Raw genomic sequence first — 52,196 nt, 5'->3', positions numbered from 1 at the left:
AAGCCGCGCGACGATCTCGCCCGGCTCGATGCGGTAGCCGCGGATCTTCACCTGATCGTCGTTGCGGCCCAGGAACTCAAGATTGCCGTCCGGCAGATAACGTGCAAGGTCGCCGGTCCGGTACAGCCGATCGCCCTCGACAAAGGGACTGGCGATGAAGCGTTCGGCGGTCAGCTCAGGGCGGTTGAGGTAGCCCCGTGCCACCCCCGCCCCGCCAATGTAAAGCTCGCCGACCGCGCCGAACGGCACGGGCGCGCCATAGCCATCCAGCAGGTACACCCGCGTGTTGGCAATTGGACGCCCGACGTGAGGCATCTGGGCCCAACATGACGGATCAGCTGCAAGGTGGTGCTCGGAAATGACGCTGATTTCCGTGGACCCATATTGATTGATCAATCTCGCGTTCGGATGTGCTTCGAAGAACGCCCTGAGCAGTGGAGTGGCCTGCAATCGCTCGCCGGCAGTATAAAGCTCTCTTAAGGAGGGCAGCTGCACGCGCTGCGTGCTCCAGACTTCCGCAAAATGATTCAATGCCACGAACGGGAGGAAAAGCCGCTCGATCGCTTCCCGCTCTACAAATTCCAGCAGGTCGGAGAAGCGCCTCCGGGTCTCTTCCCGCACGAGCACAAGCACTCCGCCGTCCTTCCAACAGATGAACAATTCCTGGCAGGACACATCGAAGTTCAGGGTCGCGAATTGAAGTGTGCGCAGTTTTGACGTGCCAATCCCCGCAAGCGAATTTACAAGCGCGCCGTGGGACATTTCCACGCCCTTTGGGATTCCGGTTGAGCCGGAGGTATAGATGACATAGGCGAGATGGCATGATGTGAGGCCAAGCGTGCCCAGGTCCGGGTTCGAAGCCGGCCGCCCGGCCCAGGCCGGGGTCGTCTCCAGATCGACCACAGTCACACCGGCCACGGCCTCCGCACCCAATGCCGTCAGACCGCCGGCATCGCAAAGCAGCAGTTTCGGGTCTGCATCGCCAACAATCTGCCGCAGCCGCGCCGACGGATAAGCCGGATCTAGCGGCAGATACGCGCCACCCGCTTTCAGGATCGCCAAGAGACCAACCACCATCGCCAGGCTGCGTTCGAGGCAGATCGCCACCGGCTGGTCCGGCTTGACCCCGAGCTCGATCAAATGATGCGCCAGCCGGTTGGCCCGCGCATTGAGCTCGCCATAGCTCAGTCTCTCTTTCTCATAGACCACCGCCACCGCTTCCGGTGCCTTTTGCACCTGCGCCTCGAACAGCTCATGGATACATCGCTCAAACGGATAAGGCGCCTCCGTCCGATTCAAATCCTCAAGTAGATACGCGCGTTCGTCGGCGGCCAGAATGTCTATTCGGCCGACAGGCTGCCCAGCATCGGCCATCACGCCGCGTAACAACGTTTGCAAATGCTGCGTCATGCGGTCGATCTGCTTGGGCGCTAATCGAGCGGCGTCAAAATGCCAGCGGAAGCTCCCATCCAGAGCGCCAACCTCCAAGGTCAGCAAATCGCCGCATAAGGGTTGGCCAGCCTTGTGGCTCGTCGTCAGATCGTCAGCGACGGGACAGCTCTCTGTCGTGATTGCAATACCAATCGGCCAAGGCTGGCACGCCCGTAGCGCCTCCACTCCTCGCAATGTCGGGCAGCGCGCGATAAGATCTCGGGTAAAGCTAGCGTGCGCCCTCAGCTGAGCGACTTCGGCCGCTACGGTTTTGCGCACTTCTTCAAAATCGAGAGCAAGCTCAATGCAAACATCCATCGGCACGACGGAGGCCATTAAGAGTTTGGAGCCAGTTTGCAATCGGTCCCATGCGGGCTTCCATCCCAGTTGAAGCTCTTTTTGCCCCGTGATCCGAGCGAGATAGATCAGCCAAGCCGCTACCAAATATTCCGAGCGATCTTGTGGGGAAAGCTTAGCCAAACCGCCTTGGCTAAACCATGAACTCGACTGCCATCGGGAAGGCGCCGCAGCCACGGACGATGAGACGAAAGGAGGATGCAATCTGCTAAACTGCTCGAGCCGCCGTCGCCAAAACTCCTCCCCACGCGCCAGCCGTTCATGCGCGGCAGATATGCTCTGCTCCTGCTCATCGCTCAAGATCGGAAGGCGACTTTCTTGATTCACGCAAATCGCTCACATCGGTTCGGATCTGTTATCGGGCCTTGGCTGGTCCGCATTGATGTGACGAAACCCTTCGTCGAAGCAGATCACTCAATCTTCCTGCCAACCTTCCGCATCACCAAATAATATGGTGTCAGCAGTATCGCCGCAGCCACTCAACCGCGTCAGAGTTTCTGGCAAGCGTCCTCATCGAACGATTTCTCCTCTATGGCGCCCTTTAGACGATTACGCATGTATCGTGCCAAAGGTGAAATCGAGTGCAATCAGTGCGATAGCCACAGCACTGCTGTGTCAGCTGTCCAACAGCGTCGCCAGACATCGTACAACTGAGCGCGGTATCAATCGGCACAAGCCCCCGCCCGCCCGGTATTCCGGGCAAGGGAAAATGGACCTGGAATGCCAAAGTACTTTGTCAGCTCAGCCTAACCGCATCGCGTGCGCCTTTCGTAAAAGGTCCGCGCGTGCGGTACGAGGCAGTGCTAGATCGCTCGAGTAAATGCTTCTCGCAATTAGCGGCAGTTCATATTGGATTGGCGCTTCTTCGCATCGCTCAATATGTGGAGCCTGCCGGGTCGCCCAGCTTGTGGCGCTCGGTCCCGGTGAGGGGCGGGTTGAAGATGCTCACGAGGATCATGTCGTTGTCCCGTCCCCCGCGCAGGAAATGCTTGTCATGCTTGTCAAGCACATACATGTCACCCTTGCGAATGGGAAAGACATTGCCGTCCATGTCCTCGACCTCGCCCTCGCCGCCGATGCAATAGCAGGCTTCCAGATGATTCCGGTATTGCAGAAGCGAAACGGTGTTAGCGCGCACCACGGTGTGGCAGATGCTAAAACCCATGCCGTCCTTATCCGTCAGAAGGCGGTGGCTAGTACCATTGCCCCAATCGACGAAGTGATCGGATGCTTCGACGTCGCGCAGGCTACGCACAATCATATCGATTGCCCGGTGCAGGTTGAAGTGATCGATCTAAAAGCTGGCCATTGTTCTTGCCCGGAACTGCGACCTCCCTGTCGCGCGGCCGACTGCGGTCTGTCGAAACAACCAACCGTCGGTCGCGGAGAGCCCGTGCAGCAGTCGCATGGGATCGGCTACACGCAAAAGGCCTGCCATTTGTCCGACGGCGACGAGTGAAAATATCGGCGCGAGGGTATTTCGCCGCCGAGCCCGATCGGTGCGTACCAACTTGATGCTTCACCTTTCGCGTGGTGCCGCCGCTTACATTTGTATTCCCCAGAATGCTGCTGGAGATATTGCCGGTGACGTAAACTGTCTCCAATCGCAGATTTGGCAAGTCGTTTCCTTCCTTGCTGTGCCTCTCGCCGCGAATAGGGTTCCGCAGCGTCTCAGCCAGCAGAGCAAATCTCATGCCGTGGTCGCAGGCCGATGAAAGATGAAGTTGTGGCTGTCTCAGCTGGCTACGAGTGAGAACGATTTGGCTGGGCGTGTAACCAATCTAACAAACTGCCGAGATATGGCCGAATACAAACAGGTCCGGAGCGGGAATCGGTCGAACAGTGCTGCTTTCTAATCCGCTATGGGCAAATGATTGAGCACCTGATACCCGAGCCGAATGAACTCACGTGCAGGTCAGCAGATCAGGTCCTGGGGCTAGGACGACAGCGGGCGGATATCATCGATAGTTGCCGGTCGCGAGCTCATGATGATGCTGTCGGCGAGAAATCGCGTCGTCCCGGATGCGCGCGTCGTTCGCGCCTCCGCACCTAGCTTGCCCACATGTCTACCCCCTTCGGAAGGCTAAACGCGAGCGGGAAGGTCTCGGCCGAAACAGACTCGAGGGCGGGTCTGCTCTTCGGTGAGGCGTCTTTCAATGAACTGACGTTCGACATCCGACAGGTTCGACTTCAGCAGGCGAGAATAGCGATGGATGTTGGTACGGTGAGCCCGAATGCGAGCCAAATATCATCGAGCATCCTGGACGCTCCTGAGGCCGTCGCAATCTCTACGAAGAGATATTCAGGCGAGCATGTCATCGATCAACGGGCCGCCTGCCATTGCATCTCGGAAGCCGTTCGGCAGGCGGAGACCATGCTAGGTATCATTCCTTCCCCCAGCTAGCATTTGCATCGCGACGATCCGCAGCGTTTTTGGCGCGCCATACACTGTCTTTCTGCTCGGCTAGTCGCTCAAACAGAGCTGGACGCTTCTAAGGCGCAAGGAATAGGCGGTCACGCCCCCGGCGCCGGACGCTTGTCGCTAACAAGCTCGCCCGTCAGTATTCTCTCCCGACGAGCTGAACATCGTTCGGCGATTGTGCTATACGCATCTTCGTTGAGAACAGCATTGTTTGAGAGTTTCGATGTCTCTTTCGATTGAATTGATTGTCGACGGCTATGTGAAACTGAACAACCGCAGCGCGCTGGAGAACCTTCTGGCGCATCGTCGGGAGCTACTGCAGCAGTTGAACTCCGTTACCGGAGTTGATTCGAAGCCAGCGATCGCTCAGGTCAGTCAAGACATCACAGTGATCGAAAGGGCACTTGCGGCGCTCGCACAGGAGTAAACAGCAATGGCGCACCGGCTCGATGGCGCTCCGGCGTCGAACACTGAGTTCGCCCTTACTTCCGGATAAAGGCTACTAGCGCGACGCCTCACCGGCATCGTGACGCGCGAGGGTGCGTGCGCCAAGGCTTGGATGCGCTGCCAGTTGTGCGAGCTCTCTCGTTTCAACGATCGGCCTCGCAGCGCACAACGCGCCAACCGACTCACATCGGAGAATGCCGCGTCTTTGGAGACGTTAGGCCGCCATCGATTTGCGACCACGATACACCTCTGCGAGCTAGCCGGATCACTATGCCGCAGGCGACGCGACGCGCGCGCGAACCTGGATAGCAGGCCAGGATCTTCAGCACTGTGACTTGGAACTTCACCTCAATGACAAGCCATGTCCTAGATCTATCGCCACATCGTTGGTGCTCTGGAAAGAGCTTCCTGACCGATCTGTTTAAGCAGATCGGGGCGCGTCTCACCTCTGGTGGCGGCCTCCAGGATTGTGGAGGCAACGTAGGTGCGGACGCCAGCGTCATACGGTGAGACGCTTTCGCAAACCTCATCCAGGATCTTGCGCAGAAGCGCGGTCGTGACACCGTCCAGCATTGGGAGATCTCCCTCATGCCATCGAGGAAGATAGTGAGCATTTGCTAGACCGCAACTCGATCGCTGATCCATTGCGGCAGCTCGCTTGATCAGCCTGCTTTTGTCTTCTCGTCGGCCGCCTCAGCTTAACAGACAAGCTTGCTAGAGCTCAGAGGCCAATGTGAGCGCCCTGCGATCATGCTCTGCGATTATGTACGGCATGCTCGGCGATCTATTGCGCGCCGGACTAACTGGGCGGCTGCGGCAGGCCAATGCTCTGCCCTGCTCCGATGTCGTTTCATGAGACGGCACCTATCGTCTCCAAACCTGAGCGCTTGGCATCCTGGACCGTGGGAGGATTTCGCGATCAATTGTTGCGGTGAAGCATATCTTTTGGCCAAAAAACAGCGCCCGCCCCGCGTCCGGCGACGAAATCGGGCTAGGATCGGGCGCCCGCGCTCAGTGCCCCCTTGAGTCGCCTCTGGCCGCTCTTCAGGGAACTTAGCTTTATGCAGCCTGACGAGATCGCCTGCGCGATCGCGAAGTAATTTCATGGTCATGGGCGTGTGGATTTTGATCCATAATCGCACGTATTGGCAGCACACGATCTTGAGCGACTCTCCTATGACAATGCCCGCTTGCAGGCGGATGATCTCGGCAACGACTTGCCTTTTGGATATATAAGCCTAGTGTAGCTGAAGGACCCCAGCACGGACACGCGAACGTCCCGTGAAGATTCATCGGGCGCGCTGCCGCAACGCAGGATTCGAGCGCGAGAGCGCGGCTCGTTGCATTAATCGATATTGCCATTTTGTTACAGTCTCCGCCCAGAGCAATCACATGCAGCCGGAGGGCATATTCCGCGGCCACGTTGTTGGCGGCCATTACTGCAACTGAGCACGAGCGACGAGCGAGATGGCGTCGCTGAAAGCGCCGTCGCATGCGCGAGCTGGGCGCAAGCCCTTTGCAGGGAGTGAGCTAGCAACCAGCCCACCGCAGACTGCGTGTGAAGCGCTCCGATCTGACGCCGAGGCGCCTCGTTCAGCGAAGAGAAGCAACTGGGCTGTTCAGATTATCTGCTGTGTTTGTCGAATCGGAAAGGGAGCTACATGAATCATCTCGGCAACAGCTGTCGTCGCACACCATCTGTGATGGCAGACGAACAGCACGAGCTGGAGCGCTGCAAGCAGGAGATTGCGCGCCTCAAACAGCTGGTTGTACGACTTTCTGAAATTGCCTTGCGCGACGTCGTAAAACGCGCGGAAAGCGGTCGGAACTTCCCGGAGTGTCTGAGCGAGCCGCCGAAGTCATAATACAGAAAGCGAACTCGCACTTGGCTGCTCTCGGCAGCGTGGGAGCAGCCCCGCCTCGCTCCACCCGTCAGCGGCAGAGCCAATCTCCAACCGACATCACGAGCTCGAGCGGTGGGATAGTTGTTCAGCACGCAAAGGGCAGTTGCGGATCGCCTTCGAGGGTTCTTCCAGGATGTTGAGGATTTCAGCGTCGAGGCATCCGGTTCGACTGTTTCTGAGCGAAATCACTTCCGGATCTGGCTGCGATGGCGATCAGGACAGGACTACATTGTCGATCAACCGAGTGGAGCCGACGTACGCTGCGACACAGAGGACCGCCGGATAGCGCAGAGGGCTCTCGGCAATCCTTAGGGTCCCAGTGTCGACAAGCTCTAGGTACTGCAGTCGATCGACTCTTTCCAAATGCCTTCTTGCAAGCGCAATCAGCGTTGCCGCATCGCGCTCCCCTGAGGCAAAGTCATGCGCTGCGGCGAACAATCCACGGCTGATCGCAAGGCTCCGACCACGTTCTTCCGGGCTGAGATAACGGTTGCGACTGCTCATTGCCAGCCCATCTGGCTCCCGCACAGTTGGCACAGTCACAATTTCGATCGGAAGATTCAGATCAACCGTCACGCGGCGTATCACAGCGCATTGCTGAAAATCCTTCTGTCCAAAGTACGCGACGTCCGGCTGCACCATGTTGAATAGCTTGCAGACGACAGTCGCTACACCACGAAAATGTCCAGGCCTGAAAGCTCCGCAGAGCGGCTTTGCGAGTTCGCCCGGCTCGACAAAGCTCTCAAATTGAGCCGGATAGATCTCCTCTGCACTTGGCGCGAAGATGATGGACACCCCGGCGCTGCGGCACAACGCTTCATCGCGCGCGAAGTCGCGAGGGTACCTGCTGAGATCCTCATTTGGGCCGAACTGAGTGGGGTTGACGAAGATGCTAACGACAGTGACGTCGCAGTGTCCCCGGCTAGCCGAGATCAGGGCCAGGTGGCCGTCGTGCAAGTATCCCATCGTCGGAACGAATCCGATCCGCTTACCGGCATTGCAAACGTCTGCAAGGGCGCGACGCAGCTCAGCGACCTTCGTAATGACTTGCATTTCTTACCTTGACGTTGAACTGGAGGGCACCCAGTTGGCGACGGCATCCCGAAGCTGATCAGGAAGCCGATAGCACTCCTCTGAGCCCGGGAATGCACCTTTGCGGATATCGGCAGCCCAGCGCGACAGCGCCTCCTGGAACAGCTGGAATCCATTTGTATAGGCACGAACGAATTTGGGGCGATGGCCTTCGGTTAGCCCCAAGACATCATGGAGCACGAGCACTTGGCCCGAGCAATCGGGTCCTGCTCCGATCCCGATGGTGGGTATCGTGAGAAATTCGGTCGCTCGCGCCGCGAGCTCGGCAGGAATGCCCTCCAGGACCAGCGCGAAGCAGCCGGCTTCCTGCAGACGGTACGCGTCATCGAGCAGCCGCAAGGCGGTATCCGGTGTCCTCCCCTGCACCTTGAATCCACCCATCACGTTGACGCTCTGCGGGGTCAGACCGAGATGTCCCATCACAGGAATTTCGCAATCGACCAAGGCGCGTACCATCTCGATGCGTTTGGCACCACCCTCGAGTTTCACAGCATCGGCGCCACGCTGCAGAAAACCTCCTGCATTGCGAATCGTATCCTCAGAACCGACATGAAAGCTCAGAAAGGGCATATCGGCCACAAGCAGGGCATGAGGCCTCGTGCGCGCAACAGCCTCCAGGTGATGATTCATCATGGCCACGCTGACGGGCAGCGTGTTGTCGAATCCCAGGCAGACGTTTCCAACGCTGTCGCCGACCAGGATGATATCGACAATGGGATCGGCGATGCGCGCCGCAACCGCATCGTAGGCGGTGGTCATCACGACACGCCGTCCTTTATCCTTCCACTGCTGCAGTGCCGGAATCGTGACACGCTCTAGAGGCTGCTCTGAACTGTGGCTCATATTGAATCCGCTCCCCACACATCCGTCGGCGCTTCCTAGAGAACGCGGGAGAAACCTGTCAATGGCATGAAGGATGGAGATCCCAGTTCCCTAGAACTCGAGAACAGCGCAAAAACGGTCCAATGGTCGCGCAACCATGAGCCAAGACCTTCCTCATCGCGATTTCACCACCGATGTCTCGTCTTCCCGTGCAGTTTCAGCGGCTATGCCAGCCGCGGCCCCAACCGAGGAACGGCGCTCGCGACGAACGACCATCTGCACGCATTTCCGGGCTGATTGCAGCCTCTCCATACGGTGACGGCTCGACCGGACCGAGCTGCAGATGCACGCAGTGGGGACTTCGTCTTTAGGGCACATCTCCGTGTCTGCCCCCTAGGGGTAGTCGTGAGACTCCTGCTTCGGCGCTGGCGCACCGAGCAAAGCAAACGGATGGCAGGCCAGGAAGGTCCAAAGGTGACAGGCCGCCGTAAGCGCAGCGAGAGGCGCCGTCGAGTAGATGTCGTCGCGAAGGCGCTCAGAGCGAGCCAACCTGCTGGCCCTGTAGGCGCTGAAGTCGATAATTTTTGCCGATGTTTCTGTCACTTGATTTCCACGTGCTCTAGAGGGCCACTCGAATTCTCTGACCAGGGCCGTACCGGCACAACTCAGTCCATGCCTAAGCCGCTCGAAGCCATCGGAGCCATTTCTGATCGGCCTCCCGCCGCGCCTTGAAGCGGTTGACGCATTTCTTGGAGCAAAGAGCCGTTCGCCAGCAGTAATGGCGGATCAACCCAAACTTTCCGCCGCATATCGCGCAGCATGTGGCTGAATGGTCGAGGGAATTACGGAAGCCAATGTGCATTCTCGCCTCCTGTCAGACATTTACTTGGGAAGCCCCACTGCCCTCTGACCCCAGCACCACGCGCGCACTAAAGGTGCGGCGCCCGGCGGGCCGTCTCCCTGGTTCTTGCAACCATCAAGAGCCTTGACTCTGATGTGCGGCTGTCTCGCGAAGCAGTGCTTTCCGCAGAAAGCCTCGCCGAGAATTTGCTCAAGATAATGGATTCCTCTGTCGTGATTAACGCAATTCACTCGACATTTTGGTCAAATGCTGCACCTTTCATGGCCAGCCCGCAGAATTGCTGCGGCAGTTGGATCGGAAGCGCTTAAGTGCTTAAGTGCTTAAAGCACGATCAGCCTGGGGGCCCTGGGGGCTGCATCCTCGTTGCACTATCAAAGGCCGCAATAGGGACACTTTCGCCTTCCAAGATCCTGTCACTGCAAATGATCGCACAGTCTCGTGCATCTCACATCAGCAAGTCAGCAGCGTCGCGGATGGCAGTATAGATTTCATCAAGGTCGGCCGCCGTAACGCAGTAAGGCGGCATGACGTAGATCGTGTTACCGAGTGGGCGTAACAGCAGATTTCGCGCTTGGAAGAAAGCCAATAGCCTCGGACCGATGTCCGCCAGATAGCCGACATCGCTCGTGTTGAGTTCAACCGCTGTGACCGTTCCTGTGCGCCGGACGTTTGCGAAACGTGAATCGGCGCGGAACGGCGCGAGAGCCTGTTCTTGCATCCTCGCCAAGGATGCCAGCCGGCAGCGATATTCCTGATCCTGCCATAGGTCCAGATTAGCCTTGGCGGCGGCACAGGCCACTGGATTGGCCGTATAGGAGCTCGAATGAAAAAACGTGCGCGTGCGATCTTCAGAATAATGCGCATCGAAAATCTCGGCACGACAGAGTGTGACGGCGAGCGGCAGCGCCCCAGCCGTGAGGCCTTTCGAATAGCAGGCAATATCGGGCGTGACATCGGCCTGTTCACATGCAAACAAGGTACCCGTCCGGCCCCAGCCTGTCATGATCTCGTCCGCAATGAACAGGACGTTGAAGACTTCGCAAATCCGCTTCATCTCTCTTAGCACCGAGGGAGAATACATTAGCATTCCACCGGCACCCAATATCAGGGGCTCCACGATAAAGGCTGCGGGATGTTCGTTTCGACAGGCGTTTTCAAGCGCATCGAGCGCTCTTTGCTCACAATCTCTTGCCGGGAACGGAATCGATGTCACCTCGAACATCAGCGCCCCGTAGGCCGCATTGAAGATGCCTCGGCTACCTACCGACATCGCCCCGATCGTGTCGCCATGGTACGAGTGCTGCATCACCACAATTTTAGTTCGCTCTCTTCCGGTATTGCGCCAGTAGCCGAGCGCCATTTTCAGCGCGACCTCGACGCTGGTTGACCCGCTATCGGAGAAGAACACATGTTCGAGCGCGGGGGAGGTGACCTTCAATAGTTCCGTCGCAACCTGCTCAGCCGGGTCGTGAGTGTATCCGGCGAAGATGACCTGGTTGAGCTTGCCTGCCTGTTCTCGGATCGCGTTCACGATGCATGGATGGCAATGGCCGTGGGTCACGACCCACCAGGAGGAGATTGCATCGATAAGGCGTCGGCCATCTTCGGTGTAGAGATAAGCCCCCTCTCCCCGCAGCACCTTCGTCATGTCCGGCTGTAGAGCATGCTGCGTGAACGGGTGCCAGATCGGCGACCTTTTGGCTGCCTTCATAGGTTCAGGAAATCGCTGACAACAAAGGAGTCTTTGAAAGCGGCCTGCAGCCTATCGTCCGTGAGGGGAACAAGCCACGGGAGCCGTCCCAACCAGCGCACTCTCCCGATCTCGCAAATCGCGCTTTCAGTTTCGGCGTTTCTTTCGCCAATGAACGCAACTCCGAGGATTCGGATCTGACGCTTGCGCAGAGCCTCTATCGAGAGCAGGGAGTGATTGATTGTGCCCAGTCCCGTCCTTGCGCAAAGCACGACGGGAAGCTGCCAGCGCTCGAAGATGTCGATGTAAAGAGTGCGCGCTGTCAGCGGCACCATGAGTCCGCCGGCGCCCTCGATCACGAGTTGCCGCTCGCCGCTATCCGGCAGTCGAAGCGTCTCGGTATCTATGCGAACGCCGTCGATCTCCGCGGAGTAATGGGGCGAGGCAGGCGTCCGAAGTCGATAGAGCTCCGGGACGATCCGATCGGACGAGAGGCCACCGAGGCGGCGGATGCACTCGGAGTCGATCTCTTGTTCGAGTCCAGCCTGGACCGGCTTCCAGTAATTCGCGCCGAGAAGCCCGGCGAGCCCTGCGGAGAATACCGTTTTGCCGACCCCGGTGTCCGTACCAGTCACGACGATCCGCTTATTCATCAAAACGAGCCCCTCGTCACCTCAACCAGCGCATCGAGCATTGCGCGCACGTCCGCTTCCCCAACATTGAGTGTCAACGAAATTCGCAAGCGGGCGGTGCCTGCAGGGACGGTTGGCGGCCGAATTCCGCGGACATCGAAGCCGCGCGCCTGCAGAGCAGAGGCAAGTCGCATTGCATGAGCATTGTCACCTACGAGGTGCGGTACGATCTGAGAGGTCGATGATGTGCGCAAACCAAGCGAGGTGATCTGCCGATGCGCGAACGCAACGAGTTTGGCCAGCCCTTGCTGCCGCTCCGGCTCTTTCTGCAGGGTGAGCAGTGCCTCTCGAACGGCAACGGCCATCAATGGTGATGGGGCGGTTGCAAATATAAACGGACGGCAGCGGTTGACCATGAAATCGCGCAAGATGCCGGAGGCCGTAACAAGTGCACCCGCCGCACCGAGCGCTTTGCCGCAGGTATGAACGACGATGAGATTTTCGCGCCTGTCATAAGGGGCCGTGAGCCCTCGTCCCTGATGCCCGTAAACGCCTGTGGCATGAGCCTCATCCACGATCAGAAACGCGTCTTGGCGATCGGCGATTGCCACCAGCTCTTCGAGTGGAGCGAAGTCGCCATCCATACTGTAGAGACTTTCGGCCACAATCCAGACGCGACCCGCCCCACCTTTGTTTCGCCAGTCGCGAATCGCGTCTTCGACTGACTGGGGGTCATTGTGCGCGTGAATTCGACACTCTGCGCGACCGGCCCGCGCCCCCTCGTGAATACTGGCGTGCACGAGCGCATCGAGAAGGAGCAGATCGCCGCGCTGCGGCAGCGTTGTCAGGAGGGCAAAATTTGCGATGTAGCCGCCTCCAAAGAAAAGCGCGGCCTCCGCGCCAAAGAACTGAGCCGCTTCCGTTTCGAGCCGTTCATGCTCCTCGCAATTGCCGCGCAGAAGCCGCGACCCGCCGGCTCCAACCGGAGTGCCCGCCTCGAGTGCGGCGACCATCGCCTTTTTGATGCACGAGGCGTTCCCGAGCGCCAGATAGTCGTTCGATGCGAAATCGATCCCCACACGTGGCTTGAGGCAGCGCAGCCGTTTATCTTCGTCCAAGGCATTCAACGCTGAGACGTAGGGATTAAGTCTAGCTGTTTGGATCGACCGCATTCATCACTCCGAGGATCGCATCAAATCACGGAAAAGATGCGTTGGCCGTTTAGGAAGGAAGGATGTCCTGTTGGATTCAACTTGCAAGGATGCGATTGTCTCGGTCCACGCGCACAATGCGTGGCTTGAACATCTTTGCTTCGGCCTCGTCGAATGAGGCATATGCAACGATAATGATCTTGTCTCCGGGCATCGCCAGTCGGGCGGCCGCACCGTTCAGGCTTATCGTGCCAGACATCGGCGGCGCCTCGATCACGTAGGTGGCAAAGCGCGCGCCTGTTTCGACATTGTAGATTTCGACGCGCTCGTTGATCACCATTCCTGCTGCCTCCAGGAGCGTACGATCTATCGAGATCGAGCCTTCATAGTGCAGATCAGCTTCGGTCACTGAGGCGCGATGGATTTTGCCCTTCATCAAAGTTATCTGCATTTCTCACCTAGGCTGGATATAGGGGCAATTGCGCGCACTGCTTCCGTCAGGCGAGCCCGGACGTGATGCCGAGCCGGGCCAGCAGATCCGCGTCGCGATCAACTTTAGGGTTTTTGGTGGTCAAGAGCACGTCGCCGACGAAAATTGAATTTGTGCCAGCCAAGAAGCAAAGCGCCTGCAATTCATCGGTCATGTATTGCCGCCCGGCGGACAAGCGAACCACACTCCTCGGCATCATGATCCGCGCGGTCGCCAGCAGCCGGACCAGCGCGATCGGATCGGGAGGCTCCGCGGTGTCTTCCACCGGCACGCCCTCGATCTTGCTCCACAAGTTGATCGGCACGCTTTCGGGATGGTTGGGAAGATTAGCGAGCAGAACGAGCATACCTAGGCGGTCCTCGACGCGCTCGCCCATACCGATAATCCCGCCGCAGCAGATCCTGATGCCGGCATCGCGCACATGCGCCAGCGTATCGATGCGGTCCTGCAGGCTGCGGGTGGTGATGATCTTGCTGTAAAACTCGGGCGATGTGTCGACGTTGTGATTGTAGAAGTCAAGGCCGGCCTCGGCGAGGCGCGCGGCCTGCTTCGGTGTCAGCATGCCGAGCGTGACGCACGTTTCCATGCCGAGTCCCTTGACCGCCTTGACCATGTCGCAGACGGAATCAAGATCGCGATCTCTTGGCGTGCGCCAGGCCGCTGCCATGCAGAAGCGCGTGGCGCCGGCATCCTTCGCGCGCTGCGCGGTCGCAACCACATCGGCGCAACGCATCAGACGGGTGGCTTTCAGGCCGGTCTCGTAATGGGCGCTTTGCGAGCAGTAGCCGCAGTCCTCCGGACAACCGCCGGTCTTGATGCTGAGCAGGCTCGCAGTTTCGACGTGGTTTGGATCGAAGTTCTTGCGATGAACGCGCTGCGCCTGAAGCATCAGGTCGGCGAAAGGAAGGTCGTAGAGCGCCTTAGCCTCTCCGACGTTCCAATGAATACGAACCTGCGCCCCGTTGCTTGCTTCCTTCCGTTGGACTTGCGCAGCAGCATCCATAACCCAACCCCGCTCAATTGTAGATAATCTCGTGAATTATCTATAGTCATCGCTCTCAAAGAGATGCTAATCGAGCTGCCTCGCAAATGCACCGGTTATTGCGGTAGATAATCTATGATCACGGCTGACAACAAGACGACGGTCGCGCGCATCGCGGACTCAATCGCTGAGCGCATTATCAGCGGCGCCTTGGAGCCAGGCGCGCCACTCCGTCAGGATCACGTTGCACGAGAATTCAATTCCAGCCACGTCCCGGTGCGCGAGGCCTTTCGGCAGCTGCAGGCACAACATCTAGTTGTCGCTGTGCCGCGTCGCGGTGTTCGGGTTGCCCCGCTCGATACCCGTTCAGTGAAGGAGATCGCCGAAATGCGCGCCGCGCTCGAGGTGGTGGCATTGCGCCATTCGGGGCCAAGGCTCACAACAGCTCATTTGGCTCAGATCGAGCTGGCCTTGATCGAAGGAGACAATGCAAAGACGATCGAGGAGTTTGAGATGGCCAACCGCGCCTTTCATCAAGCCTTGGTCGCGCCATGCGGAATGCCGCGTCTGCTCGCGAGCCTCGATGGATTGCAGCTTGCCAATTCTCGATTGGTGTTCGCGATGGCGCGATCGGTGGGCTGGCGACCGCGCTCCAATCAAGATCACCGCCTGATTCTGCAAGCCTTGCGAACGCGCAACGTCGATCAAGCCTGTAACCTGCTCACGCGGCACATTCAAACCATTGAGCGCCTTGCCCTTCCGGCGTCCTGAGCAAATCTGGCAAGCTTCATTGCCGATCGCCTACGATCGCAAGCGACGATCACGCGGCAGGCGACTAGCCTCGTTGCAACGGGCTCTATTCCCAGATAGTTATGGCCCCCCTAGCGGCATCTCCACGGACGGCCATGATTCGTCACATCGTCTTCTTCAGCGCCAAGGACGAAGCGCATATCGACCAGATCATCGAAGGTCTTTCGCTTCTCACCACGATACCACATGCGCGCCGGCTTGAGGTTGCCCGCAACCGCAAGACCGATCAGCTCGGCAACGATATCGACATCGTGGTCTATGGTGAGTTCGACAACGAGACGGAGCTCGCAGCGTACAAAGCGCACAATCTCTACCAGGAGTCGATTAAACGGGTCCGACCGCTCCGCGAGATGCGGTTCGCGGCCGACTACGATGTATCAACAGATACCCCTTTCGCCTCCAGGGCAGGATGATCCAGGTGCTGTCGCAGCAAAACGTCCACCGCCGGGTTAACTTGGCAATGGCCCTCATGTTTCGGCCCATCGCAGATAAGCGTCATTCTCATCGGGTGGGGCGAAAGATGGAACGGCACTTCCACGACGTTAGCCGCCCGTGACCGATAACCCGATGTACGTTCGCGAGTTGCAGTGGGTTGAACCTGTCACAGCGATGCGACATCTTGGGCATCGATCGCATCTCACGTTTCTCGATAGCGCAGCAAGGCACGAGCTGCTTGGGCGCTACTCATATCTAACGTGCGACCCGTTCGGCACCTACAGGGTCGCGAACGGCCAAGCCAGTTGGAACGGACTGACTCTCAAGGCCGATCCATGGAAGGTCCTTCGAACGCTACTCGCGAAGTACCCGCAAGAGCATCGCCCCGATCTCCCGCCGTTCCAGGGAGGAGCGGCAGGCTACCTTGGCTACGACATGAACAGGACATTGGAGCGATTGTCTGCGCCAGCAATTGCCGGTCTGGGTTCGCCCCAATCCATCCTGCATTTCTATGACGTGGTCATCAGCTTCGACCACCGGGATAACAAATGCTGGATCGTCTCAACCGGATGGCCGGAGCAGAATCGCGTGCGACGGAGCGAACGAGCGCGTCATCGAGCCGACGAGTTTGCAGCATTGCTTGCCGGTCCAAAGGCGCCACAGAAGGGTTGTTCCAGCAAAGCGGGCGCATGGCACTCAAACTTCAGCCGCGAGAGCTACATTGCGGCGGTACAACGCGTGATCGACTTGATCCTGGCGGGTGACGTGTTCCAGACGAATATTGCGCAGCGTTTCAGCACCCGCCTGTCGACCTCGTTTGATCCGCTCGCCTTCTATTGCCAGCTTCGATCATTGAATCCGGCGCCTTTTGCGGCCCTGCTGCGATGGGGAAAGCTGACCATCGCATCAAGTTCGCCGGAACGATTCCTAAAGCTTGACGGGCGACAAGTCGAGACACGCCCCATCAAGGGCACGATCGCTCGTTCGCCTGATCCCAAGGAAGACCACCGCCGTGCGGCAGTTCTCCTCGCTTCCGAAAAGGATCATGCCGAGAACACGATGATTGTCGACCTTTTGCGTAACGATCTGTCACGCGTTTGCACTGCGCATTCGGTCGAGGTTCCGGCCCTATGCAATCTCGAGTCCTATGCCTCGGTGCACCATCTCGTGTCGATCGTTACGGGGACACTTGCCGGAAACGAAGACGCCGTTAGCCTGCTCCGTGCTTGCTTTCCCGGCGGCTCCATTACGGGAGCGCCAAAGCTGCGGTCGATGGAAATTATTACAGAAATCGAGCGCATAGCGCGAGAGGTCTATTGTGGGGCGATCGGCTTCATCGGCTTCAACGGGCACGTGGACACGAGTATTGCGATCCGCACTGTCACGATCGACGGCGGCCTGGCTGTCTTTCATGCGGGCAGCGGTATAACGGCCTTGTCGGAGCCCGAGGCCGAATACGAGGAAACGCTCGCCAAGGCAGAGCGAATCTTTGATGCATTTGGTTCTGAACCAACTGGTGCGTTTTGATTGTCATCATCGATAATTACGATTCCTTCGTGTTCAACATTGCCCGCTATTTCCACAAGCTCAGTGAAGCAACGGAAGTGATCCGAAACGACGCTCTCAGCATCAGCGAGCTCGTTAGTCTCAACCCGCGCGCGGTGGTCATATCGCCCGGTCCCTGCACCCCAACTGAGGCAGGAATATCGACAGCAGTGGTTCGCGAACTTTCAGGACGCGTACCAATTCTCGGTATCTGCCTTGGACATCAGTGTATTGCGAGCGCTTTCGGAGGACGGGTGGCGCGTGCGCGTCGGCCCATGCACGGTCGGCGCTCATACGTTGCGCATGACGGCCGAGGGTTATTCAAGGGGCTGCCAACCCCGCTTGACGTCGGACGCTACCATTCTCTTATCGTCGAGCTTGATGAGTCATGTGCGCAGAACCTCATAGTGACAGCGCGTTCGGAGGAAGGCGAGATCATGGCCCTCACGCACGGCTATTATCCCACCTATGGGGTCCAGTTCCATCCCGAGTCGATACTTACCTCACAGGGGCACGTCCTGCTTATGAACTTCTTGCGACTCACAGAGGATTTCCGAAACCACGCGGCGCAATGAGAGGCTCGGCCCGCCGATCAAGATGGTGGACCGTTGGTTTCCGACGTGGTTGGAAGGCGCGGCCCAATTCGGCAGGCATTTGCGGTAATCAGCGCTGTTCCGTGCTCGGCTCCGCAGTCAGCGGCGCGCCTCCGACAGAAACCGGACCTTGCGGTTTCGAGGGCCGGACGTCTCTCTTGGCCGGCTTGGATGTGGTGCGCACGGCCGGCGAAGAAGCAGCAGGAGCAGGAGAAGCAACAGGCGCCGGACGATTCTTTGGGTCAGGCTGCGATCTGATCCGAGATCCGCTTTAGCTCGGTTTGCTGCGCATCGACGTTGCGATTGAGCTCGGCAATTTCATCGGCTGTCTTTTGATGCCCTGATTGGATCCATAAAAGAACGTCCCTATCCTCAGGTGACAAGCCAAGCGAGGGAGGCACGACTTCGTGCGCCGGCGGCGCCTCGGCAAACGTTTCGATATTCGCCAAAAATAGGCTCCTCCGGCGCAAAGAACGAGCAATACGACTCAGAAGAGCAAAGATCCGCCGAAAGCCTTTCGACGGTCTCTGCAGGACCGGCGGCAACTCCGATGCTTGGAATTGATCCGTCAAAGCCACACCCCGCTTCCATCATCTCAATCTGCTTTGGTTATTCTCGTTGCGGCGATAGCTGAAGATGGTCAAGAGCAGCCGCGAGCCGCCCCCCCGCTGCATCGTTCTCAGCAATGTTGTCCCCAAAGCCTCTTCTTGATCGGATTAGGGCTTTTACGAGCTACGCATTGCGCTGCAGATGGCGAGGTAAATAATGAAGGCCGGTAGAGGGCCTACCCGTGAAGCACATTCATACCTGCTTGCTCTTGAGAGGGCACCTCACCGAAGGTTGTGCGGTCGGGGACTTGCTGGGTGACGCTTCCAGCGCTCCTGCGCCTGCTCGTTCGGCGATCGACAGTTGTAGCGCCGAAGTTGACTTGGCGCAAAAGCTGCGCAACCCACGCAAAAAACGCGTGATGCGACCATAAGACTAACTATATCGTTCATGGAGGGGGACCGACGTTGTTAGTGGCAACTGCACGAAGGCCAACCAGGAGATCAGGTCGGCCGTTCAGAACGACGGGCACTACATGCGGAAGCGATCGAGGAAGCGGATCCCTACGGATGCCTGAGCAGATCATCTGCAACCGCCGGGCCTCCATACGTGGAAAACCATACCAGCGCCCCCCTGTCCGGCTGCGTACCGTCTTGCGTGAGATCTCGCAGGATCCTAGCGCGCCAAAGGTCAACCGCGGGATCCAAATGAAGGAAAATGCGAGCAGGCTGGAGCAAAGCGGTGCAAGCCCAGCGGCGGTCAGCGCCAACAGGCTGCCGGACACAATGTCATGATTGCGCACCAAACTACCAGCTAGTCTATCGAATTGATTGCGCGCCTATTTTTGCGAAGAGGCCCGCAACTGTGGACGTGGATGGGGGACTGTAAGCCGTGATTGTTTGTGATCATCATGTTCAGTCACGTAGAGGTATTCCAACTCCAAACGCGGCACACGTGGTCACGCCTGCTCGCGCCTGACGAAACTCTCTGGATCCATGAGTTCTCATGCAGCACCAGTTCGCCGCGCTTGTCACAAAGCGGTGCCAACCGAACGCTGGGCACTTGAGAACGTATGTCGCTTTGTCGCGTTGACGTTTACGGCGGGAAACGGCACGCCTTGATCATCCGTATGGAGCGATACCGGATACGGTTGATGACGAAGACTAAAGGCATGTCTAAAGCATGGACGTATACGCGTCGTACGATGCTGTTAGGCAGTAGCTTCTTGGGTAGCGCGTTTTTCGGGGGCGTTACGGTGCCTACACCCAGTCGGCCGCAGCGCAAGGTTGCCATGGTGTTGAAGGCGGCCGACTCTCCTTTCGTCGTTGGGTGCACACAAGACGGCATTACCTCCTTGCGTTATCGTAACGATGCGTATGACACGGATTATGTTCTGCCTGGAGCCGCGCTGGGGACGGCTCACGCTAGAGTTCGGCGTGCCGGATCCGAGTGGCATACGCTTCGAACCGGCGTTGATGCAACGAAGCCTATGCATAGCGCGGCCCTTGAACTAGCAGCCCGCGATGCCGGCGTCCTTCTCACGACCCGCCTTGCAGTCGACGAGGCTGGATTGACTTGGGAGATCATGCTGCGGAACGACGGCATGGCGAGCGTGGAGGTTGGCGACCTCTATTTGCCCATGCCGATGAACACCGAATTTCCGGCAGGGCAACCGGTATCGGTGGCTGTTTTGAAGCACAGCTTCGTCTCGGGGCATGGATCGCACATCTTCTGGATTCGCGGCAACAGCACCGGCCCCTTCCTCATGCTCTTACCGGAAGCGGACACGTCACTGGAATATTGGGATGTCCACAAAGATTCGGCCGAAGCCAGTGGGACGTGGTGCGCCTACATCTTGGGCGGGGCGGCCGCCGGCGAGGCAGTGGCGGGCGGGACTCGCTGGCGACAGCCGACCCATTCCCTGTCCCTGTCGCCGGCCGAGCAACGGCGTTACCGTCTCCGCTTCCAGTGGGTTGCCGATTACGAGGCGGCGCGCAGGGCTATCGCGGACGCCGGTCTGGTGGACGTGGAAGTAATGCCGGGCATGACGGTTCCCAATGACCTGCATGTCGACATCGCGCTCGCGTCCTCCATTCCGGTGGAGCGAATCGAAGCTGAATTTACCGGCGACACGGTGGTGCAACGGTTGCCGGATCGGGCTGGCAGGCGCCTGTGGCGGGTTCGCTTTTCGCGATTGGGCGAGAACCGGCTGACCCTGCACCAGCCGGGTGCGCGCCAGACCTTTCTTGAATTCTTCGCTACCGAGCCCGTCGAGACGATGATGAAGAAGCGCGCAACCTTCATCGTGAAGCGGCAGCATCGTGACCCGTCCAAATGGTACGACGGTTTGTTTGGCGAGTGGAATATGGAGACCCAGGTCCTGCTTGGCCCGGACAATTACGACCGGATCAAGGGCTGGCGCATCTACGAGGTGACGTGCGACGATCCCGGGCTGAGCAAGCCCGCTTACCTCGCGACCAAGAATGCCGAGCATCCTGATGTGGCGCAAGTGGCGGCGCTGGATCGGTATATAGATACGTTCGTCTGGGGCGGGCTGCAACGTACCACACAGGAGGCATACGCCTACGGCCTCTACGGCATACCCGATTGGAAGCAGAACAGGGAAAGCAGCGATCCCGGCCCAAAGGGCCGCCTGCATATCTGGCGGCCTTATGACTATCCGCACATCTTCGCGATGTATTTGGCCATGCACCGCATCGCGCGTGACCATCCCGCGATACCCACCCGCCAGAGCGCACGAGATTATTTGGTACGCGCCTACGGTACGGCGCTGGCCATGTTCACGGTGCCGATGCGCGTGGTAATGTGGTCTGCCTACCGCACCGGCTTCTACAACGAATGTGTGATCCCCGAACTGGTCTCAGCGCTCACGACGGCGGGCTTGACGCGCGAGGCGGCGACGTTGGAGGCGCATTGGGCGCATAAGGTGCGCGCCTTCGTCGATCCGAAGGTGGACCTGTTCGAGTCTGAATATCCGTTCGATTCCACCGCCTTCGAATCAACGCAGGCACTGGCGCGTTCGGCCCTTGACGACCCTGCCGCCATGGGGGTTTCGAAGGCGGCAGCGCGTGCCTTCGCGGAGCGTCAGATCGCTGCAAATCTGTTCTGCCGTGGCTGGCTGGAACCTGCTTATTACTACCTGGGCAGCGATTATCGCCGCACTGCGGGCGACGCCTATACGCTGACTTACATGGCGCAGATGGGTGGCGGGGCGCTGCTTGATCATGCGCTGAACGATGCAGATAACCCGCATCCGCTCCTTCGTCTCGGCTATGCGTCACAACTCAGCGCGTGGGCTTTGCTGAACAGCGGCCCTGCGTCGGCGGGTCATGGCTATTGGTATCCGGGCGAGGAGAATGACGGCGCGGCCGGTGGCGGCTTCGAGCCGGCGCCGAGCGGGATCACATGGCTCGGTCAGCCGCATCACCGTGGAACGTGGTATTACTCGTGCGAGATCGACCTGGGATTTTGTGGGGCGGTCCGCGCTGCTGCGACGATCGTTGCCGACGATCCCCTCTTTGGGCGGATTTGTCACGGTGGCATCATGGAGACGTTCGCTCACATCCTGCGTATCTGGCCACGTGATGGCGTGCGGCGACGGCTCAACGTGCGGCTCCAGTCTCTCCGATTGGATTTGGTGCTGCTCGACGCCCGATTCCGGGCCGATCAACCGATCATTCTGAATTTGGGGGAGGGGTGGATCAGCCTTACGCCTGAGCCCTTTGCCCCATCTGCATCGGGAGTGTCGTTCGAATTGCGGTACGATGACGGGAGAAAGCGCAAGGAAGTCGTCGACATCACGGACGGCCAGCTCGTCGTCCGCTTGCCTGGGGCGCGCTTACCGCGGGTTCAGGTTCGCTAGACTCTAGTGTTGCCGATTGTGGGGTGCGATCGGGCACTTATGGCCTGCTGTTCCACGCCTATCACGGCGATCCGCGCCGCACGGGCATAGTGCGCTAACTCCGCGTTGTTGTCGATCATTTCGTCGAGCAGCGCCTTCATGTCGCTTTGGTCTGACGCCGATTTAAGCGGCCCCGGCAGCCGCTCGATCGCCAACACGGCAATGGCGAGCGCCTTCCTCACCAGATGCGAGTCGCGCTCCGTGACTGCCGCCATGGCGCCTCACTCCATCGTGACAAGTCGCAATGCACTTTAGCCGATCAGCCAACGGGCGGTAGCGGCGACGATAACCCGGACGCCGATGCTGCAGGCTACGACGCACGGCTCCCGCCAGCGGGCGCCACCCCGCGTCTATCAGCGCTGATCCTTGGTCGGACCGAGAGCCTGACGCCATCAATCCGCAGGGGGGCGGCTTACGCGTGCGCGTGCCGCCGCCTCGTCTTCGTCTGCGCGGTGATTGCGGCCCTCGGCCCGACACGTCGGGCGCCTGTCGCGCGGGGATGGTCCCCGCCTCAACACAGGAGCCGGATCAATGTCTCAAGTCCTCGCATTTGCCAACGGCTAGAACCTCGCCACTACCCTCATGGTCTGCGTCGTCGTCTTTCATTCGGGCACAGCCGCCTACGGCGTCATGCCGTCCGGTGAGTACGATGGCGATCCGCCGCCAACATTCACGAATTCGCCCCCTTTCAACCATGAAGGGTACATCGCTCCGCGAGTTGGACTGCGGAAAGCCAGCGGGATTTTCATTCGCGCTGGCGCCTGCGTACAGCTGCAGTTATACTCATTCCCGCGCCGTGGTGGTGGAAGGCGCGACCGTCAGACCTTTATCTCACGGAGACCACCACCATGATCATCTTTGGACCACTGCTCGTCCTCGTTGGCATCAGTTTCGTCTGCTGGCTATTATTCACACTCGCTGTCTTCGCACTGCCCTTCTTCGTTGCCCTGACGATCGGCACCGGACCTTCCACACTGGCGCCGGAGTGCTCGGTGGCGCAGCAGCAGGGCTCGTGGCGGGCGGTGCCACCATTTGCATTGGCCAACTCGCGCTCGCCTTCCTCCCATGGACTTGGCTTAGACTCCTGATCATCCTCCTCTATGTCGCGCCCGCCACCGTCGCCGGTTACAGCGCCACGCATGGAATCGCCCAGATGGCGATGCCTTCGCCCGTGTGGCAGACGCTTTCTCGGCCGGTACCACGCCTTGGTTCGCTTCGCCGAAATGGCCGCAGACGGACCAGCAAGACAGCGCTTGGCGCGGGGCTGACATCAGTACCGAGGGCGGGCTCGGCAGGACCTAGTCAGGCCGGATATCACGACGGCTTCTAAGCACTACCTGCGATCGATGCGGACGCAGACACAATCAACATCATGGGACGCTCCAGTTCTTCGGCCAATTGCGGCACCTGCTAGATCTGCTCGCTTGTCGGGGCAAACTCCTCGACTCGCCGAATTTGAAAGCCCGCGCGGATCAGCGTATTCAGGGTATTGCCAAGCGTCCTGTGGTAGTTCAGACCGCCCTTAGCGAACCAGTCCGTCCGACGTTCACCCTCGACGAATATCGATTGACCGGCCAAGTTTTGCCGCCCTCCTCATCGGAAATCCAGTGCGCATGCGCCGCATGCCTTGAGGATCGGATGCTCAATCGTAAAGACAAAATGGCCGTCAGGAACCGGTGCTTTGCGGATCACATGCACGAGGCGGCCAAATTCCTGAATATAGTGAAAGGTCAGCGCGCTATAGGCGAGGTCGAAAGCCGTCTCAGGTAGGTCCAGCGTGTCGAGATCGGCGAAGCGATACTCGATGGCCGTATCCGCTGTGTCTCTCCTGGCACGCTCGATCATGCTTTGCGACAGACCCAGAACCGAGGCCGCGCCCTGCTCGCGCATCCAGCGCGAGGCCCGGCCGAAGCCACATCCCAGATCGACGACACGTTTCCCGCCCAGATCGGGCAGCATAGCCCGGATCGCGGGCCGTTCAGGGGCGCCGTCCAGCCCATGCACCTGTCGGGGCAACTGGCTCTAGCCAGCGAAGAAATCGGGATCGTCGTAAATATTCTGCGCCATGTCTGCCTGCTACTCGGCTTTCGCTCTGCCCCGGACGGTTCCTGCAGATCAAACAGAATTGTCGCGGTGGGCTGCGAGGCGTCATGATCCTACTCAAATCAAGCTACACAAAAGACATCTTGAATCGGCCGGACTTCTCGCGCCGAAAACGAAAAACCCCGGCATGAAAGCCGGGGCTCCCGTGGTGCCGCAGCGTACATCCGGCCGCGACAACCAAGCGACAGTTAGCGCGCGGTTTTCGAACAAAATGTGACCTTCGCGTCGCCGTTCTTGAATATCGGCCGATTTCAAGGTGCTTGTACTTCGCACGACGATAACGCCGGGCATTGTATTTCTGTCCAAGACCCACGACCAGGCGAGACAACGTTCCTTGCCACTTCGCGCAGAGACTTGCCGAAGGGTTCGTTGATTGATTTGGACCGATACTTTGTGGAGTGACCCAGAACGTGTAATCGCCGGAGTGACCTGTGAGAGCCTCGTCCCCAACCCGCAGGAGCAAGGATATCGTCTGAAGACTAGAGCGGCGTCAAATGAAGAGTGCTCTCGATGAGACCGCTCGGGAGCACAGATCGATCTCAAATATCTTCGAAGCGACGCAGCCCGTTCCAGCACTGTCTTTCCATCTGTTGAGGCAGCAAGGCTTCTGGTAGCCAAAGTGAGACCGGCGCATCGTGCGCTTCGGCCCATGACACCGCGTTAGCCAAGTATTGCTGGGCAGTGGCCGCGCGGCTGTCGGTATTGAGACAATGTCAGAAACTTGGCAATACACGCCGAGACGAAGTGCCTGCAAAGCCTGCGAATTCAATTCGGCACGCGACTTGCTCTCTTTGCGGCATCATCACCAACCACAGTGCGATGGTCTTCGGGACGGATTCGGCGCGTGTCGCTGTTAGCGTCTGCTCCGACCCGACGGTTTGCTGCGGCGATAGCTTATGGATGCTCGGTTATGGACCGAGAAAATGCAGGGGACGTGTTGAATGCGATCTGGAGCTCTTCTTTTGGGGGCCACGACAATTGCGCTCGTCGCAAGTGGTGCCGGCAATGCGGCAGACTTTGAGCCGGAGGTGAAACTGCCCGCGGCGGTGTGGAATTGGTCCGGAGGCTATATTGGTGGACACGTCGGCGGCGGGTACGGCCGAACCTCCTTCAGCAATCCCTACGGTCCGTCAATCTATGGCGGCATCGTCGATACGCCGACGTTCCTCGCAGGTGGCCAGATCGGCTACAATTGGCAGAAGAACGGCTGGGTGTTTGGCGTCGAACTCGATGCCAGCAGTGCTGTCTCAGACGGCACAAATACCTGCCTCGCGTCGTCCGGCTTTGTCGTGAGTGCAAACTGCAAGGCAGGTACGAACGTCTTTGCCACCGCGACCGGTCGTGTCGGTTACACGTTTGGCGCGTCGGGTGGCACGCTGGCCTATCTCAAGGGAGGTGCAGCTTGGCAAAACAATCAGGGCGACGTCATTAATAACTATGAAGGCGGACTCGTGCCACAGGAGAAAACCCATTTCGACTACGGTCGCATCGGTAGCATCATCGGGCTGGGCGTCGAGCAGGCGCTTACGCCCGCATGGTCGGTCACAGCTGAGTATGACTATCTGAATTTCCGCGGCCCGAGTGTCGCGACACCTCCGACGGTGCAGGGTCCGCCGTTCGCAATTGTTCCGGCGAACACAACGAGCCCGTCCAGCAACTATCACATCGGAAAGATTGGATTGAATTACCATTTTGGCGCCGACCCGTGGACGGCGCAATGGTCCTATGTGCCGCAGTACGCGAAGGCTCCAGTCGGCGCGCCGCCGATTGCTTATTCGGATGGCTGGTCGTTCGAAGGCGGATCGCGGCTCTGGCTCAGCCGCGGACGATTCCAATGGGACCACAGTGTAGCGCCCTACTTGCCTCTAGACCCCAGCGTCCTTGTATCGAGGCTCACCTATCATGGCCTTGACGGACTTTCGGGAGAGCTATTTGGCCGTGTCGACAGCCCATGGGGAGTGTTCCTGAAGGGCAACATTGGCCTTGGGCGCTTCGATAGAGGAAACATAAACAATGAAGATTGGCTCGCCGATCGGAAACTCTCCTATATCAACAACGCATCACGGCAACGAAACGGACGGTTCACCTATTTTACCGCAGACTCAGGTTACGATTTCCTGCGCGGCGCCAACTACAAGGTCGGCGGATTTATCGGCTGGACCTACTACGAACAGAGTTCCGACTCCATCGGTTGCACGCAGATTGCCCACCCCCGCTACACTTGTCCGGCGAACCCGGACACTATCATCGGCAGCCAGAATACTCAGTGGAACGCACCTCGTGTCGGCCTAAGCGCCGAAACCATGTTCACTCAGCGCTGGCGCTTAAACACCGATGTCGCCTACCTGCCCTGGACCGATTTCAAAGGGCGTGACCACCATCTCTTGCGCGACAAGACCACCTTCGATGAACAGCGGGGCAATGGTGGCGGCGGCGTCCAGGTTGAAGGCGTGCTGTCCTACTTCTTCACCAAGAACTTCAGCGTCGGCGTCGGCGGGCGCTACTGGGCCATGTGGACCAAAAGGCTGGGCGACTCTTTGTGCAGCAGCAGCGGCTGCGTCGGTGATCCGGCCATATTCGCGAAGTACAGCATGGAGCGCTGGGGTACGTTCTTTCAGGCCTCCTATAAGTTTGATTGAAAAGATCACACCTCAAGCCAAGCGCCAGGCGTCTTCAACGCTAAGAAATGGCGCGCATCGAGCTAGGATCATTAGCCATGTCCTTGCCGGTCGCGGGCCTTATGCAGTCCGAGCATTTCGATCTTGAGCGCATGGTTTCGGTAAAACGAGACCATGCACGCTGTGCGGTTCGGTCCATGACATCGCACCCGCAACGTAGCGCTGCGACATGGCGATAGTACGCGCGCCACTGTGTCAGGTAGACGTTTCGACGGCGTCCGGCTGCATACAGAGCCGGCTTCGGATTTGGACAGGGCGATAAGAGGAGTTTCTGCCTGACGGCCGGCAAGATTGTCCCGCGAATCAGGAGAGACGATGAGCAGACGAACCCGCCAGTACCACCGCGCCGGCATTCAAAGCCAAGGTGGTGCTGGCCGCGATCAAGGGCGAGATGACGCTGGCCAAGCTGGTTGAGCATTTCGAGCTGCACCCAGATCACGCAGTGGAAACCCAGCTTCAGGAAGCGGCGGCCGAGGTATTTGGTCCTGGCGGTGGCAACAGACCGAGCGAGCCCGAGGTGGATGTGAAACCGCTGCACGCCAAGATCGTGGAGCTCAGGCTAGAGAACAGTTTTTTGGAAGGCGCGCTCCGCAACGCCGGCATGCTGAGCGCAAAGCGATGATCGACCGGGAGCACGACCTGCCGATCATGAAACACGCGAAGCGTTTTGAAGATCAGCCGTGCCAGTGTCTATTATCTGCCACGTCCTGTACTTTCCGCCGACCTCACGATCATGCGACGGTTCGACCGGCTGAACCTGAGTTTCCTTTCGCCGGTTCTCAAATGTTGCGAGACCTGTTGGCTGCCGAGGGGTGCAAGATCGACCGCCGGCATGTCAAAACGCTAATCCGGCGAATGAGGATAGAGGCGCTCTACCGCCGGCCGCGTACGACCGAGCCCGAACATGGACACAAGATCTCCTTCAGCAATCCCTACGGTCCGTCAATCTATGGCGGCATCGTCGATACGCCGACGTTCCTCGCAGGTGGCCAGATCGGCTACCATTGGCAGAAGAACGGCTGGTTCTTTGGCGTCGAACTCGATGCCAGCGGTTCTGTCTCCGACGGCACAAACACCTGCCTCGCGTCGTCCGGCTCTGTCGTGAGTGCAAGCCATCGTCTGGTCGCGCTGCCCCCATTTGATGCTGCGCCTCGCGTCCTGCGTGGCTCCGCGGCTCGGCTACAGCGTCGCGCATCACCGGCCTCTTCGGCTCGTCCTCTGAGCATAATAGACTTTGCCTTCGTCTCGAAGAAGCCGAGCAATGGAAGTGGTATGTTCGTTGCTAGAACTACCTAGCATCGCAAACGGAGCAATCGCGGTTGCTGCATAGAGCAGATAACAGCAGACCTCCTCAGCGTTCCCAAGGTCCTCACTTAACGTAACGAGTAACGCACATCTGCTCTGTATGAAGTCCAACATCAGCGGCACAGACCGCCGCAGTAGCCCCGCCGGCACCGGCCAGAAGAATGATCTTCAGAACTGTCGAAGAGCTCAAGCTAAATGATCTCGAAGTATCTCCGACGTTCAAAGTCGGTGACCCGATGTTGAACGGCTTCCCATTCCCAACGGCGCGAGCAAGAAAACGCTTCAACAAACCTTTCTCCGAAGACATCACTGGCCGCTGCAGACTGTGCAAAACGAGATGTTGCCTCTGATAGGCTTTGAGGCAGTCTCGCCGACTGACGACACATTTCCGCGCTTGCATCACCAATGATCGAAGCCGGTAGTGGCGGACCTGTTTCGACGCCCAATATTCCCGAACCAAGCGCACATGCGAGCGCGAGATATGGGTTCACGTCTGCGCCAGGCAGCCTATACTCCAGGCGATGGGCAGATGGCTCTCCCGGAATGGCGCGAACCGCGCAGGAGCGGTTGTCAACTCCCCAGCTTGGAGAGATTGGTGCCCAGCAGCCAGGTGCCAGTCTCTTGTAGCTGTTGAAGTTCGGCGCAGCGAGCACACAGAACTCATTCATGTATTCTAGTTGGCCGGCGATGAATTGCCTCATAAGATCGGAGACGTTGCCGAACGCATCACCGTCGTAAAACGCATTTTGACTATCCGAGGACATCGAGATGTGAATATGGCCGGACTGGCCGGGCCATTTCTCGGAAACCTTGGCCATGAATGTAGCCATCATGCCTCGCGTTTGCGCCCAGGCTTTTATCATCGACTTGAATATGGTTGCTCGATCGGCAGCTTCCAGCGCATCACAATGACGAAGTGACGCTTCGACCACGCCAGGTCCCGTTTCAAAGTGTAGTCCGCTGAGAGGTATTCTAGCCTTCTCACAAAGCGACAAGATCTCATCGAACAGCTCATGTTGCGCGATAGAGCGCGCAATCGAGTAGCCGAACGGGCCGCGCGTAAAAGGAGCCCATTCGCCGAACGGCTTTTCTTCGATCGTGTCTGCGCTCTCCTTAAAAAGCATAAATTCAAACTCGAACCCGGCAGTGCAGTCGTATCCGTGGTCAGCAGCCCTTCTTAGGACCTTACGCAGAACACCGCGGGGGCAGATGTTCTCATGTGCGCCCGTGAACTCCGCGAGGTAGAGATATTGATCGCCGAGATGAGACACCGAACGGCCGGTGCCTGACAGCATACGCAGGTCAGCATCACCGAACGCTGATAGCGGCTTTTGCGTGAAACTGGCCGGAATGACCCGGTCCGTACAATCCCACGCCAGCACCGCTTCAGAGAACTTGATAACTTTATCTCCATCCGAGAGATCTTCCCCTAAGACGTGTTTGCCTCGCAGAACGCCATCGAAGTCGCTTACGCCGACCATCGCCGCGCGGGCTGGATTCGCTCCGGTCGACCTGGGATCAGTTGGCATTAGTCGCGATCCTGCATCACTAAATCGAACACCTGGTCCATCCGCATTGCTCGCAACTTGCGATAGTCATTCTCAAGCTGAGTCAAATCGCTATTCACGAGATAAACGATGCCTGGTGTCGACGCCAAGTCGATCGTGGGAACTAGCTCTTGACCAATCGGAACGAATGCAATGGCATCCGCGAAGCTCGGGAGCTCGCGAATTGCCTCGAGTCCCGGGTAACCGGCAACGACACCGCCCATATCTGAGATCAGCGAGACGCAAAGTGCGTGAGCCTGTCGCTTGTAAGGCCCGCGAGACCTCATATATTCACCAAAGCCCTTGGGATCTGCGTAGCGCCAGGCCGTCAGGCTCATATGGTTGTGCCCCAACGCCATCGTTCGTGCTTTTGCCGACATGGTCCCTTGAAGCCTCGCTCCGAAGTCCACCAGAACCGGTCCCCGATGATCGACGATGATCTCAGCATGAGCCGGTCCGTCGACGATCTGTAGTGCCTGCAGCGCACGCACCAAGTAGTCGGACAGTTCCTGAACGATTGGTTCGCTGCCTCCCAATAATCTCTCAAGTGAGCAGACCGAAGATGCCCTCTCAACAGGAACCGTGTCATAGGTCCAGGCCTCCGTAACGAAGGCTTCCCCGTCGATCGAGACGGCATTTACGGTATATTGCTGGCCGTTTATTTTCTCTTGCCCAAGGGCAAAACGATTCAACGCTCCGACGCGGTTCGTCTTCCCGACAATTGCGCTCATAGCCCGCTGAATATCAGCATCTGTCGAGCAAAAGAATACATCCTCGGTACCCGTACTGTTCAGAGGCTTGATCACGATCTGATCGAACTTCGCTTCACGCTTCCAGCTCGCGATCTCTACAGGACTGTCGGACACGACTTGTCTGATCGATCGCACGCCTGCAGAGGTCAGCGCGCAAGACAATCGCGCTTTGTCACGCCGAGCAGCGGATAGCGCGGTCCCATTTGATGGTAAACCAAGCCGCTCCGACAAAGAATCGGCGAGTTCAACTCCGGTCTCGCAGCCCGCGATAACGAACTCCAATTCCCGGCCATGGAGCGCCTGAACATGATAATCAACGATGTCGTCATATCCCATGCGCTCGCTGGGGCGAATGAGTTCATCATACAGATCCGCATTGAAATGCGATTGGAATATGGGCGGTATCTGTGCAGCCGACATCACATGCACTGTTCCAATTCCATAGCGCTTGAACTCTTCCGGTAGGTATCGGCCGGTAGAGTATGCGTCTACGATTACACAATTCCGTTCTTTCATGCGGATCTCCGATACTGCAAGTAGATGTTGCCGACAGCGACAGCCGTAATGAGAGCATTTCCAATGAACGTATGTAGTGAAGGCACGATACGAGAGTCGAAGTACTGGAACAGAAAGGTGATGATAGGGGCGGTGGACAGGACCATGTTGACTGTGAAGGGCTCTACGCGACGAATGCCCTGCTGGATCAAGAGCAAAGGAACAATGATCGTCGACAGCCCAATCGCTGCGATCGCAAACCAATGCTGCGAGATCTCAGGCGCGATAGATGAATGATCGACCAGTCCCAGCAGCAAGAGAATCGTTCCATAAAAGCGATGCGCCAGGACTTGTCGGCCAGAAAACCCATGGTCGAACAGAAGTTTGACAAGTATATTTGTAAGGGCCAGCGATAGGCCGGCCACGATTGCCAAGACGATGCCAAAGGACGATCGAGTTCCCCACTCCACGCCTGCGTTGCCGCTGGCCGAGATCCAAATCATGTAGCTCCCGATCGTTGCGATCGTAACGCTCACGATAATATCGGATGCTGGAGGGGCACCCTGGCGCCTGATCAGTGCGTTTAACCATACTGTTGCGGTGGGCCCCAGCGCCACCATGAAGGCGACGACGATCGCAGGCTCAGCGTATTTCAGTCCGATAAATAGGCCGATCCAGCTGATTGCTGTCACGATATTGAGCGCGACGAAGACCAGGAGCGACCATTTCGCCACCGTTGCCTCGCCTCCCTCGTGGCAAGCCAGGAGATTGAACATCAGACAAACCACAGCGAAGGACAGCAGGAGCGCGACGAACACATCCGCTTGCTGAAAATACGACGCCGCATAAACCTCGCCTGCCGCGCTCACGACGACATAGAGCGCCACAAATAGAACTCCCAGAGCGAAGCGATTCGTCAATCGCGCAGTCTTCCTGTGCCCGCGAGGCGGCGCACGGCCCTCGCAGGACTGGAGGCGTGTATCGGCTCCGAGGGAGTGTCCTTTCGACGTGCACGGACCACGTTTGGTTTGAAATGTCACAGCCCGCCTCTAGTTTTTCTTAGTTCGGTAGTATCGAACACACGCCTCTCCAAATGCCTTGAATAGTTGCTTGCTGAGGAGATCGGTTGAGGCGTGCCATTCGGGGTGCCATTGCACACCGATTTGGAGGGTCGGGGCGCCAATGACTGAAGCCGCCTCGACCAAACCGTCAGGCGCCCACGCCTCCCGGCTCAGCGCCGGGGCAAGCGCATCGATGCCTTGATTGTGCAGCGAGCTCACTTGCGCTTCGATAGTCCGCGCGATTGGAAAAAGCGCGCCATCGGAGCATATCGTGACGCTGTGCGCGGCATCGTACTGACGGTCTCTTGGACGATCTGGCTTCTCGGCATGCATCGCGCCACTTTCCGGCCTCCACTCCGCAAGCGATGAGCGGAGCGTGCCGCCGAAATAGACGTTGAGTTCCTGAAGCCCACGGCAGATGCCCAGAATAGGCATTCCGAGCGCGATGGCGCTCGCTATAGTTACGGCAGAGAGCCTGTCCCGCGGACGGTCAAGGATCCCAATCTCAACGTCCTGCCGATCAGCCTGCGTCAGGGACGCAGGCGCTCTCAGGACGGCGGGGTCGATGTTGGATTCATCACCTGTCAACACCAAGCCATCGAGCCGGCGCATGATCGCCGGGGCGACCTCCTCCCCCGCATCCTCGGCGTCGACCGTCGGCAATATGACGCAAGCCACTCCCGCATGACGATTGAGTGCCTGCAAGTACTTGCGCCGCAACCAGTCGCGATGCACACCATCGACCAGAAGACGGTTCGAAGTGACGCCGACCACGGCTCGGGTGCTCTCTGGCCGTAGCAACGTCACGCGACCTGCCCTCGCGCGCGAACCTCGGCAACGGACTGCTCATACAAGCGTCGATTTCGCTCTTTTAACTGAGCTATGACGCTAGGTTGACCTTGAGGTCCCTTGACAAAGAGCCCACCCCAGGTCGCGGCAACCTTCGCATAGTTCGGATCCTGCATTCGGATTTTCTGAGCTTTACGCAACAGCCAAAACGGGATCCCCGGCGAAAGGTGATGCTCAAGGTGGTACTCATCCAGATTCTGTCCGAGGATGGCCCGTTCGAGAAAATTTCCTTTCCGATTCCTGGTGAGATAGACGTTCTGCGTCTCGGTTTCGCACATAGGTGAGTGCTCGGCTAGCTCGATAAACCATCCGAGGACCTGAAACGTGGTGAGATAGGGCACGATCCAAAACAGGACGACGATATGGAGCAGCCCAACAGCATATGACCCGGCCAGGATGCTGATCCAGAAGAGATAGAAGCCATACTTGTCGATAAGTATGCCTGAGCGGCTCTGATCCTCGACATCTGTGATCGAGAATCGATTGGCCCAAAGATACTTCAGATACGCCACTGTCGCGCCGCCGAAGATCGGCTTCCAGATCATGTTGAAAGCGTACCGCTCCGGAGGCTGCACGTTGTAAACCCCGCTGGCCAGGAAGAACTTCAGGTCGGGATCCTTGTCCGGATCTCCGAGATACGGATGATGCAAATAGACGTGCGAGATCCGGTAGGCCCAGTGGCGCTGGAACAAGGGATAGGAAGCGAACAGAATGCCCAGGACGTAGTTCCAGGTCGTGTTCTTCGCGAGCGTGCGGTGAGCCGCATCATGAGCGATGGTTGTCAATCCGCGCTGATAGGCGCCAATCAGAAGGACGGCGAGCGGGTAGAGCCACCATGAGACCGACACAGTCGCGAGCGTACACGCTGTGATGACAGCGTAATCTTTGGCAATATAAGCCGCTCCCGTTATGTTGTCGGGCCTCAGCTCGGATAGCTGCCTATTGATTTCTCGGCTGAATTGAACGGCCTCATAGCGTGATGACCTCAATTTCCAAGCGTCTGCCTGATTCATGAGAACCTCCTCCTGATCGCCTTGCAGGTTGTCAGATTGCGGAAAGCGCCTTGTCCAGATCGCGCAGGATGTCGTTGACATCTTCGATGCCGACGCAAAGCCGGATCGAGCCGCCAAATATGCCGGCGGCTTCGCGCTTTTCCCGCGGGACGGTGGTGTGGGTCGTCGAGACAGGATGGGTCACGAGCGTGCGGGCGTCGCCTACATTCGAAACGTGATACATCAAGTCAACGTTCTGGATGAACTTGCGCCCGGCCAGTTCATCTTCCACTTCGAACATGACCATCGCCCCGTGTCCGTATGCGGTGTCGAGTGTCTGCTCGACGATTTCCCGATCGGCGCCTTCGAAGAGCCCCGGGTAAAAGACGCGACGCACTTTAGGATGCTCCTTGAGAGCGCCGGCGACGATCCTGGCATTTGCGCAGTGCTGCTTCATGCGGAGAGGCAGCGTTTCAAGCCCTTGGATCAATTGAAAGCTCGCAAACGGGGCGATGGCTGCGCCGGTATCGCGCAACCAGGTCATGCGAGCCTTGAGAAGAAACTCGCTCTTTCCAAGATCGTCGACATCGCACACCGCATTATGCCAAACAATTCCGCCATGCGCATCGTCGGGACGGTTGAACAAGGGAAAGCGAGAGGCTCCCCGGTAGCTAAACTCGCCGTTGTCAACGATCAGTCCACCAAGCGTCGTGCCGTGGCCGCATATATATTTCGTTGCGGAGTACGTCGTAATAGCAGCGCCAAGATCTGACGGCCGGCATACCAGTGGCGTGGTCGTATTGTCCACGACCAGAGGCACGCCGTACTTTCGGCCGACCTCGGCCAGCTGTTTGACGGGGAGCGGAATCAGACAAGGATTCGAGATCACCTCTCCGAACAGGCATATCGTGCGATCATCAATGGCACGTTCAAACGTCTCGGGCCTCCGAGGATCAGCCGTCCTCACGCTGATCCCAAGACGCTTTAATGTGTTGTGGAGCAGGTTCCAGGTATTGCCATATAGATACGGAGAGGCGACGACATTGTCCCCCACTTCGCCACTTGACAGGTTGACGATAGCAAGGAACGTCGCTGCTTGACCTGACGCAACGGCGAGCGAATCGCTTCCCATATCGACGGCGGCGTAGCGCCTTTCCAGCGCGCGGGTCGTTGGATTGATGATCCTTGTGTAGGTGAACCCATCGGCCTTGACGTTGTAGACGTCAGCGATGTGGTTTAGATCGCCATCGAGTTCATAAGCTGTATTCTGGTAAATCGGCACTGCGACGGCTTTCGTCACCGGGTCTCGCCGATAGCCCGCGTGCAGAACAGCAGTCTGGGCCGAAAACGGCAGCCGCGGGTCCCCAGCCGCTCGAGCCGGCATCTTTACGCGAGCAGCGCATGCCTCTTGGCCCGACATCGGCCTTGCTAACCGAGCCTGACCGGACCGGAAATATGTACGAAAGGCGCATCCCAACTGCTCGATCCAGCTGGATTGGATTTCCCCAATGCAACCGACCCGAAAGCTACGCGTCGCAAGATGCAGCTTTGAGTAGATGTATAGGTTGTGGGCCGCCAAATGGCGATAAAGCCCATCGAATCCTGCCTGGTCCACAATTCCCGACGGCGCACTGAACGCGACGCAAACCGGCGACTGCAAGTCCGCGGAAAGGAGCGGAGACACCAGTCCTTCGAGTTCTTTTACGAGATCGCCCCTGACCTTCTCGTACCTGCAGCGCCTGGCATCGATACCCTCCTCGTGCAGAATCTTCAGGGCCTTTGTCGTTGCCTGAACGATGTGGGTGGGAGGGGTCGAGCGCCACTCACCGGTGCGCTCGAGCGAGAGCCACTGATCTCTCACGTCGAGCACAAACGACCTCGGTTCTTGAACGGCATTCTCCAGCAGCTCGCGGGCCGCGATGACAAACGCCACTCCCGGCGGCCCTTCTATGCACTTGTTGCTCGACGTGACCAGGACGTCAGCTCCACGCTGGCTCAGGTCGATATTAAGGGCGCCGAAGGAACTCATCCCATCGACGATGGTCTTTACGCCACGTCGCCTCGCCTCCTCCACGATCTCGTGCAGCGGATTGACGATCCCGGTTGTCGTCTCACAATGCACGAAGCATAGGTGCGTAACGCCAGGATTTCGGTTCAAATACTCGCCGATTTCTTGCGGGTCCAAAGGATCGGTCGCGCGCTTGACAAACTTCAGTGCTTCGATACCCCACAGCCGCAAAATTTGTAGAATGCGCTCGCCATAGATGCCGTTTACGCAGACGAGCGGCCTGTGGGCCCGGGACACGAACGAAGAGAGGGCAGCCTCCATTGCAAAGGAGCCACCCCCTTGAATAGGCACCACCGAATAGTCCTCAGCATTTCCCAGCAAGTTGAGCATCAGCCGCCTCATGCAGGCGGTCACCTCCTTGAACTCGTCATCGCGAGATGCGAGATCAAGCTGCATCTGGCTCCTCACCGCCAGCGATAACGACAATGGACCAGGCGTCAGCAGAGAGCGCTGTCTTGTCAAACCATTACTCCTACATTGTATTCGTTGATGACCTGGAGCACGCCCACCGGGCAGCCCCCGTGGCGCACGCGTTCCCTTCCTCGTCAACAGCTTCGAATGAAGCGCCATTGAGTGCGCTTGGCATCGGCCGCTCGAAAAGGCTGGCGGATGACAAACCTCCAATATTCCATCGCGGATGGAGAGCGATTCCTCACAAAGCTCCCGTCGATGCCCTTCAGATCTTCCAAATAGCCTTTGGCACCGAGCGATCGGACGCAAACTGGCGCCGAACACGCTATCATCCAACTTCCACGCCATGTGCAGGCTTGGGCGCGGTCGCCTTCTTGCGCTACGCAGCGCCAGTTGGCCGACGATTTACGTGTGAGCCTGCCCAGCCAGGCGCTTTACGCCAGAAAGCCGATGCAGCCGTGATCGTCGCGCGGGGATGATTAAGCATCACACACTCGATGATCGTCGTTCGCGGCGGAAGTCCAATGCGTTTGCTTGGGACTTGATACATTTGCACTCCGTCGCTCGTTGGAGGATTTGTGACGCTAATGACCGTGTTGGCGATTTCGGAGATCGTACAACTTGACGTTACGGGCGTTTCAACCCTCTCCGGCGTTTTTCTCGCGCGAATTTTTCGTCACGTGCTCCCATTTGGCAGCGACAAGCCGACGCAGGCAGCGGAGTACGGGAGGATCCCAGCGAGGGTTCGCTACTTTGAGAGTTCAATTTGGATCTATCGTAAGCATTCCGCCTGCGAACGCGTTTCCTGCAGCGAAGTGAGGGCTGATCGTTTCGTTTACGGACGATCCTGGCGAAAGCGCCATATGGAAGTACGGAGTTTCTCCTCGGTTCCGGCGAGATCCTCCTGGATGCGGCGCCCGAAAGCTTGCACCTCCTGGCTTAGCTGTTGTGTTACGTCATTGCGCTCGAATGGAGCAGCCTTCGCAGCCTGCGGCCGAGTCCGACCAGAAGCGGTTGAGCGATCTTGGATCGCTGCCCGGTCAGCAAGGATCAGTCGAGACCTTTCGGCGAGCGGCGTGACACAGAACATCTCGTCCTGAATTGCTAGGAGTACGTCAAGCCGAGTCCGGCGCATCTTGAAAGCGATCACTAGGTTGGCAGCATCTCTCGGTACTACACGCAGCTTCGCCGCGAGACGTCTCATCAAGAGATCATGGCGGCAGCCAGCATGCCGTGGTTTACTGCGGCTCCAAACCGTGATCCGGCGGGCAGGAGTTCCGCGCATCGCCAGCACCCGGTCCGCGCCACTACCTCGCGGATGAGACACTCTGGTTTGACGATAGCCGCACTTCCGAGTCGTTCTGCTCTCTTCTCGTCTCCAGGGGCCGCTGGTTGATGCGAGCTCGCGTCCGACGCCGTCTACAGCGCGGTCGAGCACGTTGACGGTTGACCAGAGCGGATTATCAAGAGATCAGTCTTAGTCGCTTGCCAAGGGTTCGGCCGTGCCATGGCCGCCTTCATGGCGACACGATGGAAGGCGGAATGAAGCATGCCCCAAACACGCGGCGGGAGCTCCGTAGCTCAGGATGGCTGATGTTTCGCGGCAGCGTTGCCTCGCGACACGAAGGTGCGGAGCGTACGCCGATGGTGTTCGCCCACGAGCGGCGGCCAATAGGAAGTAAGCTTCTCGGACGTTACCATCACCGCGACAGGATGGATCGTGACCGATTGCTCGGTTTAGATTGATCAATATGCCGGGAGTAAGCGCAGGCTCGCCGGATAGCCAGCCCCCCGGAACTCGCGGTACGAGCTTCGTACTGCGCGGAGGTTAAAGCCGAGTCGCGGACCCCGGCTCGGCTTTGAACGGAGCTCTGCGTGGCCGCACGCGCAGCAAAAGTGTCAAGCGAAAATTCAACCTGGCGGAAGACGGACTTCCTCTCTGGCCTTTCTCACCGCGTCGTAAATTTCGACCTGCAGCATGGGACGGCGTCTCTTGAGCTCCTCGGCTTTTGACCATGCTCCATCTTTGCTCGCATACTCGGTTTTGAATTGACCATCCACCTCGAGCACAAAACCGGAAGCTGGCAGCACACGAGTTGGTGCGACCATTTTGTTCCTTTAGAGCGAAAAGTTCGGTCGCAGGCCCCGCCTCAGAGCCGTATCAGCAGCGTATCCTGCGAATCGATGACGCGGTGCGAGGAACATCTAACCATCAAGAATTGAGCGCGCCATCAAGAAATCCACCACCGCCTTCGCTGAATGCTCTAGGGTCTGCTCCATGGTCCTGAGATGAATGTCCGGTGTTGCTGGTGCTTCGTAGCACGCGTCGATTCCCGTGAAGTTCTTGATCTTGCCTGATTTCACCTTTGAGTACAGCCCTTTCGGGTCTCGCCGCGCGCATTCCTCGATCGGCGTATCGACAAAGACTTCTATGAACTCTTCCTTGCCAACCAGGGTGCGTACCCTGTCCCGTTCGGCTCTGGTGGGCGAGATAAGCGAACAGATCACGATCAAGCCGCTGTCTGCCATCAATTTGGCAACTTCACCGACACGACGAATGTTCTCCACGCGATCCGCCTCCGAGAAGCCCAGATCCACACTCAATCCGTGCCGGAGGTTGTCGCCATCCAGCAGCATTGTATGCCGCGACATCGCAAACAGCTTTTGATCAACGAGATTGGCAATCGCCGACTTTCCCGCACCAGACAGGCCGGTAAACCAGATGACGCAGGGCTTCTGATTCTTGAGCGCGGCGCGCTCCCTCCGATCCACAGATAGGCCTTGCCTAGCAATATTGGCAGCCCGCCGTAGCGGAAAGGCAATCATGCCGGCCCCGGCCGTACGATTGGTATAACGATCGATGAAGATAAATGATCCGGTCTTCCGATTGACATCGTAAGGATCGAATACTGCGGGCATTGTGGTCGCAACATTACAGAAAGCGATCTCGTTCAGGGAAACCATCCCGGCGGCCAGATGCTCACAAGTGTTGACGTCGATCCGATGCCTAATTTCGGTAATGCTGCCGGCAATCGTCTGCGATCCAATCCGCAGGACGTAATTGCGTCCCGGAGCGAGCGGCTCCTCGTCCATCCAGATGACATAAGCAGCGAACTGGTCGGCGACCTCCGGTTGATTGTCCGGCCGCGACAGAACGTCGCCACGGCCGATATCGATTTCGTCTTCGAGTGTAATGGTCACCGCATCCCCGGCTTCGGCACCGACAAGGTTGCCACCGTGGGTCACGATCCGTTTGACGCGCGTAGTCCGTCCCGACGCGGCGATGATGATCTCATCCCCCGCCGAGATCTCCCCGGAAGCCACCGTCCCGGCATAGCCCCGAAACTCCGGGTTCGGCCGGTTCACCCATTGTACCGGAAAGCGGAAAGCCTGGCTTGCGGTCCCGGACTGGATGTCAATGCTCTCCAGATATTCAAGCAGGCAGGGGCCATGATACCAGTTGGCGCGCGCAGAGCGGTCTACGACGTTGTCGCCGTCGCGGGCCGAGATCGGGATTGGAACGATCGAGGTGAAGCCGAGACCGGCAGCAAAGGCCAGATAGTCACGGGCGATCCGGTCGAAGCACTCCTTGTCGTAGGCGACAAGATCGATCTTGTTAACTGCCAGCACGATATGACGAATACCGAGCAACGCACAGATAAAAGAGTGGCGGCGCGTCTGAACCATCACGCCTTTGCGTGCATCGATCAGGATAATGGCGAGCTGGGCTTGCGAGGCACCGGTAGCCATATTGCGGGTATACTGCTCGTGGCCAGGAGTGTCGGCCACCATGAAGGAGCGCCGCGGCGTAGAGAAGAAGCGGTAGGCAACATCGATCGTGATGCCCTGCTCCCGTTCGGCCTCGAGCCCGTCCACAAGCAGAGCGAAGTCGATGTTATTCCCGGTGCTACCGTATTTGATGCTGTCGCGTTCCAACGCCGTGATCTGATCGTGGTAGATCATCTTGCTGTCGTGCAGCAATCGGCCGATCAGCGTCGATTTGCCGTCGTCCACCGCGCCACATGTGATGAATCGCAACTGATCCTTCGTCCGGGCCGGGACCGGCTCCATTGTCGGATTTGTGAACATCAAAAGTAGCCTTCCCGCTTCTTCTTCTCCATTGAAGCGGCTTCATCTGTATCAATGAGGCGCCCCTGGCGCTCCGACACAGTCGCAGTTTGCATTTCTGCGACGATACCTTCGATCGTCGTCGCATCGGATTCAATTGCCCCGCTCAAGGGATAACATCCAAGGGTGCGAAAGCGGATCCTCCGCATTTCCGGCGTCTCGTCGCAGTTAAGCGGCAATCGCTCGTCGTCAACCATGATCATCGCACCATTTCGATGCACTATCGGTCTCTGTTTTGCGAAGTAGAGCGGAACGACCGGAATTTTCTCGATCATGATGTATTCCCACACCTCAAGCTCGGTCCAGTTTGACATCGCAAACACGCGCATGGTTTCGCCCTGGCGAATCCGTGTGTTGAACAGGCTCCAGAGCTCCGGCCGTTGGTTACGGGGGTCCCATACGTGTCCGGCCGAACGGAAGGAGAGTATCCGTTCTTTTGCGCGACTCCTTTCCTCATCGCGCCGGGCTCCGCCAAAGGCGGCATCAAATCCGTGGAAGTCGAGCGCCTGCTTCAGGGCGTCGGTCTTCATCACCTGGGTATGGAGGGCGGAGCCGGAATCGATCGGATTGATCCCGCGGGCGATGCCGTCCTTGTTGACATGGACGATCAAGTCGAGGCCGAGTCGCCTGGCTGTTGCGTCTCGGAAGCTGATCATCTCGCGGAACTTCCATGTCGTATCGACGTGAAGCAGGGGGAAAGGTATTTTTGCCGGATAGAACGCCTTGATCGCGATGTGCAGCATCACGCTTGAATCTTTTCCGATGGAGTAAAGCATGACGGGCCTTTCGAACTCGGCGACCACATCACGCATGATTTCAATCGATTCCGCCTCGAGACGGCGCAGATGCTTCGGCAGCATATATCTTGTTTTCCGTGAGGATCTCTGTTCTTCGCCGCTCTATGGCTCCCTAGAGTGGCAATATCCGCGAAGCGACCGGCGGAGACGCATGGCTCGTCCATCAGTCGAGCCCCTTCGACAGCAGACTTCCGGACGCGGCAGCATATCGCATTCTTCCGCTCGTGCGGCCGGCGCCTGCGTCATACCTGATCGGGGGATCACCGCGCCGATTAGCGAGCTTGGCTAGATCAACCAGCGTGTCTTGATCACAAGCATCCAGAGTCCTTAGGAGATGCTGAGGATCTGTTCAAGCCGCGCGACCTCGCCTCGCAACATCTCGATAGCCACGTCCCGGTTTTCCGAAATATTCCAAGAAGTGTGGACCGGCCCTCCAGCGTGAGATGAGCTGGACAATCCTCCTGCCTTGGCACTTCGCAAATCCCACCAGGTTCGGAACATCCGACGATAGAGTTCGGTTACCTCCCGTCCCCTGTCCAGAACTCCGGCTTTCTGAGCATGCAGCAATTCCTGCTCATATCCGAGGTCTAGCAACAGCTCGGCACCGACCAGATCGGTCACGGTTTGCATCTCTTCGACGCTCAATTGAGATTGCCATGATTTGACAGAGCTTTCGTCGATGGCGTTTCGTTCCAGGATTTTTCGATCCCCAAAGCTGCTGGATTGAAGATAATCTGCTCGTCCCATGCTCGCCGATGCGACGCCTCCTGGATCACAGCCGAGCCCTGCCAGTAGACGCTGGATTTCCTCGTCCGGATGCGCCACGAACAGCTCGTATCGCACCAAATGAGTCTGCCGGCGAGTACGTTGCGCGGCGAGCCTAGGCAGACCCAAAACCAAATCGGCGAGTGAAGATATTATGCCATCAGGCAGACGGAGCATGAGGTCAGCGAGACTGGATACGCTGACCGGCCGCGAGCTTTCTGCCCGCAGTGGGATGCCCCATGTCGATTTCAGTGAAGCGGCGATGGCGTAGGGATTGCGCATCAAGAGGATGTGTGGTGCTTCTGGGTACACGGATTCAACAAAGTCAAGGACCGTCCAATAGCGTGGTGTCTTGTCTATGATGATGCGCTTGCCCGCTTCTGCCAGATACTGATTGTATGCTGCGTCTGTAAAAGCGCGGCTAACGATCTTGCGATCTATCCGTCCCAGGAATTCGGAGGTTGCGGCCTCGATCAGTGAGCTGCCCGCCGGATGGCGCCGATCCACCTTGCCAAATGCTTCAAGCGCCAGCATCAACCAGGGTTCAGGCGGAGCCACAATGTCCGGATGGAGCTGCAGCAAATGTGCCAGGAGTGTCGTCCCGGATCGTGGAAGGCCGAGCAGAAAGCACACCTGAGGTGAACGATCAAGACGTCCGCTCATCGCTCAGACACTCGTGCTTGGCAAGCGCCCCCTGTGAGCTCGATTGGGCCAAACAAAGCCAGCCGGCGGATCACGTGAGGACAACCGCTTGCGTGCAAAGAGTCGAAACGACACAAATTCTGTCTGCCACTCATGACCTGAGACCCGTTCAGTTCGATTGGGTGGGAACGGAAGGATAACTGCAATTGCTTCCCCGGTTGCTCGACCCAATAATACGAAATGAAGCAACAGCTCAATTGCACGAAGATTGACTGCGGATATGGGAAGGTTGAAAAGAACTATACCGACGTTTGCCGAAGACCGCGCGCGGCATGGAAGATTGCTACGTTTAGTCAGAAGATGCATGCGCTGGGGCCATTGAAGAGGTAAAATGCGACATGCACCTCGCTGAAGCTCGGCATACTCCAATCAATTTCGGCATATGAGCGCAGTGCTACAAAGACGCAGACCATATCGTGAACATCACACCTGGCAGGACGCAGCCAACGCGGCATCGATCCAGACTCACTTCCAGTCGGCGCCGCCGTTCATCGGCCAACACACTGGATTATAGGTCCGGCCAGCTTGTTTTACACAAGCCCATTCGTCCAAACTGTAAGAGTATTTGGGTTATCGGACTTCGCAACCCTGCTCCTCCCTGACCGGCGCTAAGGAGTGTTAGATTGCTAGTGTTAGATTGATGGACCTCCACAAGATTACCCGATCAGCAAAGCGCGCTTGGCCGCACCTCTAGTGACGGAGGCAGATTGTTCGGCCGTTCATGTGGGAGATCCTTGACAGGGCTATAGCCGAGACGGTGCCTTTACTGCCGATATGGGATGGCGAGTGGTCACAACAACTGAGATCACTTCTAAGAAAGTCCATCAATGAGAGGATGCTCGAGCCCCCCACCGCGACATTGAAACACCATCCAAAAAATCCTCTCAGCGCGGATCGGTAAAACTAATTTGCGCCAAAATTTCCATGGGTGAGGGCGGCCTGCGAGCCGCCCTGCCGCGCCAGTACCAGCGCTGCCCAAAGGCTACCGCTGATGTCCGAGTCCGATTCCAAGATTTAAGGCCTTCTGGCGGAGAGCACCGACGCTGCGTTTGGTCATCTTTGCTATTCTTATGACCGGGGTTCGGGCCTTCGAATGAACTTTGAGCTCCTTGATCTCTGCCTTAGTCCATTCGCGCCGCTTAACGCGTTTCTTGGTTGCTTTCTTCACGATGAATGCTCCTTTTGAGAGGAGCGGCTTGTAGCATGGTTTTCCAAGCGCGACGACCGCAAAAAACAGGCAATATCATAGGAAGTCGCGCCAGGTATAAGCTCGGTCACGTCTTACGAGCGAGGCGTCTCGACTGGTGCAGCTGTGGAATTGTAAACTTCATACAAACCTCGCGCTCTGCGACCCATCACAACCAAAGTGTTTCTAAATTGAACTTCGCGATCTGGTCGAAGTACATCACCATCGGCAAGGGTTAAGCGGCTGGCCGTCACGCCGATATTCGTTTACGTAGGCTCAATCCCTTGCCGTGGGGCGCTCTGCGCGCGTTCGTTCCCAGCTGCGAAGTCAGAGAGGCGGCTGCCCAGCTTTCAGCTCTTGCGCGACCTCCCGCTCAACCTCCGCCTGCATAGTACCCCGATCTAATTGTGCGAGCGTCGCGAGCTGATCCCTTCCCTCCTCGGTGATAATCCAGCCCGGCCTTCCGCTCGATCAGCCTTTGGCCCAAAACATCGAGTGGGGGCGCGCGGCTTCCGAAGCGCTTCATACGAGCCGGCAACTCCGGGCCGCTGCCATAATAGATAGCCAAATGCTGCTCAACGACTTCGATGCTCGCCTAACCGTGCGGCTGGCCGGCAATTAGCTTCAGCATAGACAGGTGAAAACTCAGACGCACGCCATTGAGTCAAGGAAAAGCCGCATAATGCTTATTTTGAGGCAAGCTCCAGAGCAGCGCGCCGCTTTTCAAGAGAAAGATTCTCCTGAAGCCTAATGCAGGACACCCGCCTGCCGTCGCCGCGGTAAGCAGCGCTTTCGAGACGGCATCGGCGAGGTCCTGCCAGAATGTTCCGAAGGACGGTTCAGCACTAGATAGCTGCGTGACTAGGAGTTTGACGAGGTCTCAACTGCCGCCTTCGACCGATTTGAGATCAAACGACGCCGGTGGTAACCACGCTGTTGTACGTCCTGACGAATGACGTCGCTCACGGAACGAACCGCCCGCTTCCTTCGCTTCCAATTGCCGTCCAGTCCCGGGGGGATCGCAAAGCCTCTCGGAACGACCAAAAGATCGTGTCTTCGGTTCAAATAAATGTCGAACATGTGGTGTCTCTTCTGACGCGAGCGTAGATCGGCTGTTCATCGATTTGGTGATATCGAAGCAACAGTCTCCTTTAAAGTCACTGGACGAACAAATGACATTCAATTGCTCCCGTCCTGACACGTGAAGATCCTCACGGGCACGATCGCGCCGCAAGATGTGAGCGCGTTCGCGTCCCAACTTACGGTCCACTGGAGGACACTCGACGATCGTCGACCTCAAACGCGGCGGAGAGTACATGATAACTGGCTCAGCCACTTTGCGGCGCTGGGGAGCATACGCCCTAATTTTGAATTCTGGCAACAAGGTGATCCAGCATAAGCTTGACCAGTCCTGGCGAGCACACCTTCGCCAGCTATCAGGCTCCAAAGCAGCGACTGTACGATCGTTGCTTTGGAAGCAAACGATTACGTATATCGTCGGTGCTAGTTGAGGTAATCCTCCGGGCCGCCTTCGCGGACCGTGTCGAGAGTAAAGCAATGGAACCCCCCGCCAAAAATCCGCCTATGGCGGTGCCGAACCGGGACTACCTGAAAGCGATTGTGTTCGAGGATCCGGGCCAGTTCTGGGCAGGCGTCGTTGACTAAAACGACGTCAGGAGCGACCGAAAGGACGTTGATATCTATGTAAAGACTGGACAACAGAAGGTCGTCATCGTCGTAAGTTGGGAAATTATTTTTGAGTGGTTCGGGCGCCACTATCATGTCCCATTTGCGCATTGCTTTTGGCAAATAGTCGGCCACCTCGCGAGATCGCACGAGCAGCCGCCCAGGTGCAAGCGCTATGACCATGCTATCGATATGGCTATCGCTCAACTTGTAGGCACGGTGGATCCGAGATCTTCCCTCCAAATGGCGCTCTAGCCAATCACATGCCATCGCGTGATTCGCGGTGGCGATATTTACGACGAGGTCGCGTCCCAGGCGCAAACACTGCGCACCATCCCACATCATCTCCAGGCCAACGTCATAGGGATGCGTTCCGGGATTTGAAATCGGTTCCGTTGGGCCACCGGTCGTTGATAGGACGTAGGAACGGTCGAATGACCGGTCGGTCATCAACGGGCGCGGCATCACTGACCATCGCGCGCCTTGGTCGAAATAGGACGCGAAGATTGGTTTGAGAAATTGTGTCTCGAAGTATCGTGAGCGGAGCATAGGAGGGGTCTCGATCACTTCGTCTCCAACCACCAAAGCTATGTCGCGGACATTGAGCGGCGGCACGACTGCCGCCGACCAGGCAAGGGTGCGAACCTCCACGCTGGAGGCATCGAGGGTCATCGGTCGATGTACGGTCACGTTAAGCGCCCGCAACGTGTTCACGATTCCTTCGACGTCCTCGTTCAATTCGTCCAGGTAGCGGTCCTTGATCCGATGGCGGACCCGTGCGCCAGCTTCCGTACCTGCTGCCGCAGACGAGAGACGCGGATAATACCACTCCGAGCGGACCTTAAGATTGTCATAAAAGAATAGATCAAAAGAGAGTTCGCGATCGTGAGCCGCATAATTAGTGGCTGTACCCACTATGACTTCCTTCAATCTCGACCACTCGTCGTACGAATTTAAGGCCACGCTTACCTCCTAGCAGCGCGATCTTCCGCTCTCTGCTTTTCCGAGATCCCGCTTGGGTCGATAGGTCAGATGCGCGCTACGCTATTGCCGGATACGTGCTCTATACCACCAATTCAACCTATCTGACTTGGGAGGTTCGCCACGGGGCGATGGCGTATTGGCCGTCCCTTCAGGATTCCAACACGACTGCCGACGTCGTGCCGTTTCTATAAGTGGAACGTGTGCTACAGTGAGGCTACCGCACGAAATGGCAGCGGGCGGAAGTAAGCTTGATCCGGAGCGGCGCCGCCAAGGTTCAAAGGGAACGCTGGCCATTGTAAAAAGCGAGGTACGTCCGATCGAGACGCGGGCGTCGGACACACGTGTCGTAGGCATGCTCGACGACCACGATGTCGCGCCCGGCGCCCAAGCCGTCCACGCTGATGGCGATGCCATGACTGGCGAGCACAAACGTCGCGGGCGAAAACTACGAGACTTAGTCGGTGTTGAAGACGTCCAGCTTCCGTGGAACAATCGGGAAGTGCAAGGTCCTTTGCTTATTCAGGAGTGCTCGTCCTTGCGGGATGCTCAAAAGGCTGATGTGGACGGATTAGCTCATGCAGGCGGGGTTCGAAGCTCCAACACATCGGCGAAGATTGTCCAATCGCGGACTCTCTTTTGCCTGCAGAAATCGGTCTCCGCCTGCTGTGCAGCAGCACTCAGCGAGGCGGCATCGACCTTGAATGCTGCCTGGCATGCACGATGCTCACCGCCGGTATCGTCGCAGACGGTCTTAATAAACCGAACGTTAAATGAAGGCATGACCCTCTCTTCCTGTGGTTCGCTCATTCACTATCTGCCATTCGCCCTTAGAGTATTTGATTTGCCTCAAGCAGCATCCCGAGAGCTCTGTCCGCTCCTCCGAAGACAGGTCGTATAGCAGCGCGGCGCTAGCCTCCTGTTGTCGCGAAGAACCGCGATCGCTTGCCGGCTCATCGCGGCCGGATTTCTATATGCGCCGACGGGCTGCTATACGCGCAAGCGATCGCGGGGCAATGCGCATCCCGAACCTGCATCCGACGGTCCACTTGCCGGCGCGACAGCAGAGCCGATCATCAGGCTTGTCGTCGATGAGCCCGGTCCAGGACCTCAGTGCCAAAGCTTAAGGGTGGGATCAGCGCCGGCAAAGCTACCGACAATGAAAGGCGGAACATCGATCGACGATTCGGGTGTACGGAGCAATGAGGAAAATGCTGTCGTAGCCCGTGGGCGTGAGTTGCGCCTCAAATCAACATGCTGGGCGTTGCAGAGAAACGCGAGGCGCTGGCGGAAGCGCGAGTTCGGACATGTCGACTGTCAACGCGGGCGTCTGCGGCTCGTTGTGTCCGTTCGAGCTCGACCAATCCCGAACGGGCAGGCACCACTTTTTGACCCGCATCAACGCTACGGCGGCTGCGTCCTGATAGAAGTATCTTCCAGTAAGGTCAGACGCATGGCAGACAGAAAGATTTGGCGCCCATGATGCTTTCATGTCCGGGTAGCAGCGACCGTTTTTTAGGACTGCTGCCGGGCGCAGCCGAGCCGCGGGCCAATGACCTGCACATGATAGGTTGCGCCGCTCGCGACGGCGTCCACTTTATCGGCCTGCGGACCGGCCCGACTATGGGCTCCGAGCGGAGCTACGCTCATCCTAATGCTGTTAAGCGAATCCGAGGTCTTTGCGCTCTCGCTGGATGGGCTGCGCGGCGCGCGCGAGGGCGCGGCCGAGCTCACCCACACACCCAGCAGGATGACGCCGCAGGACAGGGAATGTCTCACCAATAAGGGACGTGACATGACAGAAAGCCGGACCATTTACCCCGCCGCGGGCCAGATTGCTGGAGCTGCAGTCCAGTTTAGCTTGACAGCTACAAATACCAACAACCGAGTTCTTGAGCTGATCAGATCGATTCGACGGAAGCTCGGGCGTTCTTTCGTGGCGGAAGTCAAAATATTTCAGTTCGCGAGCGGATCGTGTTCTGTTCACAACAGCGCATGGCCGATTAGCCCTATCGCCGCGGCTAACGCGATCGACACCCCGGGCCGTCCGCGCGATATCGGGCCGAGCCTGTCCGCGCGGAACCCAAGTAACGTGCGTAGTCTTCACAAGGTTATCTGAATTTGTCAGCCCGCAGCAATGAACACCGACCAGGATCCAATGGCGATCTGATCTGGGAGCGGCTCGAAACGGTGCCGCCACACGATCAGGATCTGGAGATTGCCGTGATCGAGGGTAATTCGATTCACCGGGTTGTCTTTCCTTGCCGTCGGGTCTTCGGCGGATGGATCAACGCGAATACCGGAAAGCACGTCGCCGTGCAGCCAACGCATTGGCGTATCTGGCCGCGATAGCGGCGCTATCCTGCAAAATGGACTGGCGTGAGTTGGGCGGGGACCGCCCTGCCGTGCGCTCTTCGGAAACTATGCAGCGTCGATCGAATGAGCGAGCCTGACGGGAATCATCTCCGAGCGGACCGAAGCGTGGTGGGTGCCTTGCTTTCAGTCAAGCATGACTTTTCTCGTTGCTGTCGCAACCGTTGCCATCGTGCTCAGGAGCGACAAACGTCGGTGTAGATTTTTAACTCTCAGGCTGTACGGTCGCATACCACCGCATAATTTAGCTGCGATAAACTCGTGCTTTATAATAGGCGCAGATCCTTTGGCGAATGTTGTCGCCTTGATCGAACCATCAGCTATTCTCCCTCGGCCGACGAAAGTAGCGCGACGCGTCACCCTCGTTCCTCCGACCCTGCACCTTCCCCGGTCCACGAAATGGACCGGGCATTCTTGTTGGCGCCAGGGCTTGCCTCGACATTGTGGAAAGCGCAAATGGCCACAAGCGAATTAGCTTTGGCGAGAACAGACCCGGGCTCGGGATCAATGGTTTTGCGGATAGGCTGCAGCGCGCAGTTCGCGAGCGGCAGCGACCATGTTGGTTAGCGCAGGCCGAACCTCCTCCCATTTACGCGTTTTTAGGCCGCAGTCCGGATTGACCCAAAGCTGCGAATCCCGCAAACGCGTCCGAGCTAGCACCATCAGCTCCTTCATTTCGCCCGCCTCGGGAACGCGTGGAGAGTGGATGTCGTACACGCCAGGTCCGATTTGATTTGGATATTCGTACTTCTTGAATGCATCCAGTAGCTCCATTTTAGAGCGGGACGACTCGATCGAAATGACATCCGCATCCATTGCAGCGATCGCAGCGATGATATCGTTAAACTCAGAGTAGCACATATGTGTATGGATTTGCGTTTGATTGGCAACTCCCGATGAGCAGATGCGGAAGCAATCCCCGGCCCAATCGAGATATGCCTTCCAGTCCGATCGGCGCAATGGCAATCCTTCGCGGAGTGCAGCTTCGTCGATCTGGATCATGGCCGCACCGGCATTCTCGAGATCGCGGACTTCGTCGCGGATCGCGAGCGCAAGCTGACGGCAGACCTCGCTTCTAGGAATATCATCGCGAACAAACGACCAGTTCAGGATCGTCACCGGTCCGGTCAACATCGCTTTCATCGGCTTACTGGTTAGTGATTGCGCGTAGCGCCACCATTCCACGGTGATCGGCTTCGACCGTACTACGTCCCCAAACAGGATCGGGGGCCTGACGCAGCGCGAACCATAGGACTGTACCCATCCATTCCTGGTAAATGCGAAGCCGGCGAGTTGCTCGCTAAAGTACTGCACCATGTCATTACGCTCGAATTCGCCATGCACGAGGACGTCAAGACCGATGTCTTCCTGCCAACGTACGGCGCGGGCTATCTCCTCCTTGAGGAACCTGTCGTATTGTTCGTCGCTCATCGCACCTCGCGCATGCGCCGCACGAGCATTTCGGACCTCTGTGGTCTGTGGAAACGATCCGATCGTCGTGGTAGGAAACTCTGGTAGTCCAAAGCGTTTCCTTTGGATCTCGGAACGACGGGCAAATGGGCTGGCGCGCCGGCGCATCGTCTGGTCGATCGTCCTCACCCGGACAGCGACATTGGCATCATGGATCTTCGGCGAAGTCCGGCGGGCAGTCACAGCGCGTTCCGAATCGGCAAGAGCTAGCCCAACATTCTGGTCGCCTGCGAGTACCCGCCCCAGGATCGCAAGCTCGCGCATCTTCTGAACCGAGAAAGCAAGCCAGCTCTTGACGTCGGACGTAAGCCCGGTCTCGAGTTCAACATCGACCGGCACGTGAAGCAGCGAGCAGGATGGAGCGAGCTGTACACGGTGCCTGCCGAGCTTCGCAATCGCTGGATCCAGCCGCTGACGGAGCGACGACAAGTTCGAGCGCCATATATTCCGGCCGTCGATCACACCAAGCGACATGACGAGATCTCTTCGGCCGTCAGCAATGATTTGATCCAATAGCTCTGGCGCTCGAACAAGATCGAGGTGCAGACCGGAAACTGGCAGGTTCAAGGCAGTATTCAAATTGTCGCCTAGCGCGCCGAAATAGCTGGCAATCATGATCTTGATGGCCGGTCCCTCCTTTGCGAACCGGTTATAGGCATGTAGCAAAGATTTTCGCGCCGCCTCATCGAGATCAAGGGCCAGGCAGGGCTCGTCAAGCTGAACCCAACTAGCCCCTCGTTCGGCCAATTCATGCAGAACGTCGATATAGACCGGTATCAGATCATCCAAAAGGGAGAGGGGCTGCAACGCGCTATCGGCACTCTTGCCGAGCTTTAAGAATGTGACCGGCCCGATCAGGACCGGGCGGGTCTGAAAGCCAAGAGCCTTTGCTTCCTCGTACTCTTCAATGGGTTTGCGAGAGCACAGTCTGAACGCTTGTCCCCTGTAGAACTCGGGAATCATGTAGTGGTAGTTGGTGTCGAACCACTTGGTCATTCCCTGCGCGGGCGCGCCAGATCCCCGTGGGCTCTGACCGCAACTCGCATCCTGGTCGTCGCATTGTGATCCGCGGGCCATGGCGAAGTACGTCTCGAGCGAAACGGATTCTCCTTTCGAGGCGTAGATCTCCGGGATGGCCCCAACCATGACACTTGTATCGAGCACCTGATCATACAGCGAGAAGTCGTTCGACGGAATGATCGTGACGCCGAGAGATTTCTGACGAGCCCAGTTCGCTGCGCGCAGGCCGGATGCGTCCTCGTGCAATTGCTGTTCGCTGATCTTTCCGGCCCAGTAGCTTTCGAGAGCGAGTTTGAGCTCACGCCTTGGACCGATGCGTGGCGTTCCGAGCGTAGCGATTGGAAGAGAGCGAAGAGACATAGCGTCAACCCCTGTTGGGGACAGAGGCCATGGCGGACGCAGGCAGGGGAGTCGCGCGTGCGACGGCTGCTTGGCGCACCACCGAGACACCCCGCCCGTGGACCAATATTTTGTCGGGGCAGGTCTCCTGGCTTGCTGGTCATCGCTGCTGTCCGGCCTTCCCCAAGCCTTGGAGGCTTCAGTGACATCGTTGGACAGCGGCTCGCCGCTTACAGTTGCGGGGGCAGCGCCGGCATTCGCACCGGCTTCCCTCTTAGCTCCGGATCAAATGGGCACCGGAGAACCTCGACGGCCGTGGATTATCGGCAGGAGAACTCTTCCGTCAACCTCTCAG

The 52,196-nt window shown here is 58.0% G+C and carries 37 protein-coding genes, 4 pseudogenes and 1 riboswitch; of the genes and pseudogenes, 12 read left to right on the top strand and 29 right to left on the bottom strand.

The genetic code is table 11. The features are described 5' to 3' along the window. A partial coding sequence (locus XH88_RS09125; RefSeq protein ID WP_271615056.1) for a non-ribosomal peptide synthetase occupies positions 1-1,911 on the bottom strand: 1,911 nt, incomplete at its 3' end. Positions 1,912-1,986: 75 nt separating this feature from the next. Between XH88_RS09125 and XH88_RS09120 the strand changes: the two genes are divergently transcribed. Then, a complete protein-coding gene (locus XH88_RS09120; RefSeq protein WP_271615055.1) occupies positions 1,987-2,238 on the top strand; it encodes a hypothetical protein in 252 nt (83 codons plus the stop codon). Positions 2,239-2,662: 424 nt separating this feature from the next. On the opposite strand, the gene XH88_RS09115 is transcribed toward XH88_RS09120, so the two are convergent. Then, positions 2,663-3,049 (bottom strand): ectoine synthase, encoded by a 387-nt coding sequence (locus tag XH88_RS09115; protein WP_128948100.1) that lies wholly within the window; start codon positions 3,047-3,049, stop codon positions 2,663-2,665. Positions 3,050-4,433: 1,384 nt separating this feature from the next. Here XH88_RS09115 and XH88_RS09105 point away from each other — a divergent pair. Further along, positions 4,434-4,637, top strand: a complete 204-nt coding sequence (locus tag XH88_RS09105) for a hypothetical protein (RefSeq protein WP_271615054.1) — start codon at positions 4,434-4,436, stop codon at positions 4,635-4,637. A gap of 392 nt (positions 4,638-5,029) precedes the next feature. Here the strand turns inward: XH88_RS09105 and XH88_RS09100 are convergent, their stop codons facing one another. Further along, positions 5,030-5,230: a hypothetical protein gene (locus tag XH88_RS09100; RefSeq protein WP_271615053.1), complete on the bottom strand. Its 201-nt coding sequence runs from the start codon at positions 5,228-5,230 to the stop codon at positions 5,030-5,032. A 1,088-nt stretch (positions 5,231-6,318) separates the two neighbouring features. On the opposite strand from XH88_RS09100, the gene XH88_RS09095 reads away from it, so the two are divergent. Further along, complete coding sequence (locus XH88_RS09095) at positions 6,319-6,522, top strand: hypothetical protein (RefSeq protein WP_271615052.1); 204 nt, start codon at positions 6,319-6,321, stop codon at positions 6,520-6,522. A gap of 252 nt (positions 6,523-6,774) precedes the next feature. Here XH88_RS09095 and panC read toward each other — a convergent pair whose 3' ends face one another. From panC to bioB, 7 genes are all read right to left on the bottom strand, one after another. Next, entirely contained in the window at positions 6,775-7,614 is an 840-nt protein-coding gene (panC, locus tag XH88_RS09090; protein ID WP_271615051.1) for a pantoate--beta-alanine ligase, read from the bottom strand. Between the two features lie 3 nt (positions 7,615-7,617). Next, positions 7,618-8,496 carry a 3-methyl-2-oxobutanoate hydroxymethyltransferase gene (gene panB, locus XH88_RS09085; RefSeq protein WP_271526401.1) on the bottom strand — a complete coding sequence of 293 codons (879 nt, stop codon included), beginning with the start codon at positions 8,494-8,496 and terminating at the stop codon, positions 7,618-7,620. A gap of 1,286 nt (positions 8,497-9,782) precedes the next feature. After that, positions 9,783-11,048: an adenosylmethionine--8-amino-7-oxononanoate transaminase gene (locus tag XH88_RS09080; RefSeq protein ID WP_271615050.1), complete on the bottom strand. Its 1,266-nt coding sequence runs from the start codon at positions 11,046-11,048 to the stop codon at positions 9,783-9,785. Then, on the bottom strand, positions 11,045-11,680 hold the full coding sequence (gene bioD / locus XH88_RS09075) for a dethiobiotin synthase (protein ID WP_271615049.1): 636 nt from the start codon (positions 11,678-11,680) through the stop codon (positions 11,045-11,047). The genes XH88_RS09080 and bioD overlap by 4 nt, the downstream gene beginning before the upstream one ends. Next, a complete protein-coding gene (locus XH88_RS09070) occupies positions 11,680-12,831 on the bottom strand; it encodes an 8-amino-7-oxononanoate synthase (protein WP_271615048.1) in 1,152 nt (383 codons plus the stop codon). Before XH88_RS09070 ends, bioD begins: the two co-directional genes overlap by 1 nt. A gap of 76 nt (positions 12,832-12,907) precedes the next feature. Then, complete coding sequence (gene panD, locus XH88_RS09065) at positions 12,908-13,261, bottom strand: aspartate 1-decarboxylase (RefSeq protein WP_128948109.1); 354 nt, start codon at positions 13,259-13,261, stop codon at positions 12,908-12,910. 46 nt (positions 13,262-13,307) lie between these two features. Continuing rightward, a complete protein-coding gene (gene bioB, locus XH88_RS09060; RefSeq protein WP_271615047.1) occupies positions 13,308-14,303 on the bottom strand; it encodes a biotin synthase BioB in 996 nt (331 codons plus the stop codon). Positions 14,304-14,417: 114 nt separating this feature from the next. Here bioB and XH88_RS09055 point away from each other — a divergent pair, with 114 nt between their 5' ends. The 4 genes from XH88_RS09055 (at position 14,418) to XH88_RS09040 (ending at position 17,647) form a co-directional block, all read left to right on the top strand. Continuing rightward, entirely contained in the window at positions 14,418-15,053 is a 636-nt protein-coding gene (locus XH88_RS09055) for a GntR family transcriptional regulator (RefSeq protein ID WP_271526406.1), read from the top strand. A 134-nt stretch (positions 15,054-15,187) separates the two neighbouring features. Then, positions 15,188-15,505 carry a Dabb family protein gene (locus XH88_RS09050; RefSeq protein WP_271526407.1) on the top strand — a complete coding sequence of 106 codons (318 nt, stop codon included), beginning with the start codon at positions 15,188-15,190 and terminating at the stop codon, positions 15,503-15,505. 139 nt (positions 15,506-15,644) lie between these two features. Beyond that, complete coding sequence (gene pabB, locus XH88_RS09045) at positions 15,645-17,054, top strand: aminodeoxychorismate synthase component I (RefSeq protein WP_271615046.1); 1,410 nt, start codon at positions 15,645-15,647, stop codon at positions 17,052-17,054. After that, positions 17,051-17,647 (top strand): anthranilate synthase component II, encoded by a 597-nt coding sequence (locus tag XH88_RS09040; RefSeq protein WP_271615045.1) that lies wholly within the window; start codon positions 17,051-17,053, stop codon positions 17,645-17,647. The genes pabB and XH88_RS09040 overlap by 4 nt, the downstream gene beginning before the upstream one ends. 260 nt (positions 17,648-17,907) lie before the next feature. Here the strand turns inward: XH88_RS09040 and XH88_RS09035 are convergent, their stop codons facing one another. Further along, positions 17,908-18,114 carry a hypothetical protein gene (locus tag XH88_RS09035; protein ID WP_271615044.1) on the bottom strand — a complete coding sequence of 69 codons (207 nt, stop codon included), beginning with the start codon at positions 18,112-18,114 and terminating at the stop codon, positions 17,908-17,910. Positions 18,115-19,283: 1,169 nt separating this feature from the next. On the opposite strand from XH88_RS09035, the gene XH88_RS09030 reads away from it, so the two are divergent. Further along, complete coding sequence (locus XH88_RS09030) at positions 19,284-22,094, top strand: DUF5695 domain-containing protein (RefSeq protein WP_271615043.1); 2,811 nt, start codon at positions 19,284-19,286, stop codon at positions 22,092-22,094. Here the strand turns inward: XH88_RS09030 and XH88_RS09025 are convergent. Further along, the gene (locus XH88_RS09025) at positions 22,091-22,348 is read right to left on the bottom strand and encodes a hypothetical protein (protein ID WP_271615042.1); all 258 of its coding nucleotides are present in this window, start codon (positions 22,346-22,348) and stop codon (positions 22,091-22,093) included. The genes XH88_RS09030 and XH88_RS09025 overlap by 4 nt on opposite strands. A 633-nt stretch (positions 22,349-22,981) precedes the next feature. On the opposite strand from XH88_RS09025, the gene XH88_RS39190 reads away from it, so the two are divergent. Beyond that, positions 22,982-23,221 (top strand): hypothetical protein, encoded by a 240-nt coding sequence (locus tag XH88_RS39190; RefSeq protein ID WP_430641873.1) that lies wholly within the window; start codon positions 22,982-22,984, stop codon positions 23,219-23,221. Positions 23,222-23,459: 238 nt separating this feature from the next. Here the strand turns inward: XH88_RS39190 and XH88_RS09015 are convergent. Next, positions 23,460-24,149 (bottom strand): annotated as a pseudogene (locus tag XH88_RS09015) (class I SAM-dependent methyltransferase). 1,049 nt (positions 24,150-25,198) lie between these two features. Between XH88_RS09015 and XH88_RS09010 the strand changes: the two are divergent. Then, positions 25,199-26,875, top strand: a complete 1,677-nt coding sequence (locus XH88_RS09010; RefSeq protein ID WP_271615041.1) for an outer membrane beta-barrel protein — start codon at positions 25,199-25,201, stop codon at positions 26,873-26,875. Positions 26,876-27,229: 354 nt separating this feature from the next. After that, positions 27,230-27,832, top strand: a pseudogene (locus XH88_RS09005) (IS3 family transposase); the annotation flags it as partial. Between the two features lie 578 nt (positions 27,833-28,410). Here XH88_RS09005 and XH88_RS08995 read toward each other — a convergent pair. From XH88_RS08995 to XH88_RS08930, 14 genes and pseudogenes are all read right to left on the bottom strand, one after another. Beyond that, positions 28,411-29,748 (bottom strand): glutamine synthetase family protein, encoded by a 1,338-nt coding sequence (locus tag XH88_RS08995; protein WP_128948116.1) that lies wholly within the window; start codon positions 29,746-29,748, stop codon positions 28,411-28,413. Beyond that, positions 29,748-31,034: an ATP-grasp domain-containing protein gene (locus XH88_RS08990; protein ID WP_271615040.1), complete on the bottom strand. Its 1,287-nt coding sequence runs from the start codon at positions 31,032-31,034 to the stop codon at positions 29,748-29,750. The genes XH88_RS08995 and XH88_RS08990 overlap by 1 nt, the downstream gene beginning before the upstream one ends. Further along, the gene (locus XH88_RS08985) at positions 31,031-31,900 is read right to left on the bottom strand and encodes a DMT family transporter (protein ID WP_271615039.1); all 870 of its coding nucleotides are present in this window, start codon (positions 31,898-31,900) and stop codon (positions 31,031-31,033) included. The genes XH88_RS08990 and XH88_RS08985 overlap by 4 nt, the downstream gene beginning before the upstream one ends. A gap of 162 nt (positions 31,901-32,062) precedes the next feature. After that, positions 32,063-32,848 (bottom strand): gamma-glutamyl-gamma-aminobutyrate hydrolase family protein, encoded by a 786-nt coding sequence (locus tag XH88_RS08980; protein ID WP_271615038.1) that lies wholly within the window; start codon positions 32,846-32,848, stop codon positions 32,063-32,065. Between the two features lie 29 nt (positions 32,849-32,877). Continuing rightward, a complete protein-coding gene (gene rtxC / locus XH88_RS08975) occupies positions 32,878-33,936 on the bottom strand; it encodes a dhydrorhizobitoxine desaturase (RefSeq protein WP_271615037.1) in 1,059 nt (352 codons plus the stop codon). A 31-nt stretch (positions 33,937-33,967) separates the two neighbouring features. Next, a complete protein-coding gene (locus XH88_RS08970) occupies positions 33,968-36,379 on the bottom strand; it encodes a 2-aminoethylphosphonate--pyruvate transaminase (RefSeq protein ID WP_442868426.1) in 2,412 nt (803 codons plus the stop codon). 1,926 nt (positions 36,380-38,305) lie between these two features. Further along, complete coding sequence (locus XH88_RS08965) at positions 38,306-38,503, bottom strand: hypothetical protein (protein WP_128948121.1); 198 nt, start codon at positions 38,501-38,503, stop codon at positions 38,306-38,308. Between the two features lie 96 nt (positions 38,504-38,599). After that, on the bottom strand, positions 38,600-40,483 hold the full coding sequence (gene cysN, locus XH88_RS08960) for a sulfate adenylyltransferase subunit CysN (RefSeq protein WP_271615035.1): 1,884 nt from the start codon (positions 40,481-40,483) through the stop codon (positions 38,600-38,602). Then, a pseudogene (cysD, locus tag XH88_RS08955) lies at positions 40,483-41,391 on the bottom strand (sulfate adenylyltransferase subunit CysD); the annotation flags it as partial. The pseudogene cysD and the gene cysN, both read right to left, overlap by 1 nt. Before the next feature lie 255 nt (positions 41,392-41,646). Continuing rightward, positions 41,647-42,747: a sulfotransferase family protein gene (locus tag XH88_RS08950; protein WP_271615033.1), complete on the bottom strand. Its 1,101-nt coding sequence runs from the start codon at positions 42,745-42,747 to the stop codon at positions 41,647-41,649. A 1,021-nt stretch (positions 42,748-43,768) separates the two neighbouring features. Then, on the bottom strand, positions 43,769-43,954 hold the full coding sequence (locus tag XH88_RS08945; protein ID WP_271615032.1) for a hypothetical protein: 186 nt from the start codon (positions 43,952-43,954) through the stop codon (positions 43,769-43,771). 1,521 nt (positions 43,955-45,475) lie between these two features. Beyond that, on the bottom strand, positions 45,476-46,588 hold the full coding sequence (locus tag XH88_RS08940) for a hypothetical protein (protein ID WP_271615031.1): 1,113 nt from the start codon (positions 46,586-46,588) through the stop codon (positions 45,476-45,478). Between the two features lie 257 nt (positions 46,589-46,845). Next, positions 46,846-47,075: pseudogene (locus XH88_RS08935) on the bottom strand (IS3 family transposase); the annotation flags it as partial. A 140-nt stretch (positions 47,076-47,215) separates the two neighbouring features. Further along, positions 47,216-47,449: a hypothetical protein gene (locus XH88_RS08930; RefSeq protein ID WP_271615030.1), complete on the bottom strand. Its 234-nt coding sequence runs from the start codon at positions 47,447-47,449 to the stop codon at positions 47,216-47,218. 844 nt (positions 47,450-48,293) lie between these two features. On the opposite strand from XH88_RS08930, the gene XH88_RS08925 reads away from it, so the two are divergent. Further along, on the top strand, positions 48,294-48,758 hold the full coding sequence (locus XH88_RS08925) for a hypothetical protein (RefSeq protein ID WP_271615029.1): 465 nt from the start codon (positions 48,294-48,296) through the stop codon (positions 48,756-48,758). A 5-nt stretch (positions 48,759-48,763) separates the two neighbouring features. On the opposite strand, the gene XH88_RS08920 is transcribed toward XH88_RS08925, so the two are convergent. Further along, complete coding sequence (locus tag XH88_RS08920) at positions 48,764-48,970, bottom strand: hypothetical protein (RefSeq protein WP_164937386.1); 207 nt, start codon at positions 48,968-48,970, stop codon at positions 48,764-48,766. 546 nt (positions 48,971-49,516) lie between these two features. Then, entirely contained in the window at positions 49,517-51,862 is a 2,346-nt protein-coding gene (gene metE / locus XH88_RS08915) for a 5-methyltetrahydropteroyltriglutamate--homocysteine S-methyltransferase (RefSeq protein WP_271615028.1), read from the bottom strand. Positions 51,863-51,962: 100 nt separating this feature from the next. Further along, a riboswitch (cobalamin riboswitch) is annotated at positions 51,963-52,165 on the bottom strand. Positions 52,166-52,196: the final 31 nt, after the last annotated feature.

This window comes from Bradyrhizobium sp. CCBAU 51627 (assembly GCF_028128765.1).
Lineage (GTDB): Bacteria > Pseudomonadota > Alphaproteobacteria > Rhizobiales > Xanthobacteraceae > Bradyrhizobium.
This window is presented reverse-complemented; position numbering and strand designations above follow the sequence as displayed.

Coding starts and splice junctions, on each gene's coding strand:
- XH88_RS09120 (WP_271615055.1), top strand. CDS start 1,987: ATGCAATCTGCTAAACTGCTCGAGCCGCCGTCGCCAAAACTCCTCCCC.
- XH88_RS09115 (WP_128948100.1), bottom strand. CDS start 3,049: ATGATTGTGCGTAGCCTGCGCGACGTCGAAGCATCCGATCACTTCGTC.
- XH88_RS09105 (WP_271615054.1), top strand. CDS start 4,434: ATGTCTCTTTCGATTGAATTGATTGTCGACGGCTATGTGAAACTGAAC.
- XH88_RS09100 (WP_271615053.1), bottom strand. CDS start 5,230: ATGCTGGACGGTGTCACGACCGCGCTTCTGCGCAAGATCCTGGATGAG.
- XH88_RS09095 (WP_271615052.1), top strand. CDS start 6,319: ATGAATCATCTCGGCAACAGCTGTCGTCGCACACCATCTGTGATGGCA.
- panC (WP_271615051.1), bottom strand. CDS start 7,614: ATGCAAGTCATTACGAAGGTCGCTGAGCTGCGTCGCGCCCTTGCAGAC.
- panB (WP_271526401.1), bottom strand. CDS start 8,496: ATGAGCCACAGTTCAGAGCAGCCTCTAGAGCGTGTCACGATTCCGGCA.
- XH88_RS09080 (WP_271615050.1), bottom strand. CDS start 11,048: ATGAAGGCAGCCAAAAGGTCGCCGATCTGGCACCCGTTCACGCAGCAT.
- bioD (WP_271615049.1), bottom strand. CDS start 11,680: ATGAATAAGCGGATCGTCGTGACTGGTACGGACACCGGGGTCGGCAAA.
- XH88_RS09070 (WP_271615048.1), bottom strand. CDS start 12,831: ATGCGGTCGATCCAAACAGCTAGACTTAATCCCTACGTCTCAGCGTTG.
- panD (WP_128948109.1), bottom strand. CDS start 13,261: ATGCAGATAACTTTGATGAAGGGCAAAATCCATCGCGCCTCAGTGACC.
- bioB (WP_271615047.1), bottom strand. CDS start 14,303: ATGGATGCTGCTGCGCAAGTCCAACGGAAGGAAGCAAGCAACGGGGCG.
- XH88_RS09055 (WP_271526406.1), top strand. CDS start 14,418: ATGATCACGGCTGACAACAAGACGACGGTCGCGCGCATCGCGGACTCA.
- XH88_RS09050 (WP_271526407.1), top strand. CDS start 15,188: ATGATTCGTCACATCGTCTTCTTCAGCGCCAAGGACGAAGCGCATATC.
- XH88_RS09030 (WP_271615043.1), top strand. CDS start 19,284: ATGTCGCTTTGTCGCGTTGACGTTTACGGCGGGAAACGGCACGCCTTG.
- XH88_RS09025 (WP_271615042.1), bottom strand. CDS start 22,348: ATGGCGGCAGTCACGGAGCGCGACTCGCATCTGGTGAGGAAGGCGCTC.
- XH88_RS39190 (WP_430641873.1), top strand. CDS start 22,982: ATGATCATCTTTGGACCACTGCTCGTCCTCGTTGGCATCAGTTTCGTC.
- XH88_RS08995 (WP_128948116.1), bottom strand. CDS start 29,748: ATGCCAACTGATCCCAGGTCGACCGGAGCGAATCCAGCCCGCGCGGCG.
- XH88_RS08990 (WP_271615040.1), bottom strand. CDS start 31,034: ATGAAAGAACGGAATTGTGTAATCGTAGACGCATACTCTACCGGCCGA.
- rtxC (WP_271615037.1), bottom strand. CDS start 33,936: ATGAATCAGGCAGACGCTTGGAAATTGAGGTCATCACGCTATGAGGCC.
- XH88_RS08970 (WP_442868426.1), bottom strand. CDS start 36,379: ATGCAGCTTGATCTCGCATCTCGCGATGACGAGTTCAAGGAGGTGACC.
- XH88_RS08965 (WP_128948121.1), bottom strand. CDS start 38,503: ATGGTCGCACCAACTCGTGTGCTGCCAGCTTCCGGTTTTGTGCTCGAG.
- cysN (WP_271615035.1), bottom strand. CDS start 40,483: ATGTTCACAAATCCGACAATGGAGCCGGTCCCGGCCCGGACGAAGGAT.
- XH88_RS08950 (WP_271615033.1), bottom strand. CDS start 42,747: ATGAGCGGACGTCTTGATCGTTCACCTCAGGTGTGCTTTCTGCTCGGC.
- XH88_RS08930 (WP_271615030.1), bottom strand. CDS start 47,449: ATGAGCGAACCACAGGAAGAGAGGGTCATGCCTTCATTTAACGTTCGG.
- XH88_RS08925 (WP_271615029.1), top strand. CDS start 48,294: ATGCTGTTAAGCGAATCCGAGGTCTTTGCGCTCTCGCTGGATGGGCTG.
- XH88_RS08920 (WP_164937386.1), bottom strand. CDS start 48,970: ATGCGTTGGCTGCACGGCGACGTGCTTTCCGGTATTCGCGTTGATCCA.
- metE (WP_271615028.1), bottom strand. CDS start 51,862: ATGTCTCTTCGCTCTCTTCCAATCGCTACGCTCGGAACGCCACGCATC.